Annotated in this window: 54 protein-coding genes, 2 tRNA genes, 1 pseudogene, 1 riboswitch and 1 other annotated feature (1 of these 59 running past the window's edge); of the genes and pseudogenes, 5 read left to right on the plus strand and 52 right to left on the minus strand. The window is 38.1% G+C overall.

Annotated elements, in window-relative coordinates:
• Positions 1-272: 272 nt before the first annotated feature.
• From hemB to ilvD, 18 genes are all read right to left on the minus strand, one after another.
• On the minus strand, positions 273-1,250 hold the full coding sequence (gene hemB / locus BALCAV_RS05690) for a porphobilinogen synthase (protein WP_003320888.1): 978 nt from the start codon (positions 1,248-1,250) through the stop codon (positions 273-275).
• Positions 1,247-2,032 carry a uroporphyrinogen-III synthase gene (locus BALCAV_RS05695; RefSeq protein ID WP_003320887.1) on the minus strand — a complete coding sequence of 262 codons (786 nt, stop codon included), beginning with the start codon at positions 2,030-2,032 and terminating at the stop codon, positions 1,247-1,249. Before BALCAV_RS05695 ends, hemB begins: the two co-directional genes overlap by 4 nt.
• Positions 2,033-2,034: 2 nt before the next feature.
• Complete coding sequence (gene hemC, locus BALCAV_RS05700; RefSeq protein WP_003320886.1) at positions 2,035-2,967, minus strand: hydroxymethylbilane synthase; 933 nt, start codon at positions 2,965-2,967, stop codon at positions 2,035-2,037.
• Between the two features lie 40 nt (positions 2,968-3,007).
• Positions 3,008-3,820, minus strand: coding sequence for a cytochrome C assembly family protein (locus BALCAV_RS05705; RefSeq protein ID WP_003320885.1), 813 nt, complete (start codon positions 3,818-3,820; stop codon positions 3,008-3,010).
• Positions 3,821-3,839: 19 nt separating this feature from the next.
• Positions 3,840-5,222 (minus strand): glutamyl-tRNA reductase, encoded by a 1,383-nt coding sequence (gene hemA / locus BALCAV_RS05710; RefSeq protein ID WP_003320884.1) that lies wholly within the window; start codon positions 5,220-5,222, stop codon positions 3,840-3,842.
• Positions 5,223-5,703: 481 nt separating this feature from the next.
• Positions 5,704-6,291 carry a ribosome biogenesis GTP-binding protein YihA/YsxC gene (yihA, locus tag BALCAV_RS05715; RefSeq protein WP_003320883.1) on the minus strand — a complete coding sequence of 196 codons (588 nt, stop codon included), beginning with the start codon at positions 6,289-6,291 and terminating at the stop codon, positions 5,704-5,706.
• On the minus strand, positions 6,288-8,615 hold the full coding sequence (gene lon / locus BALCAV_RS05720; protein ID WP_003320881.1) for an endopeptidase La: 2,328 nt from the start codon (positions 8,613-8,615) through the stop codon (positions 6,288-6,290). Before lon ends, yihA begins: the two co-directional genes overlap by 4 nt.
• A 104-nt stretch (positions 8,616-8,719) precedes the next feature.
• On the minus strand, positions 8,720-10,390 hold the full coding sequence (gene lonB, locus BALCAV_RS05725; RefSeq protein ID WP_003320879.1) for an ATP-dependent protease LonB: 1,671 nt from the start codon (positions 10,388-10,390) through the stop codon (positions 8,720-8,722).
• Positions 10,391-10,606: 216 nt separating this feature from the next.
• A complete protein-coding gene (clpX, locus tag BALCAV_RS05730) occupies positions 10,607-11,881 on the minus strand; it encodes an ATP-dependent protease ATP-binding subunit ClpX (protein ID WP_003320878.1) in 1,275 nt (424 codons plus the stop codon).
• Between the two features lie 524 nt (positions 11,882-12,405).
• Complete coding sequence (tig, locus tag BALCAV_RS05735; RefSeq protein ID WP_003320877.1) at positions 12,406-13,710, minus strand: trigger factor; 1,305 nt, start codon at positions 13,708-13,710, stop codon at positions 12,406-12,408.
• Positions 13,711-13,865: 155 nt separating this feature from the next.
• Positions 13,866-14,912, minus strand: coding sequence for a tetratricopeptide repeat protein (locus BALCAV_RS05740; RefSeq protein WP_003320876.1), 1,047 nt, complete (start codon positions 14,910-14,912; stop codon positions 13,866-13,868).
• 1,098 nt (positions 14,913-16,010) lie between these two features.
• Positions 16,011-16,595, minus strand: a complete 585-nt coding sequence (leuD, locus tag BALCAV_RS05745) for a 3-isopropylmalate dehydratase small subunit (protein WP_003323877.1) — start codon at positions 16,593-16,595, stop codon at positions 16,011-16,013.
• A gap of 13 nt (positions 16,596-16,608) precedes the next feature.
• The gene (leuC, locus tag BALCAV_RS05750; protein ID WP_003323878.1) at positions 16,609-18,030 is read right to left on the minus strand and encodes a 3-isopropylmalate dehydratase large subunit; all 1,422 of its coding nucleotides are present in this window, start codon (positions 18,028-18,030) and stop codon (positions 16,609-16,611) included.
• A gap of 46 nt (positions 18,031-18,076) precedes the next feature.
• Positions 18,077-19,162, minus strand: coding sequence for a 3-isopropylmalate dehydrogenase (leuB, locus tag BALCAV_RS05755; RefSeq protein WP_003323879.1), 1,086 nt, complete (start codon positions 19,160-19,162; stop codon positions 18,077-18,079).
• Between the two features lie 138 nt (positions 19,163-19,300).
• Positions 19,301-20,314, minus strand: a complete 1,014-nt coding sequence (gene ilvC / locus BALCAV_RS05760) for a ketol-acid reductoisomerase (protein ID WP_003323880.1) — start codon at positions 20,312-20,314, stop codon at positions 19,301-19,303.
• 149 nt (positions 20,315-20,463) lie between these two features.
• Positions 20,464-20,985: an acetolactate synthase small subunit gene (ilvN, locus tag BALCAV_RS05765; protein ID WP_003323881.1), complete on the minus strand. Its 522-nt coding sequence runs from the start codon at positions 20,983-20,985 to the stop codon at positions 20,464-20,466.
• Positions 20,982-22,706, minus strand: a complete 1,725-nt coding sequence (ilvB, locus tag BALCAV_RS05770) for an acetolactate synthase large subunit (protein WP_003323882.1) — start codon at positions 22,704-22,706, stop codon at positions 20,982-20,984. The genes ilvN and ilvB overlap by 4 nt, the downstream gene beginning before the upstream one ends.
• Before the next feature lie 199 nt (positions 22,707-22,905).
• Positions 22,906-23,164 (minus strand) — a binding site (T-box leader).
• 4 nt (positions 23,165-23,168) lie between these two features.
• A complete protein-coding gene (gene ilvD / locus BALCAV_RS05775) occupies positions 23,169-24,836 on the minus strand; it encodes a dihydroxy-acid dehydratase (protein ID WP_003323883.1) in 1,668 nt (555 codons plus the stop codon).
• Positions 24,837-25,349: 513 nt separating this feature from the next.
• On the opposite strand from ilvD, the gene BALCAV_RS05780 reads away from it, so the two are divergent.
• From BALCAV_RS05780 to BALCAV_RS23045, 3 genes are all read left to right on the plus strand, one after another.
• Positions 25,350-25,763 carry a hypothetical protein gene (locus BALCAV_RS05780; RefSeq protein ID WP_003323885.1) on the plus strand — a complete coding sequence of 138 codons (414 nt, stop codon included), beginning with the start codon at positions 25,350-25,352 and terminating at the stop codon, positions 25,761-25,763.
• A 644-nt stretch (positions 25,764-26,407) separates the two neighbouring features.
• Positions 26,408-26,779: a DUF6220 domain-containing protein gene (locus BALCAV_RS05785; RefSeq protein ID WP_003324441.1), complete on the plus strand. Its 372-nt coding sequence runs from the start codon at positions 26,408-26,410 to the stop codon at positions 26,777-26,779.
• Positions 26,780-27,019: 240 nt separating this feature from the next.
• Positions 27,020-27,151, plus strand: coding sequence for a hypothetical protein (locus BALCAV_RS23045; RefSeq protein WP_268746794.1), 132 nt, complete (start codon positions 27,020-27,022; stop codon positions 27,149-27,151).
• A 41-nt stretch (positions 27,152-27,192) separates the two neighbouring features.
• On the opposite strand, the gene BALCAV_RS05790 is transcribed toward BALCAV_RS23045, so the two are convergent.
• The 27 genes from BALCAV_RS05790 to BALCAV_RS05920 form a co-directional block, all read right to left on the minus strand.
• Entirely contained in the window at positions 27,193-27,825 is a 633-nt protein-coding gene (locus BALCAV_RS05790; protein WP_003324442.1) for a DUF3885 domain-containing protein, read from the minus strand.
• Positions 27,826-27,870: 45 nt separating this feature from the next.
• Positions 27,871-28,410: an MOSC domain-containing protein gene (locus tag BALCAV_RS05795; protein ID WP_003324444.1), complete on the minus strand. Its 540-nt coding sequence runs from the start codon at positions 28,408-28,410 to the stop codon at positions 27,871-27,873.
• 156 nt (positions 28,411-28,566) lie between these two features.
• Positions 28,567-29,421, minus strand: coding sequence for a patatin-like phospholipase family protein (locus BALCAV_RS05800; protein WP_003324445.1), 855 nt, complete (start codon positions 29,419-29,421; stop codon positions 28,567-28,569).
• 160 nt (positions 29,422-29,581) lie between these two features.
• On the minus strand, positions 29,582-29,821 hold the full coding sequence (locus BALCAV_RS05805) for a glutaredoxin family protein (protein ID WP_003324446.1): 240 nt from the start codon (positions 29,819-29,821) through the stop codon (positions 29,582-29,584).
• Positions 29,821-30,144, minus strand: a complete 324-nt coding sequence (gene ytxJ, locus BALCAV_RS05810) for a bacillithiol system redox-active protein YtxJ (protein WP_003324447.1) — start codon at positions 30,142-30,144, stop codon at positions 29,821-29,823. Before ytxJ ends, BALCAV_RS05805 begins: the two co-directional genes overlap by 1 nt.
• 614 nt (positions 30,145-30,758) lie before the next feature.
• Complete coding sequence (locus BALCAV_RS05815) at positions 30,759-30,938, minus strand: hypothetical protein (RefSeq protein WP_136446082.1); 180 nt, start codon at positions 30,936-30,938, stop codon at positions 30,759-30,761.
• Positions 30,939-30,999: 61 nt separating this feature from the next.
• Complete coding sequence (locus BALCAV_RS21075; protein ID WP_003324448.1) at positions 31,000-31,593, minus strand: GIY-YIG nuclease family protein; 594 nt, start codon at positions 31,591-31,593, stop codon at positions 31,000-31,002.
• Positions 31,594-31,816: 223 nt separating this feature from the next.
• A complete protein-coding gene (locus BALCAV_RS23050; protein WP_268746795.1) occupies positions 31,817-31,948 on the minus strand; it encodes a hypothetical protein in 132 nt (43 codons plus the stop codon).
• A 446-nt stretch (positions 31,949-32,394) separates the two neighbouring features.
• Positions 32,395-32,631: a hypothetical protein gene (locus BALCAV_RS05830; RefSeq protein WP_003324276.1), complete on the minus strand. Its 237-nt coding sequence runs from the start codon at positions 32,629-32,631 to the stop codon at positions 32,395-32,397.
• Positions 32,631-32,903, minus strand: a complete 273-nt coding sequence (locus BALCAV_RS05835) for a type II toxin-antitoxin system HicB family antitoxin (RefSeq protein ID WP_003324277.1) — start codon at positions 32,901-32,903, stop codon at positions 32,631-32,633. Before BALCAV_RS05835 ends, BALCAV_RS05830 begins: the two co-directional genes overlap by 1 nt.
• Before the next feature lie 71 nt (positions 32,904-32,974).
• Positions 32,975-33,328: a hypothetical protein gene (locus tag BALCAV_RS05840; RefSeq protein WP_003324279.1), complete on the minus strand. Its 354-nt coding sequence runs from the start codon at positions 33,326-33,328 to the stop codon at positions 32,975-32,977.
• A gap of 86 nt (positions 33,329-33,414) precedes the next feature.
• Positions 33,415-34,035 (minus strand): hypothetical protein, encoded by a 621-nt coding sequence (locus BALCAV_RS05845; protein ID WP_003324280.1) that lies wholly within the window; start codon positions 34,033-34,035, stop codon positions 33,415-33,417.
• A 29-nt stretch (positions 34,036-34,064) separates the two neighbouring features.
• The gene (locus BALCAV_RS05850) at positions 34,065-34,460 is read right to left on the minus strand and encodes a hypothetical protein (protein WP_003324282.1); all 396 of its coding nucleotides are present in this window, start codon (positions 34,458-34,460) and stop codon (positions 34,065-34,067) included.
• Between the two features lie 120 nt (positions 34,461-34,580).
• A complete protein-coding gene (locus BALCAV_RS05855; RefSeq protein ID WP_003324283.1) occupies positions 34,581-35,432 on the minus strand; it encodes a MarR family transcriptional regulator in 852 nt (283 codons plus the stop codon).
• Positions 35,433-36,526: 1,094 nt separating this feature from the next.
• Positions 36,527-36,676, minus strand: coding sequence for a hypothetical protein (locus BALCAV_RS22235; protein WP_160173389.1), 150 nt, complete (start codon positions 36,674-36,676; stop codon positions 36,527-36,529).
• Between the two features lie 17 nt (positions 36,677-36,693).
• Positions 36,694-37,254: a recombinase family protein gene (locus BALCAV_RS05865; RefSeq protein WP_003324274.1), complete on the minus strand. Its 561-nt coding sequence runs from the start codon at positions 37,252-37,254 to the stop codon at positions 36,694-36,696.
• A 428-nt stretch (positions 37,255-37,682) separates the two neighbouring features.
• On the minus strand, positions 37,683-38,669 hold the full coding sequence (locus tag BALCAV_RS05870) for a tyrosine-type recombinase/integrase (RefSeq protein ID WP_003324275.1): 987 nt from the start codon (positions 38,667-38,669) through the stop codon (positions 37,683-37,685).
• Positions 38,670-38,822: 153 nt separating this feature from the next.
• Positions 38,823-38,899 (minus strand) — tRNA-Arg (locus BALCAV_RS05875).
• 9 nt (positions 38,900-38,908) lie between these two features.
• Positions 38,909-38,979 (minus strand) — tRNA-Gly (locus BALCAV_RS05880).
• A gap of 687 nt (positions 38,980-39,666) precedes the next feature.
• Positions 39,667-40,191: a metallophosphoesterase family protein gene (locus BALCAV_RS05885; protein ID WP_003321229.1), complete on the minus strand. Its 525-nt coding sequence runs from the start codon at positions 40,189-40,191 to the stop codon at positions 39,667-39,669.
• Positions 40,192-40,225: 34 nt separating this feature from the next.
• Positions 40,226-40,825, minus strand: coding sequence for an XTP/dITP diphosphatase (locus BALCAV_RS05890; protein ID WP_003321230.1), 600 nt, complete (start codon positions 40,823-40,825; stop codon positions 40,226-40,228).
• A complete protein-coding gene (rph, locus tag BALCAV_RS05895; protein WP_003321231.1) occupies positions 40,826-41,587 on the minus strand; it encodes a ribonuclease PH in 762 nt (253 codons plus the stop codon).
• Between the two features lie 173 nt (positions 41,588-41,760).
• On the minus strand, positions 41,761-42,876 hold the full coding sequence (locus tag BALCAV_RS05900; protein ID WP_003321232.1) for a GerMN domain-containing protein: 1,116 nt from the start codon (positions 42,874-42,876) through the stop codon (positions 41,761-41,763).
• Positions 42,877-43,294: 418 nt separating this feature from the next.
• Positions 43,295-44,095, minus strand: a complete 801-nt coding sequence (gene racE, locus BALCAV_RS05905; RefSeq protein ID WP_003324728.1) for a glutamate racemase — start codon at positions 44,093-44,095, stop codon at positions 43,295-43,297.
• Between the two features lie 35 nt (positions 44,096-44,130).
• Positions 44,131-44,574, minus strand: coding sequence for a MarR family winged helix-turn-helix transcriptional regulator (locus BALCAV_RS05910; protein WP_003324727.1), 444 nt, complete (start codon positions 44,572-44,574; stop codon positions 44,131-44,133).
• 273 nt (positions 44,575-44,847) lie between these two features.
• Positions 44,848-46,572: a phosphoenolpyruvate--protein phosphotransferase gene (gene ptsP / locus BALCAV_RS05915; protein WP_003320956.1), complete on the minus strand. Its 1,725-nt coding sequence runs from the start codon at positions 46,570-46,572 to the stop codon at positions 44,848-44,850.
• On the minus strand, positions 46,572-46,835 hold the full coding sequence (locus tag BALCAV_RS05920; protein ID WP_003320957.1) for a phosphocarrier protein HPr: 264 nt from the start codon (positions 46,833-46,835) through the stop codon (positions 46,572-46,574). Before BALCAV_RS05920 ends, ptsP begins: the two co-directional genes overlap by 1 nt.
• A gap of 591 nt (positions 46,836-47,426) precedes the next feature.
• Here BALCAV_RS05920 and BALCAV_RS05925 point away from each other — a divergent pair.
• On the plus strand, positions 47,427-47,651 hold the full coding sequence (locus BALCAV_RS05925) for a helix-turn-helix domain-containing protein (RefSeq protein ID WP_003320958.1): 225 nt from the start codon (positions 47,427-47,429) through the stop codon (positions 47,649-47,651).
• Between the two features lie 105 nt (positions 47,652-47,756).
• Here BALCAV_RS05925 and sdhB read toward each other — a convergent pair whose 3' ends face one another.
• From sdhB to BALCAV_RS05940, 3 genes are read right to left on the minus strand one after another with little or no spacing between them, the layout of a single operon-like run.
• Positions 47,757-48,503 (minus strand): succinate dehydrogenase iron-sulfur subunit, encoded by a 747-nt coding sequence (gene sdhB, locus BALCAV_RS05930; protein ID WP_003320959.1) that lies wholly within the window; start codon positions 48,501-48,503, stop codon positions 47,757-47,759.
• Entirely contained in the window at positions 48,500-50,269 is a 1,770-nt protein-coding gene (gene sdhA / locus BALCAV_RS05935; protein ID WP_003320960.1) for a succinate dehydrogenase flavoprotein subunit, read from the minus strand. Before sdhA ends, sdhB begins: the two co-directional genes overlap by 4 nt.
• Before the next feature lie 13 nt (positions 50,270-50,282).
• Positions 50,283-50,912, minus strand: coding sequence for a succinate dehydrogenase cytochrome b558 subunit (locus BALCAV_RS05940; RefSeq protein WP_003320961.1), 630 nt, complete (start codon positions 50,910-50,912; stop codon positions 50,283-50,285).
• 1,319 nt (positions 50,913-52,231) lie between these two features.
• Here BALCAV_RS05940 and BALCAV_RS05945 point away from each other — a divergent pair.
• Positions 52,232-52,645, plus strand: coding sequence for a DUF2507 domain-containing protein (locus BALCAV_RS05945; RefSeq protein WP_003324080.1), 414 nt, complete (start codon positions 52,232-52,234; stop codon positions 52,643-52,645).
• A gap of 55 nt (positions 52,646-52,700) precedes the next feature.
• Here BALCAV_RS05945 and BALCAV_RS05950 read toward each other — a convergent pair whose 3' ends face one another.
• The 4 genes and pseudogenes from BALCAV_RS05950 to BALCAV_RS05965 form a co-directional block, all read right to left on the minus strand.
• On the minus strand, positions 52,701-53,936 hold the full coding sequence (locus BALCAV_RS05950; RefSeq protein ID WP_040323697.1) for an aspartate kinase: 1,236 nt from the start codon (positions 53,934-53,936) through the stop codon (positions 52,701-52,703).
• Between the two features lie 128 nt (positions 53,937-54,064).
• Positions 54,065-54,252, minus strand: a riboswitch (Lysine riboswitch).
• Positions 54,253-54,327: 75 nt separating this feature from the next.
• Positions 54,328-56,117, minus strand: a pseudogene (gene uvrC, locus BALCAV_RS05955) (excinuclease ABC subunit UvrC).
• Between the two features lie 144 nt (positions 56,118-56,261).
• Positions 56,262-56,576: a thioredoxin gene (gene trxA, locus BALCAV_RS05960; RefSeq protein WP_003324083.1), complete on the minus strand. Its 315-nt coding sequence runs from the start codon at positions 56,574-56,576 to the stop codon at positions 56,262-56,264.
• 139 nt (positions 56,577-56,715) lie between these two features.
• Positions 56,716-57,671: the 3' portion of an electron transfer flavoprotein subunit alpha/FixB family protein gene (locus BALCAV_RS05965; RefSeq protein WP_003324084.1), read on the minus strand. The gene runs 28 nt beyond the window's last position; the window shows 956 of its 984 coding nt (coding positions 29-984); the start codon falls outside the window, past its right edge; it ends in the stop codon at positions 56,716-56,718.

Here is a 57,671-nt window from a genome sequence, read left to right on the forward strand (position 1 = left end):
AATTAAGGATCAACGCTAAGTTCGCGCCATCCTGCCGCAACGCCTTGTACCCACTTCCTGTGGGCAGGGGCGGCTGATGAAGACGCTCTTTGTCTTCACTCAGACGAACCGATTTTTCTCGAGCTTCTAACAGGCGTAGCTGGATTGATATAAAGCGTAGTCCGTTTGCTTAGAAGCGAGAAAAAATACAGGGCTGACTAGAAAGTCGCTTTTTGACTTTATAGGCAGACCGATTTTTCTCAAGCTTCTAACGGACGCAGCTGAACTAATACTTACCCCTTCAGCCATTTAGCGGCATCTTTGGCATGGTATGTTAAAATAATGTCGGCTCCGGCACGCTTCATGCTCATCAGCTTTTCTAATACAATTTCTCTTTCATCAACCCAACCATTTTCACTAGCCGCTTTAATCATTGCATATTCACCACTCACATTATAAGCAACTACTGGATAACCAGAGAGATCCTTTACTTCACGGATGATATCTAAATAAGAGAGGGCTGGTTTCACAATGAGGAAATCGGCTCCTTCTTCAATATCAGACTGTGCTTCTCTAATCGCTTCCAGACGGTTTGCTGGGTCCATTTGGTACGTTTTACGATCTCCAAATTGTGGTGTACTATGAGCCGCATCACGGAATGGACCATAAAAAGCAGAGGCATATTTGACCGCATAAGACATAATCGGTACATCCTCAAAACCTGCTTGATCAAGACCATGACGAATCGCTGCGACAAATCCATCCATCATATTCGATGGTGCAATAATATCGGCTCCTGCTTTTGCTTGTGATACCGCTGTTTGAGCTAATAAATCAAGCGTTGGATCGTTTAATACTTTGCCTTCTTTTACGATTCCACAATGACCATGATCAGTAAACTGACACAAACATGTATCGGCAATAACGGTTAGTTCTGGATGACGCTCTTTAATTTGACGAATCGCTTTTTGGACGATTCCTTCATCGTCATAAGCAGAAGAACCGACTTCATCCTTTGTTTTTGGAACACCAAATAAAATGACCGATTGAATTCCGAGTTCAACCACTTCATCAATTTCATCATTTAACAAATCCAATGACCATTGATACACATTTGGCATTGATTTGATTTCATTTTTAATATTTTCGCCCTCAACAACAAAAAGAGGATGAATAAAATCATGAGCACTTATTTGTGTCTCTCTTACCATATTACGAATGCTTCCACTTTGCCTTAAACGACGGTGGCGTTGAAATATTAAGTCTTTCATTTACTTTTCTCCTCCTCATAGTAAGCGATAATCGAGTTTAGTAAATCGTCTACCGTAAATTGACTTGGCATAATCGTAACAGGAAAATGATATTGTTCACATGTTTTCGCGGCAATCGGTCCAATGCAAGCGACTTTCCAGTGATAATCTTCAAAGAACAAATCATTATCCTCAAGCAGTCGGGCAAAATGGTGAACAGTAGACGAGCTTGTAAAAGTAATCAAATCGATGTCATGAAAAGGCAAATGTTTAAATCGACTTGAAGCTGCTTCAGGCAATACCGTATGATAAATCGTCACAGTGACAACTTTTTTAACAACTTTTGATAACTGTTCCATTAACAGTTTGCGCCCAAGTCTGCCACGAATAATTAAAACAGATTGTTCATTTGTCACTTGTTCTTTTAACTCATCCGATAGCTGTTCAGCAACAAATAGGGTTGGTTTTAACTCTATGTCAAGCCCATAGCTGCTTAAAGCTTCTGCTGTTTTTTTTCCAACGACGGCGATTTTCGGCCATTTTTTCGGTTCGATTTTAAATTTCACTAAGGCATCCATAAAGAACTTCACACCATTTGTACTCGTAAAAACGATCCAATCAAACTGCTCAAAATGACAAATCGCTTCTCGTTCTACTGGTGACAAACCTGTTCGTTCAAAAGTAATTAATGGTAGCTGATAAATGTCAGCTCCAGCGGACTCAAGCTTTTGCACAAAGCCAGTTGCTTGTTGTTCCGCTCTAGTGACAACGATTTTTTTACCTGCCAACACTGTTTTTGTCACGACTATTCGCCGCTTTCCTTTTTAACTTTATCTAAGATTTCACGAGCTCCTTGCTCAAGCAATGTGTTAGCAATGGAAACACCTAACTCAACAGGCTCATTTCCAACTCTTGTTTCTTTTAAAATCGTTTTACCATCCGGCGATCCCACTAAAGCGGTCAAAGAAATATCGCCATTCTCTTGCAAAGTACCATAAGCCGCAATTGGCACTTGACAACCACCTTCAATTTTATGTAAAAAGGCACGCTCTGCCGTAACGATACGCTCTGTAATCGTATCATTAATTTCAGCTAAAAGCTGCTTCACTTCCTCATCATCTGAACGACACTCGATCCCTAGAGCTCCTTGCCCAACAGCCGGAATACACGTCTCTGTATCAAGATACTCTGTTACAAGCTCTTCTGAATAACCTAGCCTTTTTAAACCAGCTGCTGCTAAAATAATCGCATCAAAGTTTTCATCCTCTAATTTGCTAAGTCTTGTCTCTACATTTCCGCGAATCCACTGAATTTCTAAATCAGGACGCTCTGCCAATAATTGAGCTGAACGACGTAAACTACTCGTCCCTACTATAGAACCGCTTGGTAGATCAGCAAGTTTCACATGATTATTTGAAATTAAGGCATCACGTGGATCTTCACGCTCCGGTACCGCTCCAATTGTAAAACCTGGTTGCAGCTCGGAAGGAACATCCTTCATACTATGAACCGCCATATCAATCTCACCATCTGCTAAAGCACGTTCAATCTCTTTAACAAATAAACCTTTACCACCGACTTTTGATAACGTCACATCTAAAATCCGATCACCTTTTGTCACAATCTTCTTCACTTCAAACTCAAAAGGAGCCCCCACCTTCTTTAACTGGTCAATAACCCAGTTCGTTTGTGTTAAAGCAAGATTACTTTTTCTTGAACCAATCACTATTTTTCTCATCAAAATCCTCCGTTCTGCATTCCGTTACTAACTTCCTTATTTACCATAAATGAAAACTTGTATACTGGCTTGATAAAAAATAATTAATACATAAAACTAAAAAACCTGCGATATTTAAAAGAGCAAAACCATATCCTTGCTTATGCTTCACTACCCTATTATACAGGTAAACGAGATAAATCAATAATGTCAGGAAGGAAGATAAAACTTTCGGATCAAACCACTGGAACTCATCCAGTTGAACAGTTGCCCAAATATACCCTTGGATAATACCAATTAATAAGAGTGGAGCTCCTATCATCGTAAAAATGAATGCCATTTTATCTAAACTTGTTAACGATCCAAATCGTTGCAAGCGCTTGCCCCACTTTTTTCTTTTCAGCATTTGATGCTGAATAACATACATAATCGAATAAGCAAATGCCAATGTAAAAGCGGCATATGATAAAAAGATAAAACTAATATGAATGAGTAACAATTCCAAACTTAATAAACTATGAAGAGCCTCTAGTCGATCGATATTCCTCGGAAATAGACTAAACGCTAACATCGCAAACCCAACAAGATTTGTAAAAAACACGATAAAATCAACACGGAAATACCAATTAATCACAAGAGAAACCGTCACTACGGTCCAAGCATAAAAAAATAAGCCATCCAATGAGCTAATAGCCAAAACTTGGCCTAATGAAATCGCTCGGATAATAAAATAGCCCGTTTGCAAAAGCCACACAACGGAAAGCAACCAGAAAGCCACTCTATTGACCTTCCGGTTGTTTTGTAAAAAATCGATAAAATAACAAAAGACACTTAAGCTATACAATACAATCGTAATAGGATAAATCCAATTCACGAGCCGTCATCCCTCTTCATTAAGAGCGTACAGCAGCTTTTTGTCTAGGCTTGGCTACTGCTATTTCTTGTTTTTTGGCATTCTCCCATTGCTCTTCGGCCTTGATGATCCGTTCTTGTTGTTGTTGGGCTTCTAATTCAGCCTCTAACGCAAAGATTTTCGTAAACATTTCAAGAGCTTCTTCTGCTTTTTCTTCACCTGCAAGCTCTTTCACCCGAGTAACTGGATCACGAAGCAGTTGATTCACAATACTCTTCGTATGTTTACTTAATACTTTACGTTCACGTTCCGTTAAATCAGGCATTTTCCGCTCAATGCTTTCCATCGTCTCCGCTTGAACAGCTAACGCCTTTGTACGTAAAGCCGTAATAATTGGAACAACACCAAGCATACTTAACCATGACTTAAATTCAACGAGCTCTGCTTCCATCATTAACTCAATTTTATCCGCTTCTCTTTTCCGTTCAGCTAAATTCGCTTCAACGATGTTTTGCAAATCATCGATATCATATAAATAAACATCATCAAATGAAGCAATCTCAGGGTCTAAATCACGTGGGACCGCAATATCAACCATAAATAACGGTTTGCCTTTTCTTTGTTTCATTACATTTTCAATCATCGATTTTGTAATCACAAAACCACGTGCCCCTGTTGATGTTATGAGAATATCAACTTCTGATAAGGCTTTTTCTAACTGTTCATAGGCTCTTGCCTGACCAGCAAAACGAAGGGCAAGCTCCTCCGCTTTTTCCATCGTTCGATTAATAACGGTAATATCTTTAGCTCCATTACCGTGTAGGTGCTTAGCTGTCAGTTCACTCATTTTTCCTGCACCTAAAATTAGCACATGCTTGTTCGAAAAATCACCAAAGATTTTTTTTCCTAACTCAACCGCAGCATAACTAACGGATACAGCGTGCTTCCCAATATCTGTCTTTGAGTGAGCACGTTTAGCAAATGTGATCGCTTGCTTAAATAAATGATTAAAAATCGTACCTGTCACTTGTTGACCTTGAGCAAATAAAAAGCTATTACGAACTTGTCCGAGAATTTGGGTTTCCCCTAAAATCATCGAATCGAGTCCAGAAGCTACTTTTAATAAATGTTCAACGGCATGCTCTTCTTCTCGAATATCTAAATACATCGAGAAATCATCCTTAGGCATGTTGAACCATTCCGCCAAAAATGTCTTCGTATAATGGCGGCCTGTATGTAGTTGATCGGCAACCACATAAATTTCCGTACGATTACAGGTAGATATAATGACACACTCTAAAATGCTTTTAGAATTTCTTAATTTCTTTAAAGCATTAGGTAGTTCCTCATCACTAAATGTGAACCTTTCTCTCATCTCGACAGGAGCCGTTTTGTAATTCAACCCAACTAGCAGCATAAACATCCTGTCGCTCACCCCCCTAATCAATTTTAGCTCATTGGTTGCGCTTATCGTATTAAACGGAGTGAACCATTTAAAACAAAAACACCGACACTGTTATATGTTTTTACATAATATAAAATTCCATCAGGACTTCCATTTATCTCTTATTTATAATAATTATTATATCATGGATCATCTCGCACATAAAAATAAATTGTGAACAATAAATGACGCATTTCCTTAGTAAAATAAGGATTTCTTTGTAAAATAATGAATGACAACCTTACAATAAACGTTCATTTTCTCATTCCTAGCATATCCAAATCGACAAATTTTATCCGACCTATCCATTCCCCTATCTGATTTTACCACACTCTTTATAATAATTCTAATTTAATTTTTTCTCTCTATTTCTAAAATGATGTAAGTATGATGAACTAAAAAGTTAAACCAAAATAGGCTGCTGCAATCCTAATCGATCGCAACAGCCTTTTCTAATAACCTATTTTCCGATATAGTGGAGGATTTTTCGCCATGCCTCTTCTTTACCGTTGCCTGTTTCTGAAGAAAATAAAACGACGGGATCTTCAGGGTGTTTATTCAATTCCTTTTCGATTACTTTTTGATGCTTCTGCCATTTCCCTTTAGGAATTTTATCACTTTTAGTAGCGACGATAATAACGGGAATCTCAAAATGTTTGAGCCACTCGTACATGAGCTTATCATCCTGTGATGGTTTATGGCGAATATCAATCAGTTGAATAACTGCTTTCAATGGCTCACGTGATTGTAAATACGTTTCAATCATACGTCCCCATGCTTCACGTTCTGATTTGGATACTTTGGCAAAGCCGTAGCCAGGAACATCAACGAAATAGACCATTTCATTCACCATATAAAAGTTTAATGTTTGGGTTTTCCCTGGACGTCCTGACGTCCTCGCTAAAGCTTTACGGTTTATCATCTTATTAATAAAAGATGACTTTCCTACATTTGATCGACCGGCTAAGGCGACTTCTGGCAGCTGTGTATTCGGATATTGTTCTGGTTTAACAGCAACCGTGGCTAATTCTACATTTGTAACCTTCATTTTTTCTCTCCCAATGCATGTTTTAGTACTTCATCTAAATGAGATACTAAAATAAAGTCTAAATCTTTACGAACACTTTCTGGTACATCTTCTAAGTCTTTTTCATTATCTTTCGGAATAATAATCGTTTTCAAACCGGCCCGATGAGCACTCATTGATTTTTCCTTCAACCCACCGATCGGTAACACACGTCCACGTAAAGTAATTTCTCCTGTCATCCCGACTTCTCGCTTAACAGGTCGGTCTGTTAAAGCAGAGATAAGAGCTGTCGCCATTGTGATTCCAGCAGAAGGACCATCCTTAGGAGTCGCTCCTTCTGGAACATGGATATGAATGTCATTTTCTTCATGAAAATTCGGATTGATCTCTAATTCAGAAGAACGAGATCGAATATAACTAAACGCGGCTTGAGCTGACTCTTTCATGACATCGCCTAGCTTCCCTGTTAAGGAAAGTTTACCTTTACCCGGCGCTAGCGATACTTCTATTGATAACGTATCTCCACCAGCTGTTGTGTAAGCGAGCCCTGTTGCGGCACCAATTTGGTCTTCTATTTCTGCTAAACCATAGTGGAAGCGCGGTTTCCCGAGCATTTCCTCGACCATTTTTTCATTAACGGTTACCCGCTTTTTATTTCCAGACACAATCATTTTTGCGGCTTTACGCGAAATCGCCGCTAGTTGACGTTCAAGTGTCCGTACTCCAGCTTCTCGCGTATAATGACGGATTATTTTTAACAGTGCTTCATCATTAATTCGTAACATATTACCTGTTAGCCCGTGATCTTTTCTTTGTTTCTTTTGCAAATAGTTTTTAGCAATTTGCATTTTCTCAAGCTCTGTATAACCAGCAATCGTGATAACTTCCATACGGTCTAATAGTGGTCCAGGAATGGTTCCAATATTATTTGCTGTTGTCACAAACATCACTTTCGACAAATCATACGGATCTTCAATATAATGATCACTAAACGTGTTGTTTTGTTCCGGATCAAGAACTTCTAATAAAGCTGAAGACGGATCACCTCTAAAGTCATTGGCCATCTTATCAATTTCATCTAATAAGAAAACAGGATTGACTGTTTCCGCCTTTTTCATTCCTTGAATAATACGTCCGGGCATAGCACCAACATATGTACGACGATGTCCACGAATTTCCGCTTCATCTCTTACCCCACCAAGAGAGATACGCACGAATTTACGACCTAATGATCGAGCAATGGATCTGGCAAGTGATGTTTTCCCCACACCAGGAGGTCCAGCTAAACATAAAATCGGTCCTTTTAATTCCCTTGTCAACTGTTGAACCGCCAAATATTCTAAGACACGTTCTTTAACCTTTTCTAAACCATAATGATCCTTATCCAAAATTTCTTCGGCCCGAATCACGTCTAATTGATCAGTCGTTTCTTTCGTCCATGGCAATTGAATAAGCCAATCTAAATAGTTACGAAGGACAGAGCTTTCCGCTGCATTTGTTGGCATCTTTTCATATCGGTCCAGTTCCTTTAAAGCTTTTGTCAAAATAGCCTCTGGCATATCCGAGTTTTCAATCTGCTCCCTTAAAGTAGCGACTTCACCAGTACGCCCTTCTTTATCACCCAACTCTTTTTGAATGGCCTTCATTTGCTCACGTAAATAATATTCTTTTTGCGTTTTCTCCATTGATTTTTTAACGCGTTGACCGATTTTCTTTTCTAAGCCAAGGACTTCTTGTTCATTATTTAAAATTTGAATTAAATGAATAAGTCGCTCCTTAACAGAAGTCATTTCTAAAAGCTGTTGTTTTTCCGATAACTTTAACGGTAAATTAGCAGAAACAACATCGGCTAAACGGCTCGGTTCACTAATTTCTTTAATCGTTTGGACTGTTTCAACAGAGATTTTTTTTGAGACTTTTGTATATTGCTCAAACATTGTCAGCATGTTACGCATGATGGCTTGAATTTCCGGAGATTTGTAAGGATCTTTATCTTCCAAAACGTCCATTTCAACTTCTAAATAATCCTCGTTGTCTAAAAATTGACTTATTTTGGCTCTTGATAATCCTTCAACATGAACTCGAACTGTACCATTAGGTAACCGTAAAAGCTGACTTATCTTTGCTAATGTTCCAATTAAATAAATTTCTTCATCTTTTGGATTATCTATTGAGATATCCTTTTGTGTTGCTAATAAAATTTCATGATCACTATCCATAGCGCTCTCTAATGCCTGAACTGACTTTGCTCTTCCTACATCAAGGTGTAACACCATTGATGGAAATACCAGAAGTCCGCGTAAAGGCAGAAGCGGAATTTGCCGTTTCCTATTATGTTCGACCATCCGCATACACCCCCATCTTTCTGTTTCCAAATTTCTCCTAACTCATTGGCTCATTTTGCTCTAATCTTTCTCAATTTTATCTTATCCCCATACCTTTGTCTAATCTAAATAAGCGTTGATGCACTCTCCATCGGGTTAATCGCTGGAATGATCTCTTCCTCTTCTTCCACACGCTCAAGTGCTAATTCCAATACTTCATCTAAATTCTTAACAGAAACCACATTGATGCCGTCTATTTGTTTCAATAAGGCTTGCATATTCTCTTCAGGAACAATTACGGTTTTTACACCTGCAAGTTTAGCAGCCTCGACTTTGGCAACAACACCACCGATTGGCTTAACCGCACCGTGAATCCCTAGTTCACCTGTCATTGCAATCGTATGCTTCACTTTAACCCCTTCAATAGCCGAGTAAATTCCCGTTGCAATCGCAATTCCTGCAGATGGTCCATCAACAGGAGCTCCTCCTGGGAAATTAACATGGATATCATAATCAGAAGTAGGGATGCCCATTCTTCTTAAAACCGTGACAACATTTTCAACCGAACCTTTTGCCATACTTTTCCTTTTGATTGAACGCGATTGATTTCCAGTATGCTCTTCTTCGGCAATCCCGGTAATGTTAATTTGACCGTTGCCTTTGTTTTCGATCACATTCACTTCCAATTCAAGTAAAGCACCCATATTGGGACCAAAAACCGCTAAACCATTAACAATTCCAACTTCGGATTCATGATGAATTTGTTTTTCTGGGCGTGGGCTCAATTGACTTGCATGTAAAACCCATTCAACATCATCAAGCAATATTTCTTTTCGTCCACTCGCTAATGCCACCCCAGCTGAGATTTGCACAATATTGACAACCTCACGACCATTTGTCGCATATTTAGCGATTTTTTCGAGTGCCCCTTCTTCTGCGGTATATTGAATTTTTTGAATCGCTTTTTCTGCAATCTGTACGATTTCATTTGGCTTTAACGCATGAAAATACACTTCTAAACAACGAGAACGAATCGCAGGTGGAATTTCATCTGGTCGTCTTGTTGTCGCTCCTATTAACCGAAAATCAGCAGGCAAACCATTCTGAAAAATATCATGTATATGCCTTGGAATGGCTTGATTTTCCTCACTATAATAAGCACTTTCTAAAAAAACTTTTCGGTCCTCAAGTACTTTTAACAATTTATTCAGCTGGATAGAATGCAATTCCCCAATTTCATCGATAAAAAGCATTCCTCCGTGTGCTTTCGTAACAGCTCCATGTTTTGGTTGAGGAATACCAGCTTGGCCCATCGCACCAGCCCCTTGATAAATCGGATCGTGCACAGAACCAATTAAGGGATCGGCAATTCCACGCTCATCAAAACGAGCTGTAGCCCCGTCTAGCTCAACAAAAACGGCATTTTGCCGAAATGGCGATTCACAATTTCGCTTCGCTTCTTCCAAAACTAACCTTGCAGCTGCTGTTTTTCCAACTCCAGGAGGTCCATAAATTAAGACGTGCTGGGGATTTGGCCCACATAATGCTGCTCTTAATGTACGAATGCCTTCTGACTGGCCCACAATATCATCAAAACTAATTGGCCTCACTCTTTCTGCTAAAGGCTCACTTAATGAAATAGAGCGCATTCTTCTGAGCTGATCCATTTCCTTTTTGGATTCTTTATCTATCGAAACACGGCCATTTCGTTGACTCTTCAGCAAGTTAAAAAAGTACAACCCAATAACAATTCCAAAAAACAATTGAATTAACAACGCAATCCCTGTCCAATTCATGACTTTTCCTCCTACATCGTTACTCGTTTTTTATAGTATGACCGCTAACATTTTAGCTAACCAAACTATCAGGACTGAAAACGTTGTAACTAAAGGAAAAAAATGCAAGACAAAATCTAATCCAACTACAGAAAGTCTTAAGAAAGACGAGAAAACCACGGAGAGTCTATCTTCACTCACCGTGGTTTTTCTTATCAAACAACTCGCCTATTTGGATTAAGCACTCTCTTTAGGTTCTGTTTTAGTTAATGTGATCTCAGAGCCATCTTCTGTTTTTAAGATTGGAGCGGCATTTTCGGTAACACATTTATCATGAATGATACATTTGACCACATCATCACGTGATGGAAGATCAAACATGACATCTAACATGAGTCCTTCAATAATGGAACGCAATCCGCGTGCCCCAGTCTTTCTTTCAATCGCTTTATTTGAAATCTCTTTTAATGCCGCGTCCGTAAATTCTAACTCAACATCATCAAGCTCAAGTAATTTTTGGTATTGCTTTACGAGAGCATTTTTTGGTTTTGTTAAAATTTCCACTAAAGCATGAACATCTAAAGGTTCTAGGCTTGAGATAATTGGTAAACGGCCGATAAATTCAGGAATTAATCCAAAACGGAGTAAATCTTCAGGTAATACTTTCCCTAAATATTCACCTGGCTTTAAGTCTTCCTGTCTAGATTCTGAACCAAAACCAATAACCTTTTTCCCTAATCGACGCTTAATAATTTGCTCAATTCCATCAAATGCCCCTCCACAAATAAAGAGAACATTTGTTGTATCGATTTGAATAAATTCTTGATGAGGGTGTTTTCTTCCACCTTGTGGCGGTACACTTGCAGTTGTACCTTCAAGAATTTTTAATAAAGCTTGTTGAACCCCTTCACCTGAAACATCCCTTGTAATCGAAGGATTCTCAGATTTACGAGCAACTTTATCGATCTCATCAATGTAAATAATACCCTTTTCTGCTTTCTCCACATCATAGTCAGCCGCTTGGATTAATTTAAGGAGGATATTCTCAACATCTTCCCCTACATAACCTGCTTCTGTTAATGAAGTTGCATCTGCAATCGCAAAAGGTACATTCAAAATACGAGCTAATGTTTGAGCTAATAATGTTTTCCCACTACCTGTTGGCCCAATCATACAAATATTACTTTTAGAAAGTTCTACCTCTTCAGAGCGGTTAAGTGCATTGATACGCTTATAATGATTATAAACAGCTACTGATAATGATTTTTTGGCTCTTTCCTGGCCGATAACATAATCATCTAAGATGGAACGAATCTCAGAAGGTTTCGGAACTTCTTGAAATTCAACTTCCTCTTCTGTTCCGAGTTCTTCTTCTACAATTTCTGTACAGAGTTCAATACATTCATCACATATATACACACCTGGTCCAGCAACTAGCTTACGGACTTGGTCTTGAGTTTTCCCACAAAAAGAACATTTAAGTTGCCCTTTTTCATCATTAAATTTAAACATTTAATCACCCCTCAGAAATATTGTACCATTTCAAACCATTATTTTCTTCATTTTGGTCTTGTATAACACGGCTCGAAAATTGCACAGCATTTCTAGATTATCTAGATTTGTCGAGATTTTCAGCTATTGTAACACAGAACCAGAAAAAGAAAAACTAATCTCTCTTCTTATGTATAGATGATGTGTGGAGAGCAAAAATAAAATCATCTAAATACGGATACTCAAATTTAAACATCTTACTTATGTGTATGTGTGGATTTATAATAAATTCAAGATCCAACCTTGAAAATCCTTTTTTTCTTACAAAAGATCTTCTAACTTAAAATGAACAATCTCCCATCATTTTTTGTTGAAACGGCTTCTTCTCAGCTTGTTCAATTCAAGCCTCGCTCATACATTCCAAAACGAGAAAAGATGATAAACTGATTTTTATAGGATGGAAAAACAAGGTACGATTTCAGCTCGCACCTTGTTTATACTTTATAGAGAGCTACCTAGTTTAAGCATCTCATGTGAAAATGGAATTACTCAGCAGCTGCTACTGTTTTGCTTTCTTCTACTAGAAGTTCAACAGCTTTTTGAATTCTTAAGTCACCTTTGATGGCTTCGTCTCCACCTTGTGCACTTAAAATAGCTTTAATTTCTTCAACAGAGCGTTGGTACATTTCAGCCATTTTCTCATATTCTTTATTAACATCTTCATCACTTACTTCAATTGCTTCCGCATTTGCAATCGCTTCTAGTGTTAAATTCACACGGACACGTTTACCTGCATCCACTTGGAATTGTTCACGAAGGGCCGCTTCATCTTGACCAGAGAATTGAGCATATAACTCTAAGTTAAGGCCTTGAGTTTGTAAACGTTGTTCAAATTCTTGAACCATACGATCTACTTCCGTCGCAACCATTTCTTCTGGTACATCGATCGTTGCATTGTCAGCCGCTTTTTCGACTACTGTATCACGTACTGCATGCTCTGCTTGATGCTTCTTATCATGCTCTAACTTTTCTCTTAATTCTTTCTTTAACTCATCTAAAGTTTCCACATTTTCATTTGCATCTTTTGCAAATTCATCATCTAATTCAGGAAGCTCTTTACGTTTAATATCATGTAATTTCACTTTAAACGTTGCTGCTTTACCAGCTAAATCTTCTGAATGATACTCTTCTGGGAATGTTACTTCTACTTCTTTTTCTTCACCAGATTTAAGACCAACTAATTGCTCTTCAAATCCTGGGATGAATTGGCCAGAACCGATTTCTAATGAATGGTTCTCTGCTTGACCACCGTCAAACGCTTCGCCATCAACAAAGCCTTCGAAATCAATAACAGCTGTGTCGCCTTCTTCAACTGCTCCATCTTCTACTACAACTAAATCAGCTTTACGCTCTTGTAAGCTCTTTAGCTCAGCTTCTACTTCTTCATCTGTTACAGTTGTATCTACTTCTTCTACTTCTAGACCTTTATAATCGCCTAAAGTCACTTCAGGTTTTACGATAACCGTTGCTTTAAAAACAACACCAGTCTCTTTACTGATTGTCTCAACATCAATTTGAGGCTGAGCAACTGGCTCGATACCTGCTTCTACAATTGCTTTTGGATATGCTTCTGGAAGCAATACATCTAAAGCATCTTGATATAGTGATTCTACACCATATTTCTTTTCGAATAACGGACGAGGCATTTTTCCTTTACGGAATCCTGGCTCATTAACTTTCTTAACAACCTTTTTAAAAGCAACGTCAAGTGCTTCCTTAAATTTTGGAGCGTCAACTTCAAAAGTTAAAACTCCTTGATTTCCTTCTTGCTTTTCCCATTTTGCAGTCATTACTTTCCCTCCAACTATATACATCTTCGTTTCCGAACATTTACTCATAATTTCAACGTTGACAACCACATCATTATAACATAAAGCCTATTCTTTTCAAATGAATTTACTAGAACTAACATTGTTTGCTAGGAATTACCCTTTTTGTTATGTTTTTATAAGTGAAATCCATTTAAATCAAACCCTTGATATGATTTCATTTCAATCACTTCTACTAATTGTACATATTCATCTAACTGAAGGATATCCTTATTTGAAATCGATTCAACCCACTCTTCATTTATATCCATTCCCATTCGATTCGAAACCACAATGTAAAAAACAGTGGCCCATAGCTCAGCCTGCTTTGGCTCTGGAGAAAATGGATAGATTGCATACATATGAGCCCAACATAGTTGATTCGCCATTTCTAAAAGATTCGGGTTCTCATGTTCAAGAAAGTCGCTTAATAATTGAATGACTTCCTTCGCAAAAGGCTGCTCATAAACAAGAGGCAATTGATTGGGAATAACCGTTTGGTTCATCCCTAACTTTTTTATATGTATACTTTCACTGACATCAAAATTATGTAAGGCTTCTAATGCAATCGAGCGTAATAAAAGGTCATGTTGTTCTTCTTGAACATAAGAGATAAAGGCTTCTATAACATAAGGTTTATTCATTGTTTTTAAAATTTGTATGGCTTGACCTTGTAAGCTCACATTATCTGATTGTAGCATCGATAAAACATGTTCATTTACCTCATCCTCACGTTCTGTAAAGGTTGTGAAGGAATCATCATTTGTCATTTGTCTACTAAAATGAAGCAACTGATAAAGTGATTCTGCATGTTGAGAAGGCAAGCGATTTTCTGCTAAAACCGCATCTAATAAATGAACAACCTCATGGTATCTGGCTAACTGAACGAGTAAAGAAATATGTACTTGCAAATTATCATAATAATCACCAATATCTTCATGTAACAAGCTCGTTGTCTGTTCAACCGCTTCTTCAAGTCGCCCTAACTCAACTAAGCATAAGACTCTCCCAAAACGGACCTGTGGATGGTCTGGTTCATAATTCGCCGCTTCATTAAAGAGTTCATAGGCTTCTCTTGGTTCTTTTTCCTTTAATGATTCCATCCCTTTCTCTATTAATCTTCGCACGAGACCTGGGTATGGAATTATTTTTGATTTATTTATCTTTTCTCGTTTTTCATCCATATACTTTCTCCAGTTTTGTGACCTATAATGATTCGCTCTTTATATGTAAGATGATTTTAATTAGTTTATCAAGAGAAATGAGCAAACACAATCAAATTCCCTCTTTTATTAGTATACCATATTATGACAACGCTTTCTTTTTCTAGGTGAGCTTATATCCCATCCTTTTTATTAAATTACTCAACTTTCGCAGCGTATAATTGACCCTTAACCGTTGATAGAGATTGACTTTAGGGCGATACCATACTCAAATTGACTTTACATGAACGGTTCAATCGTTGACAGTCTGAACACATCTCTTCGTTTGCTATTGAAGGAAACTGTGCAGTAAAATGAAGAGCTTCGGCTGTCGCTACCAAAACCATACTCCGCTAAGTGTCGTGGAGATGCTTGATGATATGGCCATTCTCAATCAGCTATTTCTAACGCAGAAGGACCTTCTTCTTAAATTTGTTGGTTATGGAACTAAATAGGTAGTTGCCACCTATTTTTTCCTAAGTCTGTAGTCATCAAAAGACAGGATAAACAAGCTCGATCATCTAGCTAATGTACGTTGAAGTCATGACTGTTTTTTTATTCCATGAGAAAAAGGAACCTAGATTCGATTCCAGTATCTAGCGGACAAACAGACACGGAGACTCCCGCAGGAATAAACCGCCCAATGAGACCCCGCAAGCGTGCTGAGGAGGCTCATGAGGTTCCTGCAGGACGCGGAGTGTCTGTTTGGGAGCGACAGCCGAAGTGCATTGTACATTGTCTATTTTTTCTTGATGCACAGTTTATCCGTTTGGTGTGATAGTACGTTCTGGCTTTTCAAACGTGTCAAGGGCATTTTTTTACGAGCTTCCCTTTCGCTCTGCCAACTAGTTGAACGGATTTTCTCGATACGAAAGTTGAGATATTTATATGAAATAAATGTTGGCTGGGCAGGGTTGCTTGGCTTTTTTTTCACCACAACCTCGGCCAATTTGCTTTGGACCGCGTTACTCGACCTTTTTTACATACCAACGCTGACCAAATATTAAAAACACCGTTCTATTTCACTAAAACCAAAAGCTGTCCCTCGGCATTTTTTTATTTCGGGACAGCTTTGCTTCATTAGACCGTGTGGGTTTGTTCAAATTTTGCAATCTCGGTCTCGTATCTTAACGTCAAACCGATTTCATCCCAGCCGTTAAGTAACATTTCTTTCCAATAAGGATCGATTTCAAACGATGCATCAAAATCAGCACCTGTTATTTTTTGCATTTTCAAATCGACCTTCAATTCAAACTCATGCTCCGCTCCACGCTCCAATAGTTCATTTGTTTGTTCTTCATTTAACCGAATCGGTAACATGCCATTTTTTACACAGTTATTGTAAAAAATATCAGCAAAACTTGGAGCAATGACAACCTTGAATCCATAATCATGTAAGGCCCAAGGTGCATGCTCACGTGAAGAACCACAACCAAAATTATGGGCAGCCACTAAAATGGAAGCTCCTAATGCATGTGGTTTATTTAATTCAAAATGAGGGTTAGCTTGCCCATCCTTTAGAAAACGCCAATCATAAAATAAAAATTGACCAAAACCTGTTCTTTCAACGCGTTTTAAAAATTGTTTTGGGATAATTTGATCGGTATCCACATTCACACGATTTAGTGTCGCTATTTTCCCTTCATGAATCACTAACGGTTCCATTTCCTACTCCCCCTTACCCATTTGCTTGTGATTGTTTTTTTAACTTTCTTACGTCAATAAAATGACCAGCTATTGCAGCAGCCGCAGCCATTTCTGGACTAACTAAATGTGTTCTTGCTCCTTTTCCTTGCCGCCCTTCAAAGTTCCGATTCGACGTGGAGGCACAACGTTCCCCTTCAGGAACAACATCTGGATTCATACTTAAGCACATACTGCAGCCAGAATCACGCCATTCAAAACCGGCCTCAATGAAAATTTGGTTCAAGCCTTCTTCTTCCGCTTTTTTCTTTACTTTCTGAGAACCTGGCACAACCAGCGCTCTTACTCCATCAGCCACCTTATGTCCTTTTACAACATTGGCTGCCGCCCGAATATCACTGATTCGTGAATTTGTACAGGAACCAATAAACACATGCTGGATTTTAATATCACTGACAGGCGTATGTGGCGTTAATTCCATGTATTCAAGTGCTTGTTCAATCGAGCGTCTGTCCGTATCATTTTTACCATCTGTTGGAGCTGGAACAAGTTGGCTAATGCCTACTCCTTGTGATGGATTCGTCCCCCATGTCACCATCGGTTCAATCTCTGCAGCTTCGATCACAACTGTACGGTCATAACTCGCCCCTTCATCCGTGGCAAGTTTTTTCCATTTCTCGACTAGTTTTTTGTAATCTTCGCCCTTAGGAACATTTTCACGCCCTTCTAAATAATCAAATGTCACTTGGTCAGGGCTAATTAATCCTGCTTTTGCTCCAGCTTCAATTGACATATTACAAATGGTCATTCGCTCTTCCATCGTCATGCCTCGAATAGCCTCACCTGTAAATTCAATAACAGAACCTGTGCCAACATCCACCCCAAACTTAGAGATAACCGCTAAAATGACATCTTTGGCAGACAAATCTGGACTTAGCTGACCATTGATACGTACTTCTAATGTTTTCGGTTTGGATTGCCACAATGTTTGAGAGGCTAACACATGCTCAACCTCACTCGTTCCAATTCCAAAAGCTAAAGCCCCAAAAGCCCCATGTGTAGACGTATGACTATCCCCACAAACAATCGTTTTTCCAGGCTGAGTTAAACCAAGTTCCGGACCGATAACGTGAACAATTCCATTATCAGGACTTTCCAAATCGGCTATATCAATCCCAAAATCACGACAGTTTTCTTTTAATGTCTCCATTTGTTTTCTTGCAATCATGTCGGTTATATCATAACGATTAACAGTTGGTACATTATGATCCATCGTCGCGAACGTTAAATCTGGTCTTCTTACCTTACGCCCAGCAAGTCTAAGTCCTTCAAACGCTTGTGGAGATGTTACTTCATGCACCATATGCAAATCAATATAAAGAAGACTTGGTTTCCCCTCTTCTGCCATCACTTCATGCTTTTCCCAAATCTTCTCGATGATTGTTTTCACTGCCATTTGCGCTCCTCCTTATTCCCTTTTTCTGTATTGCTTCTTATTTTAATTATACGTACGCTTTTTCTTTTAATTGCACGATAACTTTTTCCGTCATTTCATCAGTTGATAAGGCTTTTTCTCCACCCGCTAGGTCGCTCGTACGCTCGCCTTGCAACAAGACAGAGTCAATCGCTTCTTGAATGGCATCTGCTTCTTTTTCTAAACCAAATTCATATTTAAGCATCATCGAAAGCGACGCAATCGTGGCTAATGGATTAGCTAAACCTTTTCCTGCGATATCTGGAGCTGTGCCATGAATCGGTTCATACAATCCAGGTCCATCTGCTGATAGGCTAGCTGATGGCAACATCCCTAATGAGCCTGTTAACATTGAAGCCTCATCACTTAAAATATCACCAAACATATTTTCCGTGACGACAACATCAAATGATTTTGGTGAACGAATTAGTTGCATTGCTGCATTGTCTACAAGCATATGCTCCAATTCAATGTTCGGAAAATCTTTAGCGACTTCATTAGCAACCTCTCTCCATAAACGACTCGATTCTAAAACATTCGCTTTATCTACAGAAGTCACTTTTTTGCTTCTTAACTCTGCTAACTCAAATCCTTTTCGAATGATTCTTTCAATTTCACTTTTACTATAAACTAGTGTATCAATCGCTGTTTCTTCCCCATTTATTTCTTTTCGTTTTCTCGGCTCGCCAAAATAAATTCCACCAGTTAACTCACGGACAATCATGAGGTCCACACCTTCAATGACTTCCTTTTTTAATGTTGATGCTTCTGCTAAGCTTGAAAAAGCGGTAACTGGGCGTAAGTTGGCAAATAATTGCAATGATTTTCGTAACCCGAGTAAGCCTTTTTCTGGACGTTTGTCCCCAGGAAGTGTGTCCCACTTCGGTCCTCCAACAGCCCCTAATAAAATCGCATCACTTTTTTTACATAATTCAATCGTTTCAGCAGGTAAAGGCTCCCCTGTTTCGTCTATCGCACAACCACCGATTAAACCTGTCTCATAAGTAAATCGATGCCCAAAAATGTCTGCTATTTGGTCAAGAACTTTTAACGCTGATTGAACAACTTCTGGCCCAATACCATCTCCTGGGAGAACGGCTATTTTCTTTTCCATTTCTTTTCCCCCTAATCATTTATTAACTTTCAGTCATGTTGAAAAAGAACGCCCTGGAGCAAGCTGGAAATACAGCTTCCAAACTACTCCAAGACGCATCGTTATTCATTCGCTTCATTTTGAAGATTTATTTCTCCCTTAGTTTTTTACAGGTGTTTTTGTTTTATTTTTAACAAAAGGCATCATTTCACGTAATTCACGTCCAACTACTTCAATTGGATGTTGACTTTCCGCTCTAGTGATTGCTGTAAATTCTGGACGATTTGCTTGGTTTTCTAAAATCCAACCTTTTGCAAATTTTCCTGTTTGAATATCTGATAAAACCTGCTTCATCGCTTTTTTCGTTTCATCTGTCACAATTTGAGGACCCGCTACATAGTCACCCCATTGTGCTGTGTCTGAGATTGAATAACGCATCGTTTCAAGTCCACCTTCATACATAAGGTCAACAATTAATTTTAGTTCATGTAAACACTCAAAGTAAGCTACTTCTGGTTGATATCCTGCTTCCACTAATGTTTCGAAACCAGCTTTTACAAGTGCAGAAGTTCCTCCACAAAGTACCGCTTGTTCACCAAAAAGATCGGTTTCTGTTTCTTCCTGGAAAGTTGTCTCAAGAACACCAGCACGAGCGGAACCGATCACTTTCGAATAGGCTAGAGCCACTTCTTTTGCTTGACCTGTTGCATCTTGGAAAACCGCAATTAAGCCTGGAACCCCTGCTCCTTCTTCAAATACACGACGCACTAAGTGACCTGGTCCTTTTGGTGCTGCTAAAAAGACGTCGACATTAGCTGGTGGAACAATTTGATTAAAATGAATGTTAAAACCGTGAGCAAATGCTAAGGTTTTTCCTTCTGTTAAGACTGGTTCAATTTCATTTTTATAAACCGTTGGCTGTAATTCATCCGGCAATAGGACCATAATTAAATCTGCTTGCTCAGCCGCTTCATTTACTGGATACACTTTAAATCCATCTTCTACTGCTTTATCCCATGATTTTCCTTGGCGAAGGCCGATAATCACATCGACTCCACTTTCACGCATATTTTGTGCATGAGCATGACCTTGTGAGCCATAACCGATGACTGCTACTTTTTTCCCTTGTAAAACCGCTTCATTAATATCCCCATTGTAATAAACCTTTGCCATGATAATCTCTCCTTTTAATTTCAGTTCATTTTTTATAGTAGAATCGTACACAATTTATGTTTGCTGGTTTAGAGTAATTCGAATAACTCAGCAAGCGCTAGAATGTGAACGGTGGTTCTTAAGTTAATAAAAAGAAGCTTTTGTTCCTTTTAATGAATCAGTGTTAATCGACTTGATTCCGTTGTCGACTTTTTACTGCCCCGATTAAAGGCGGTAATACCGGTTCGAGCTAAATCTCGGATTCCATACGGTCTTAATAAATCAATAAAAGTTTCGACTTTTTGATAGTCTCCCGTAATTTGAATCGTCATCGACTCGCGACCAACATCTAAAATGGAAGCTCGAAATGGATTGACAAGTGCCGCAACTTCAGCACGTTGCTGTGGAGTAACGATAATCTTAATAAGTGCCAATTCACGAGCAATAATCGGTTCATCCGTTATGTCTTTCACTTTTAAAACATCGACCTGCTTATTTAGCTGCTTTGTTACTTGCTCAATATTATCCATGTTGTCGACCTGAACGACGAATGTCATACGAGAAACAGCTGGATTTTCCGTCACACCAACAGTAATACTTTCAATGTTGTAATGACGCCTCGCAAACAAGCCTGTAATTCGATTCAAAACACCAGAACTATTGTTCACTAGAGCGGTAATCGTTCTTTTCATGGCTTTACTCCTTCCATTTGATGAATTCCTTTTCCTGGCGAAATCATTGGATACACATTCTCTTTTTGAGCAACACGGAAATCCATTAAAACAGGCCCTGGATAATCCATCATTTCTTTTAATGCTGTTTTTACTTCTGATAGCTTTTCTACCTTCATCCCTTTAATGTCATAAGCCGATGCTAGTTTGACAAAATCTGGTTGAATCGGGAAAAGTGAATTTGAATAACGCTCACCGTGGAATAATTGTTGCCATTGACGAACCATTCCTAAAGCGGCGTTATTGACGATTACAATTTTGACTGGTAAATTGAGCTCCTGCAAAATCGATAACTCTTGGGCTGTCATTTGGAAGCCAGCATCACCAATAATAGCTACGACCGGCAAATTCGGTTCGGCAAACTGAGCCCCAATCGCCGCTGGAAAACCAAAGCCCATCGTCCCTAAACCACCAGAAGTGACCCAACGATTCGGTTTGTTAAATTTGTAATATTGGGCCGACCACATTTGATGCTGACCAACATCAGTAGTGACCACCGCCTCACCTTCTGTTATTTCATGAAGATATTCGATCAGTTGCTGAGGTTTGATCGTTTCTCCATCCTCTTTATACCAAAGTGGATATTCCTCTTTTAACTGCTTTAAATCAGAACGCCAAATCGCACTCTTGCTACATTCACCATTCGCTGCAATTAGGAGCTTCAACGCTTCTTTCGCATCACCAACGACAGGGATATCAGCATGAACATTTTTACCAATTTCAGCTGGGTCAATATCAATATGCACAACCTTTGCCGTTGGGGCAAAATGAGCTAAATTCCCTGTTAAACGGTCATCAAAACGAGCTCCAATATTAATCAGTAAGTCCGTCTCATAAATGGACATATTCGCCGTATACGTTCCATGCATACCAGCCATTCCTAAAAATAATTCATGCTCACCTGGGAAAGAACCTAACCCTAAAAGAGTATTCGTTACAGGAATTTGTTGCTGCTCAACGTATTGCAAAAGTTCTTCCGCTGCGTGGGCATGTAAGACACCAGCCCCTGCTAAGATAAGTGGCTTTTTCGCTTCACTAACCGCTTCTACCACTTTTTTAATTTGCAATTTATTCGGACTAAAAGTAGGTTGATAACCTGGTAATTCCACTTCTTTCTCGTAATTGAATTCCCCTTGTGCTAGAGAAATATCTTTAGGGAGGTCAATTAACACTGGTCCCGGACGCCCTGTTGTCGCAATATGAAAAGCCTTTTTGATAATATCGGGGAACTCTTCTACACTGCGAACTTGAAAATTATGCTTCGTAATCGGCATTGTAATCCCAATAACATCGGCTTCTTGGAAAGCGTCTGTTCCAATAACAGATGTTCCCACTTGACCAGTAATAACAACTAGTGGCAACGAATCCATCATCGCGTCGGCAATCCCAGTTACAACATTTGTTGCTCCTGGTCCAGAGGTGACGACACAGACACCTGGTTTCCCAGATACTCTCGCATACCCTTCCGCCGCGTGAATCGCTCCTTGTTCATGGCGAGCTAAAATGTGACGAATACCCGTTTTATAAATTTCATCATAAGTTGGTAGAATTGCCCCACCTGGGTAACCGAAAATCACTTCCACTCCCTCAAGTGCTAGAGCTTTAATGAGCATGCTAGACCCTGACATTTTTTCATTTTCTACTTTTACTTGTTGCTCCTCTTTTTTCACTTGCGTTTTCATCTCTTTTCCTCCTCTTTTCAATCTAAAGCGAAGTACGTATTGACTTTCTTAAGACGACCTCTTGTTCTTGTGCATCTAACTGGGATAGCAGGATTAAACGTTCTTCTAAACTACTTTTAAAAAATGAATGTCAGAAAACCAGACAAAAATGAATAAAAAAAACCTTCCCACCCCATAGCAGTCGCATCTAACGACTAACTGAAGGGGCGAAAAGATTTATCTTTCCACGGTACCACCCTTGTTCATCAAGTTTCCTTGATCTTACGGATGAACAAATCGTTCATCTCATTTTAATAACGAGTGCTGTGTACACCCGGTCAATCCTAGTAGACTACGCTTACGTTCAGATCGACACTCCGAGGGGACTTTCATCATATGTGACAACACCGCTTTCCAGCAATCACGGCTCTCTGTAGAAGTCCAGACATATAACTACTTTACCTCTTCAACGTTTGTTTTTTATTAAATTTTCATAACCCCGCCTGTATTGGCAGAAGTCACTAATTTCGAATATCGAGCTAAATAACCTTTTTTCACTTTCGGTTCTGGTTCTACAAAACCTTCTTTACGATTAGCATGTTCTTCCGTACTAACTAACCATTCAATCGTACGGTTTGTTAAATTGATACGAATCTTATCGCCATTTTCAATAAAAGCAATTGGTCCACCTTCAGCGGCTTCTGGGGAAATATGACCAATTGAAATCCCTCTAGAAGCTCCTGAGAAACGACCATCTGTAATTAAAGCTACCTTCGTGCTTAACCCTTTACCCGCAATCTTAGAGGTCGGCGCAAGCATTTCTGGCATTCCAGGTCCACCTTTTGGCCCTTCATAACGAATAACTACTACATGACCTTCTTTAACTTCTCCACTATCAATCCCCTCTTGTGCTTCTTCTTGGGAGTTGAAGACGATTGCCTCCCCTTCGAATACTTTAATAGAAGGATCAACAGCTCCGACTTTAATAACTGCTCCATCTGGTGCGAGATTACCATAAAGAATTGATAATCCACCAACTGGACTATACGGGTTATCTTTACGACGAATGACATCATCATTTGTAATCTCTGCGTCTTTTACATTTTCATATAAACTCTTACCAGTAATCGTCAAACGCTCAGGGTGTACGGCCCCTTCTATGCTACAGAGCTCCTTAATAATGGCACTAACTCCACCAGCATGATGAACATCATCCATTGAATAATCAGAAGCTGGACTAATCTTAGATAAATAAGGTACTCGTTCAGCTACTTCATTAATTCGATTTAAGTCATATTCAATCTCTGCTTCATGAGCAATCGCTAATGTGTGAAGAACTGTATTAGTTGAACCACCCATTGCCATGTCTAAAGCAAATGCATCATCTATTGTTTCCTTCGTCACGATATCACGAGGACGAATGTCTTTATCTATTAAGTTCATTAAATGCTTTGCCGCATCTTTAATTAACTTGTGACGCTCATTAGAGGTCGCAACAATTGTTCCGTTTCCTGGTAAAGCTAAGCCGAGCATCTCCATAAGTGAGTTCATCGAATTCGCGGTAAACATCCCTGAACAGGAACCACATGTTGGACAGGCACTTTGCTCAATCTCAAGTAATTCTTCTCTTGTCATCTTTCCTGACGAGAATGCTCCTACTCCTTCAAAAACAGAAACTAAAGACAAGCTTTGTCCATCCTTTGTTCGACCTGCTTCCATTGGACCACCTGATACAAATACAGCTGGCACATTCGTTCGAACAGCCGCCATTAGCATACCTGGTGTAATCTTGTCACAGTTAGGGATATAAAACACCCCGTCAAACCAGTGGGCATTAATGACTGTCTCCGCTGCATCACAAATGATTTCACGGCTTGGCAATGAATACCTCATTCCGATATGCCCCATTGCAATTCCATCGTCAACACCTATCGTATTAAACTCAAATGGAATTCCACCCGCTTCACGAATCGCTTCCTTTGCCACCTCAGCAAATTTATTCAAATGCATATGACCAGGGATAATATCTATATAAGAATTACAGACACCGATAAACGGTTTATCCATATCCTCTTCTTTTACACCAGCAGCACGAAGTAGACTTCTATGTGGTGCCCTGTCAATCCCTTTCTTAATCATGTTACTTCTCATTACTATCTCTCCCAATCTGTTGCCTATTCTCGTATTATCTCTATTCTAAATATTCCCTCTTTTTAAGATGTCATTACTCTATTAGGAATTAGATAGAATGTGCGAGTTCACTTATACTCACTATTCAGAAAATTAAAACCCTAAAAAGAGTTAGATATCCTTCCTGAGAGGACAAATGTTCTTATACATTGCATTATTTATTATTGAAATTAATGATACGCTGATTCTTCCTTATGGTCAACCACTTTTATTAAAATAATTAGACAATTTCGATTATCTCTAATACTTGAATGCGTTTACATGTTGAAGTACCAAAGATCAAGCGACCTTTCACTATTTTAATAAAAAAATACCAATCATTTTTTAAACTTAGATAATTAGAGAAAAAGAAGATAATTAGCGTTTGTCCAGTGAACAATTCGCCACATTGTTAGAACAAAAAAGAGAGATTTTTACAAAATTAAAACTGAGTAAAAGAAAAGTTTTTGGACAAACTATAATTGGGTGATAAACATGAGCGTACGCAAACGATTTTTTCAACGAATATATTTCACAAAGAAATTACCGTTCATTAGATTAAGATCAAACAAAAGAGCCTCTCTTATTCTTGTGAAGGACCGTTTTAACGACTGTAAGACAGAAGCTGAAAAACTACTCTACCAAAAGCTTTTTTCTGAGCTATATTATCCAACACCAAGAATGTATGTCGGTGGAATTCAAATTAATATTGCTCTCGTCCCATATCGTCTAGCTTTTGTAGAAGCTTGCAGCAAGGAAAAAGAAAAACGCATTATCAAACAGCTCAGAAAAAAGAGATGGCATGTGCTTTTCTATGATCCAGCACAGATTACGAATGCTGATCTATGTGACGAATATTTAGCAAAACAATCGAAGCTACCAGCGATATATGGTTTGGTACGGTTTTAGAATTGGAAAGTAATACAAATTACTTGAAAAGTAGGCGGAAACCTTTTATACAGGAGTTCGTCTGCTTTTTTCATATTGTCTGAAGATGTCAGGGCTTTAGGCATTGGTGGTCACAGTCGGATTCGTAACGTAATTTCGCTCTCGGTGGAATTTTATTACTAATTAGCCGTTATTCGTACTTTAATTTCTTACTGCTTGGGTTTTCATTACTTATCATCCCGTATTCGTACTTTAATTTCGCCCTGCTCGGATTTTCATTACTTATTATCCGGTATTCGTAACGTAACTTCTATCTGCTTGGGTTTTCATTACCTATTAGCCAGTATTCGTAACGTAATTTCGCTCTGCTTGGGTATTTATTACCTATTACCCTTTATTCGTAACGTAATTTCGCTCTGCTTGGATTTTCATTACCTATTAACCTTTATTCGCACCGTAATTTCGCTCTGCTTGGATTTTCATTACCTATTAACCTTTATTCGCACCGTAATCCTGCAATTCCCCAATTTTCATTACCAATCAACACTCAACAGCATTGATATAATTCCACTTTGCGACCTAAGGTGATTCATCCTGGAGGAGGACGATATTTATATTGCAGCGACTCTATAATTAATCTAAATAATATTATAGGAGTTGTTTGGATGAAGCATCACTTAGGAGTTACTTATTTTATTTTCGTTTGTCTTGCTTTACTGGCGGTACTTTTTCAAATCTTAATAGCAGGAGTTGCCTTATTTGAAAACTATTCATATTGGGAACTTCATAAAGCCTTTGCCCATTTCAAATATGTATACATGCTCTTGTTTGTCATAGCCTTATTTTTAAAGAAACATAAAACCCTAATTTGGTTGCCACTCATTCTGTTTATATTAGCAAATGCACAATACTACACCGCACATGGATACATAGCAGCACTCCATGTCGTCATTCCCATTTTTATAACACTATTAACCGTTAAATTAACATTTAATTCTTATCAATTATTTATCCTTAAAAAGGTTAAAGAGCAGTAGGCACCTTATCTGTTCATCTGCTCGGCCGTTCACAAAAACTGGAAGGTTATGACTAGAAAAATGAAAAAGCACTTTGTCCAATTTACGACGGACAGAGTGCTTTTTTATGAAGATGTATGAGTTTTTTGTCGAGTAAAATGATTCATTTTTCTTCATAGAATACTCATAGGACAACCTCTATTGTGGAAAGACTAGAACTATGAAAGTGATTCAAACTTTCGATTGAAGGGAGGTTACTTCATGAAATTTTACTTTAATAAGGAGGATGGTAAAGGTCGAAAACGAGAAACGCATATCGAACTGCCCGCACAATTTATCATAGCAATAGCAACGGCAACAGGAACGCTCATCACGATTTTGCTTAATTTATAGTCTAAGAGCCGTACAAGGTAAGAGTCTTGTACGGCTAACCATTATGTTAAGAAAACCTTATTAATATCTAATCTATCATAACTTAAAATCCAATCATTATAACGTTCATACAAAAATCGAATTTGATCAGCTTTGATAGCAATTACATCACAACCACGATCATCATAGACGTGGAAAATAACCTTATTTTTAAGATGAATAAAAAAGACATCATGGTAAAGACTCTTTTCAAATCCCATATCATGGTTGCAAATTTCTTTAATAAGGGCACGATATTTTATTTCACTACGTTTACACTTCATCATTAATTGAGGGAAGCTCTCCTCCGATTCCTCCTCAAAAACATCCGGAACAACCTGACACGAAACCTCGTAGTCACTAAGCTTTTTTATGAGAAATGGTTCAACAAAACGAAATTTACGCTTAAAGCTTTGTTTACGAAATCTATCGAGATGATTGACCACTAACAGGAGTTCATCCTCCTCTTCAAAAATAGCTTCAAACAAAGTGATGGCTCGTTCGTAAACATTTTCTAAATAGAGGCTACCCTTATAACAATCCCCTTGTAGATAATTAACTCCTAGTTCAAAGCGGATACCTATTGGCCAACGATAAAATAATGGAGGTGCAAGCGGCAGGTCTTTAAAAATTTGATTTACAAGATTACATTTCATCCATTTTCCTCCAAATTTAATAACACAACTCTTTTTTCCAGAGCTTTAAACCCGCTCTAATGGCTTAAAGGGTTTTTCTGGTAACTGAATCTGAATAGAATCACCCGGACAAATAGATCCACCTGCTAATACAATGGCCATCACTCCTGCTTTTCGGATCAAATTTCCATCCTGATCTTTATCCAAAACAGCCTTCATTAAGCCAGGTTGAAACTGATCAATTTGTGCACATGGGTTTCGTAAACCTGTTAGTTGGATTTTTACGGTTGGGCCAATTGTTAAAACCGTATCAACCGGTAATCCTAAAAGATCAACTCCAGTAGTCGTAATATTTTCTCCCATTTCACCAGGTTTGATCAAAAATCGCTCCTTTAATTGCTCAAACAATTCAGCTTGAAGCAAATGAACTTGTCTTAAATTAGGCTGATTTGGATTTTGAGCGACTCTCGACCGATGTTTGACTGTAGCTCCAAAATGGGCATCCCCTTCTACCCCTAACCCTTTCACTAAATGAACCCTCTCTCGGTTTTGTTTACTAAAAGTATGACGTTCGCTTAAGCTGACAGCAAGTACACTTCCTCCCATATCCTCAGCCCCTTTTGTCTTTATCGTTCAAACAAAATGTACCTCTTACAAAATATAGCAAAGTAAGGTAGAGAAAATACCATTCTTATTTAATCTTTTTAACTAGGTCGATTAAATATCCCTATGCAATAATTAGATTCCATCCAAGTGACTTATTTATTTTAAAAATTCCTTTAAAGCTGGTACAAGTTGTTTCGCTTCAGATTGACCTTGTTCGTATAAGTGCATGAGCTTTTCACGACTTCTTTCTACACGGCCCACTTCTAATTTTTCTATCGGGCTAATGACAAAAATATTTCCTTTTTTCTCTTCCTCGCGAATATATTGAAGTGTCTCATTATAAACATGATGTCTTTTCGCAACAGCGTTTATGAGCCCAGGATAAGTCCGATATTTCTTGCGGAAATACCATCCAAAAGATTGGGGCTTTTTGATATAATCACGATTTTGCGTTAATACAACTACATTTTTGGCATTTCCTTCTTTTACAGATTGTTTAATCGGAATTGGGTCTGAGATACCACCATCCATTAAAATTCGCCCATCAAAAGGAACAACGGGAGCAACAAAAGGTAACGAACTCGATGCTCTTAAAATCGTTAATAAGTCTTTCGGATCTCGATTTTCTGATTTTTTATAATAAACCGATTCACCTGTCATACAATCGGTTGTTCCCACGACAAATTCTTCTTCCGCCTGACTATAAGCATCAAAATCGTAAGGAACCAATTCATTCGGTAAACGCTCAAACAAAAAATCCATACCAAAAAGCTCTCTTTTTTTCACGTAGTTTCGAAAAGATAAATATTCAGCATGGTCGAGAAAATCCATATTGACCGCTCGATTTCGATCCTTTTGCCTCGAGATATAAGAAGAGCCACTACAAGCCCCTGCCGAAACACCAATCACATAAGGGAGATAGATGTCCTCATCCATCAAATATTTAAGAACACCTGCCGTAAAAACACCTCGGCTCCCGCCACCTTCTAGCACTAAACCAGCTTGAACCATATATCAAAACTCCTTTTCGTTCTGTTCATACAAAGTTTATTATAACAAATATTGTAAGAAGAAAGGAGGAATATGCCTGGGTTTAGTCATCAGGAAAAGTCACTCGTCAACTAAAAAGGACACCACAGGCCAATGAGGCTCTTTTGGTGTCCTTCAACTTTTATTTCTTTGCTTGTTCAATAATTTCTTTTAACTCTGGCGTGAAGCCTTTAACCGCTCGATCACCATGAACCGTTACCGGAACGCCCATAAAACCGAACTTCTCTACCTCTTGTTGGTATTCTTCACTTGCCATCACATCTCTAACTTCGAATGGAACGCCTTCTTCTTCTAACATATTTTTCACATAATTGCACTCGACACAACCATCTGTTGAATAAACAATCACCTGTTGACTCATTATGCTGTCGCCTCCTGTAATGCTTTTTGGGTAATTTTCCAATGCGACGTATTCCAAGTTACCTCACCATCATTAAGCAAAAAAACTTGCGGAGATTCATGCTTAATCCCAAAATCTTCAGCAATTTGATTCGATACTGGGCGATCTTCAATGACGTGTACAATTGCAGCTGAAGCACCTGTCTCTTTTACAAACGCTAAAAATTCCTCGTGGGCTTTAGCACTAATCGGGCATGTCGTACTATGTTTGAAGAGCAGTTGTTTACCTGATTGTTTAACAAATTGATTCATCTCTTCAATCGTCGTTAGTTGTTTAATTCCCATTTTAACACCTATCCTTTTTGATCACTTTTCTTTGTAAGCGGTAAAGCTTTATAACTTAACTTTATCATATTCGGAAAAAAGATGCTTATTATGAGCTTGATTGGATGAGGATGAGAAAAAAACTAAAAACCTCAACCGATTTGTGGAAAGGCAATTTAAAATAAAAGATCTATTAAGGGAGCTTAGTTCGCATTTGATTACTTAGTATACTCCGAAAGCTACGTCCCCTTCACTTTCCATGGGCACGGCCTCAGCCTCCTCGGCTTAGTCATTGGTTTCCAGCGGGGGCTTCTCCTCGCGCTGTTCCCGTAGGAGTCTATTGGGATTCCGTTTGCTCTGTTTTGGTTATTAAAAAAAACGAACAAGATGAGAAGCGATTAAGCCTTTTATCTTAGTTTTAAAAGAAATATTTAAGAAGGACTTCTATATAGGTTTGCCTTTTTTCAGCTTTCCGCTACAAAACAGATGCATGATAAAAAAAGACGCCACACCCAACGAATGGAGTTTTTATTTTCGATAATATCTAATAATGATTTTTTATAACAACGTTTGGAAGGTTTTCTGTCGCTAAAGCGTTCAGATATTTCCTTGAATCGCTTGCAACGTTCAAAACTTCATCTTTTTAGAATGCCAATTTTGATTATTGTAAAGGCGTTATGTTCTCGAATTATATCAATCAGAGTGTCGGATTCAAATCCGTATTTTTCAAGGCCTTTCACTTTTGCACCGTTGACAACCTTCTTGTGTGCTTCAATTGCATTCAATAGGAATTTATTTTTCCAATAATCTTTCACGATTTCACCGCCCCAATAGATTGACATTTTCGTTATAAAAAAAGAAGGTTATTTCCCGTCCTTAGTATTTTTGTATATTCCAAGAAGGATTGATTTGTCGGATAAAGTATATTTCGGCTTCTTTGATTTCTTCTACATTGTCCATTAGACAAACGTAAAATTTGATTTGCTTCATGTTATCCATGATTAAATTATTCATTCGACAATTTGTGTTGCGTCCGTCTAAATAACAATTTTTAGGTGAAATTCTCCCATACCCGTTATTTACACGTTTTTGAAAGTTATCTAAGCACCTTCCAATGTATTTGATTTCATCGTCAACCCTATAGGCATATAATCCTTTTTTATTCATATAATTTTTGTCTTCAATACGAAATGTACCAAACTTTAAATCGCCGTATTGATTGAGAAAGCGTGTATAAAAGTTGTCACCGTTTTCTTTAAGATAAAATAAAAATTCACCTATATTCCATTCCAAATATTTGTCATATTTTCCGATAACAATTGGTTCAAGATGATTATATCTATCCTTTGCTATTGTTGCCGCCAATGATTTCGGTTTTAATCTTGCGAAATGATTCGTTGTAATTTCGTCTTTGAAAGACAATTCAATAGGTTCGAAAGTTAATTCTTTTTCGTTCCAATATAATTGCATAGCGTCCCCCTTGTCTACCTCACGTACTATTTTGATAATATATTAGAAATTATTATAACAAAGTTGAAGATATGTCGCACAACTAAAGATGTGAGTCGAAAAGTCTTCGTTCCATTTAGTCATTGATACGGAACAACTTCACCGACAATGAAGCCGCCGAACTTTCGGGCGTCTCCTTTCGTGGAAGCGTTCTTTTTTATACTCGAAATATTGTCGCTCCATTTCATAATAATTGACGTTTAATAATAAAGATAATAGTTCGATTGAACACCGTTCCATTGCGAATAGTATGTGAACTACCTAATAATTCGTTCACATTAAGCTCAACATCAAATATTCCTTTTCTTTTCGTCATAACAAAAAAGCCTCCTATATCGAATGTGATTGGAGTCAAAATACGGTGTAATTTCTTAAATGACCGTAGCACTGACCGTTTCACTAAACGATATAAAAGGCTGTTAAATTAACATTTATGTAATATTCAAATGGCGTCCCAGGAGAGATTCGAACTCCCGACCGACGGCTTAGAAGGCCGTTGCTCTATCCTGCTGAGCTACTGGGGAGGAAACTGCTCCTTATCAGTCAAACCACAGACATATCAAGGAGTTAACACAGATTAAGTTTTCACTGTAAGTCTACAATAATATAATAGTAGAGATTAGTTCAATTCCCTAACTAAGTTCTATTACCTTATTTAAGATAATAACTTATAGCTTTACAGTTATCAACAGATTTCTTTACTGTCTCCTCTGTTTTTACAAAAGAATATCTCCTAATGAACATAAATAAAAAGAGAGCCTTTTATAGCTCCCCATTTCTTTTAAGCCTGTCATAAGCAACTAAAGCATTTCTATACTTTAGTTCATTCAGCCTGCCATTATTAATATCATAATCCAATAAGTAGGTTAGAGCTAAATGATGCCCCTGCCCACTAAACCATTTAACAACATCATTCATATCACTCTCTAAATTGAATAGTTCTGTTTTATCTGCCTCAGCTATTGCTTTAACTAATGCTAATTCCTCAGTAGTCATCATTACACAGCCTTTCTGTATTCATCTGTATTCACTTCTATCAGCACTAAACTTGCACCCTCAGGAGCTTTCAGAGCAGTTACAGGAGAGGCAGGAGGTAACTGCTTTCCATCATCCTCATAATCTGTAAGCATTAAAGCTAAAACATCCTCAGCCATAGAGACAGCATGAGACAAGCTTTCCCCATCTGTGAACACATTCTCTAAGTCAGGAAAACTAACAATAAATGCTCCATCCTCTTTATGAATCACTGAATAATATTTGTATACTGGCATTTGCCATCAACTCCTGTTTTTATTAAATCAATTTTACCACAGGAAATAAAAAAGTAGGAGCAAAAAGCTCCCTACAGTTGACTTACTTTTATTTGATACATCTTTTCTAACATCTCAGGCTCATTCTCAACTAAATACATTCCAATCTGATAAGCTTCTTTAGCCTCTGCTCCTGATTGTCTACCAAAGCCATTTAATACTGATTTAATAATAGCTGTAGAGACACCATATCCTAATGAATACTGCTTAATATCTTTTGCTGTCATACCTCTAAGATAATGTAAATACAAAATGTCCCCAACTCTGTAACCATTCATTAGGTCAGTTTTAGAATTCTTTGAGCATAATCTATAAGCCATTGGACTCCATGCCTCAGCTTGTTCTCCTGATACTCTCCATTCATTAAACCTGTAATCTATACTCATTCTATCTCTCCCTCTCCTCAGTAAAATAAAAAAAGGCTGAATCTGCTATCTTTGCAGAAACAACCTCTGTTCTTTTTGAGCCTCAACTATAGTATTTCTAATCCTGATGTTCTTAATTGTCTAATATAAGGTCTAATTTCATAATCAAATTCCATTAACTTAGTATTTAAGTCTCTTTGTCCTAAGTGAGTACCTCTGTATGGCATATTCTGTTCTTCAAGTGCCACAATCTTTGTATCTAACAGGATTGCCCTAACTCCTGCAAATCTTCCTGATAATGCATTAGAAAATCCTTGCATTTTTTCCATAGTAGCAGAAAGCTCTGATAAGCTTGTATTTACAATCATGTAATTATCTACTGTTCTAAACAAGAAACAAGCTGACTTATGAACAGCAAAAAATGCCTCAGCCTTATCCTCTAACTCTACATACATAGCTTTTATTTGAGCCTCAGTAACTGCCTGTTGTAGCTCCAAATCCTCCTGTAAAGAATGAATCTGCTGTTTAATTAGCCTAGCCTCTCCCAAGTCTTGAGCCATTGTAAGAGCCTCCTGTAGAACCTGTAACTCCTGTTCCATTTTAACAAGTACCTCTTTTCCTGATGACTCTAGCTCCTCAATAGAGTCCATTACAATGTCAACAACTTCTCTAGCCTCCTGTACTTCTGCTACCTTTGCTGTCAAATCCTTAATCATTTGTTCTTTCATCATAATTCCTCCTCAGCCTCCATTATCTCTTAGATAAATTTCTTGAATAACTGTATCTGACTTTTAATTTCCTCAGCCTCTTGTGCCTTGTTCTTATAAGCATCTATTTTCCCTTGATGAGCTAATAGTCCTGCTGTTGTACTTGCATTAAGTAATTTCTTTTCAAGTGATTTAATTGCTGTTCTACATTGACCTGAAAATTCAACTGCTTTCTGAGCCTCAAAGTTACTAGCATTTAGCTCACCATTCAATAAGCCATTTGCTGTAGCTGTCATTTGAGAAAAATCATGCTCCTTATTCATTGCTGTTCCAATTGCATTGCTCATTTTCTGATGCCTTTCAAGGTTTGCCTGCTGTCTTTCACTTACCTTTTGTGCCATGTTCTCTAAATTCTGTCTGTTTATCTGCTCATATGTCATACTCATTTTAATTCCTCCTCAGTAGTATTAGGAAAAGAGCTGTATAAATACACTCATTTTCCTGTACTCTAGCCTAACTATGACTAGTTGATTAAAGTAATTTTTCAATATTTTTGATTTAGATTTCTAGTTACACTTATTAACAATAAACTCTGCTCCTAGCTTAATATCAGGCTCTCCTGCTTTTCTGTATAAAATGAATGGATTAGCCTTAATCATTAATTGCTTACCTACTTTTGTCTTTGCATATATATACATTCCATTCCATTGTAAATGGCTGAGCTTTCTGCTTGTCTCCTCAAGACTCATGTTCATCATTTGAGCCAATGAATCTAATGTAAGAGTATTTATTAAATACAATTCTCTTTCATTTGGATTAGTAACAAGCAAGTTTGTTTCATAATGGATTAATTGAATAGTCTTGTAGACAAAACCAATGTCAGCAGGTTGTAAACCTTCCTCATATGCCTCCTGTAAACTATTAATAAACACCTTAACAACCTTATCAGTCTTATTCTTACTGTACTGTCCTGCTACCCCTGTCCTAAAACAATATTCAGGGTTAATAAAAAAAGCCTTATGACTTTTGCCATAAAGCACCACTGTATCCTTATAAAGTAGCTCCTTTTCTACAAGTTTTTTAATCAGTGTACTGACTGTTCTAGGAGTTACATTTAATTTTTTAGCTATCTCCTTATTATTCATTGGCAATTTAGCATTAGGAGATGCCTTGAGCATATTATTATAGTCAACATATGTCTGTAACAGAAGGAAGTAACCTAGCTCCTTATTTTTCATTTTAGACAGTCTCCCCTTTATTGTTTCCATTTCAGTAAAAACAAATAATGCTGAGCTATTCTCTATGACTGCTCTTTTCTTCTTTTGATGCTTAATAGCCTCTAATTGTTCAGGAAGTATAATCTTAGCTCCATAAACCCTTTCTCCATCCTCATTAGCTACAATATAATTCTTACCCATTATCCTGCCCTCCTCAAAATTTTTCAGCTCAAGTATGTTGTCATAATTCAGCTACTTATTAGCCATCTAAGAGGAGAGAAATAAAGTAATTTCACAAGTTTTTTGATATAAATTTCTGTATAAACATCTGTAACAATGCCCTTGTACCAATTATTTGTACCTATCTTTTACATCTTTTATAACTCTCTATTTTTTTATAAGTAATAAAGATCAGTACCAATTTCTTGAACACAGTTGTCATGTGCAATGAAAACCAAAGATAACACTTGAGCATTTTTGCACTTTTAATAGCTTTCACTTGAGCATTTTTGCACTTTAATAAATTAACATAATTCCATATGGCTCTAGGGTTCATACACATTTTCATAAAGTAGAATCCCTCTTATCTTTTAAGAGATAAAATCAAAGACTTGAGTCTGTCATACTGACACCCTCCCACCAATAACAATACTACCTGAGTATAAATTCTATCAGTACAATAACCATGACATATACAGTATGTAATTAAGGTAGTATGGATGGCTGATAAGCCAGACATTAGTCTATTATGTAGCTTATGTTATGTAGAGGACTGTCTTTTTTTGTATAGGGGGGAGCTATTTTACATAAGGGGGAGGTTTATGCTGTTCCTGTGGTTGTATAAGGCTCTGAGAGCTATTCTAAAGCACATTTGACAAAATCATTTAATTATGCTTACACCTCCTTTAAAAGCCTACTGTAAGGCTACACAGAGATAATTTGACAAACTTAACAAACTATACTTAAACCTCTCCAATTCCTGCTCTGTACTACCTTCCATACAATTTTAAAAACTGGATAGGAGAGGAAATAGGCAATGCTTAATTTGTTGTAAAAATCCCAAAAGAAAAAGATAGGTCTTGGATTATTTAGCACACTAAAGTATAGAAGTATCAAGGGTTTCAACCTGAAAAAGTCCAAGAAATCAGGAGTACACACAATATAAAAAATATTTGCAGATTGCTCTCTAAAGCCTGTCATAGAGGGAAACTTGACAAGATAATAAAAATATGAATTATGTAGAGACAATAAAAAAGAGCAACCCTCAGCAGGTAGCTCTGTCTGCAACTCATCTATTATCTTCCTAATCCATTCTCTCTCATTATGGAGGATAAGACCTCCTGTATTGTCTCAGCATCTAGCTTGCTTAATACAGCATCTAACATGTTATTTGCTCCTAGTGCCTCAGTTACTGCCTCTACTGTTTGTAAATTAAATTGTATCATTCTTGTATCCTCCAATATTATGATTTAAGTTTTCTCTTATTAATTTCCTTGTACAGCTTTCCTTGAGATATCCCTGTAATCCTGATTATGTCCTTTATTGAATGATTACCCTCATCATACAGCTTGAGAGCATCCTGTACCTTCTGGTCATCTAGCTTAGGTCTGCCTAGTTTAACTCCTCTTTGTTTAGCAGAATCAAGACCTTCCTTTGTTCTCTGTACAATTAAGTCTCTTTCAAGCTGAGCAATGACTGCCATCATACCTAGCATAGCTTTACCTGTGGGAGTAGTAGTATCCATGTTTTCCTTTAGTGAGATAAAGACTATCCCTCTGTTTGTCAACTCCTCAATAGTGGAGAGGATGTCTAATGTTTTTCTGCCCAATCTTGAAATGGACTCAACAATAACAGTATCTCCCTCCCTTACAATGTCTAGGAGCTGTTGTAAACCCTGCCTTTGCTTCTTAGTTCCTGTATACTTCTCCTGTATCAGCTTGTCATATCCAACTTTCTCAAGTGCATCTAACTGCCTATGTAGCTCCTGAGCATCTGTTGATACCCTTGCATAAGCTATCCTCAATCTATCCCCTCCTGTACAACCTCAATTCCTTGTATCTAATGTAACATAGAGGTTAATTAATGTAAACCTTTTATGTAATTGTTTTTGTAATAATTTTATGTAATATAAAGAACATTGATGTATCAAGCTTTTCCTTGTCCTGCTGTTAATATAAAGTAAATTACATTTAACTATCAATTAATGTAATACTCAATTTGATTGTATCAGCATTAAAGAAAAAACATAAGCATATTATTGACCATTTGTCAAGTTAAGCATCCCCCCATAGGGGGAGTACCCCTCTAAGGTACTGGGGAGAAGTGCCTCTAAAATACAGCCAATGGAAAATATTTTAATGTAAATAATTACCATAACCATACAATAAAAAAGACCTCTAAGCATTTAACCTAAAGGTTAATATCAAATAAAAAATAATCACTTTCTAACTTCTATAAATAATCTCTCAAATTATCAGCAACTTCTTCAACATCTAAATCTAAATACTGAGTTGTGACAGCTAAATTAGAATGTCCTAGAGCTTTAGAGATTAAAGCAAGGTTTGCTCCTTTGTTTAACAAACTTTTGGCATAACCCCTTCTTAAAGCATGAGGATTGATATTATTAAGTCCAAACTTTTTAGCATATTTATTCAACTGTTTTGAAATGGCATTATTTGTTGATTTAGTATTTAATGATGTTCCCTTATAACTAATGAACAAGTAAGAGTTTTTCTGACCATAATACTCTCTAATTTTATTGTTCTGTTGTATTAATACTTTCAAAAGATGCAATAACTCATCATCAACTGGTAATTTTAAGAGTTTGTGATTCTTTAACACTGTTCCATCCATACAAAGTAGCTTATTGTCAAAGTCAACATGCTTCTCTTGGAGTTGTCCTAGTGTATTAATTCTCACTCCTGTCTTATAAAGTGTTAATACTGCCACAGCATCTCTTAAACCTATATAAGTATTCAAGTCTAAAAGTGACAATAACACCATTACATCATCTTCCTTAGCACCCTTTTTGACCTTTTTATCCACTTTAATATTTATTCCATGCCAAAACTTTGAACTGAACCATCCATTTTTAAAGCACTTGCTTAGGATTGCTTTTAAACATTTTAGCCTTGTCAGTTTAGTCTGATTAGATACCTGCATAGAATCAAGCCATAAATAGATTGTATCTGTAGTTATCTCTTCAAGATATTTAACATTAGTGACTTGTCTGAATTGAGTCATATACCTGATGTAATCAGTTAAAGTTCTTTCCCTGTAGCCACTAACTTTCATTTGCTGAACAATAATATCCATTACACTGTCTAACTCTCTACCTTTTGTTACACTAGGAGTCTTACCCTCCTTAATACTGTTGTTCACCTGTTTAAATGCTGAAAAATCTGCATCAACATCAAAGATACCTTTTCTCTTAGTCATACTGTTTCCTCCATTTAGCTAATTGGAGGCAATAGAAACTTGCAGTAATATTGCAGGCACAAAAAAAGAGATGCTCCCACAGTGTTCTAATCTGTGTTAACATCCCTTATCAGTATCAAACCCTGTCATATCAGGGGTTTATGTAAGATTCAATGGCGTCCCAGGAGAGATTCGAACTCCCGACCGACGGCTTAGAAGGCCGTTGCTCTATCCTGCTGAGCTACTGGGACAAAATAAAAAGCGGGTGATGAGAATCGAACTCACGACATCAGCTTGGAAGGCTGAGGTTTTACCACTAAACTACACCCGCATATTAAAGAATGAAATTTTCAATTCATGAACTTTGTTTCAATCACTTGCGACGCTTATAAATATACAGCATAATCAACTTCAAGTCAACAGTTTCCAATAAAAAAATTATATTTTTTCTTTCATTCGAACAAAACCAAGCCAACCTAGCTTATCGATTGGGAGTTGACTTTTAACTCATTGAAGTATATTGACATTATACATTTTGGCACTAGGTTAAGCAATCATGTATTTAATGTTATGAACCCATTTCGCTTGGCCACCAAACCCTGTTTTTCTTATCATCCTCTCTCTTTACACTTTAGGTACCACTTTTCACTTCATTCTTCCTCTTTTTTTGTTTCCATCTCCCTTTGGATACCACTTTTCACTTCACTCTTCCTCTTTTTTTGTTTCCATCTCCCTTTGGATACCACTTTTCACTTCACTCTTCCTCTTTTTTTGTCACCACCTCCCTTTGGGTACCACTTTTCACTTCACTCTTCCTCTTTTTTTGTCACCATCTCCCTTTGGGTACTACTTTCCTCACTCCCCTCTTCTTTTTCTTATAACCATCTCTCTTTGGGTACCACTTTTACCGATTCCCTTCTTACTTTCTTGCTTCCAAATCTCTCCTTTCCACCAAAAAAGCGCCCCGCGATAAACTCGCTGAACGCCTCTTCTATCTGTTTTCCGTTTAAATCTTATCTTACCCCTTCACTACTCGTTCAAATTGCTCTGATAGCTCTGGATACTCGTCTCCGTCGATTGTATGGAAGGTTACGCGGATATTGGCTTCATCGACTTCACAAATAACATAGGTTTGCGTCCGGGCTGGGCGAAACGGAAGACGAATACTGCCTGGGTTAATATAAACGATCCCATTTTCAGCAAAAGCTGTGGCAATATGAGAATGGCCAAAGCAGACGAGTTCAGCTCCGACTTCTTCCGCCCGATAAGTTAAATTAGTGGCTGTCATTTTGACATTGTAAAGGTGGCCATGTGTAACGTATAGTTTTACTGGTCCTAGCTGTTCTAATACTTCTTCTGGGAAGTCTTCACCATAATCACAATTTCCTCGTACGACAATCATTTCTTTTAAGACAGCGTCAGTTCCTCGCAATTCAGAATCACCGCAGTGGATCATATAATCGACCTCTTCTTTATGTCTGTCGATGATTGGCTTTAATTCACCTTGCCAGCTATGGCTATCACTTAAAATTAAAAATTTCATCCACTTACGCTCCTCTCCTAGTACCCTTTTCAAGCTATCCTTTTAGCAAATGCTGATTTTTCTTTAGCACTTCAATCGCCTTCGCTCGATGACTAATTTTATTTTTTTCAACAGGCTCGAGCTCAGCCATCGTTACCCCTTTTTCAGGCACAAAGAAAATCGGGTCATACCCAAATCCACCGTTACCTTTTGGCTCCTCTGTAATAATTCCTTCACAATCACCTTCAAAAAAGTGCGACTCTCCTGTCGGAAAAGCGAGAGCTAATGTGCAATGGAAACGAGCTGTCCTTTTATCAATTGGAACACCCTTTAGTTCAAGCAAAACTTTTTCAAGATTTGCTTGATCATCTTTTCCTTCTCCAGCATAACGAGCGGAATAAACACCAGGTTCCCCTCCTAAAGCATCAACAATTAAACCAGAGTCATCTGCTAAAACGGGGAGTTGAAATTCTTTTGCAATAACACTTGCTTTTTTCAAAGCATTCTCTTGAAAAGTTTCTCCATCTTCTACAATATCAGGGATTTCAGGATAATCAAGTAAGGTTTTAACTTCGATTCCGTCTTCAGAGAAAATGGAAGCGAGCTCTTTTGCTTTCCCTTGATTCTTAGTTGCAATAATTAATGTTTTCGCCATTTATTTCCCCTCTTTTTCGGCCGCTAAAATAAGCTTGCTAATTTCTTCCCCTAATGCTTCTTTTTGAATGAGGAAAAGCTGTTCAATCCCTTCCTCTGCATAATCTAATAATTGATTAAACTGTTGTCTCGAGAACGTTGCTTCTTCTCCTGTTCCTTGCACTTCCACAAATTGATGAGCTCCTGTCATCACGACATTCATATCCACTTCAGCGGTCGCATCCTCTTCATAACATAGATCTAATAAAACCTCTGATTCAGAATTAACCCCAACCGAAACAGCCGCGAGAAAATCTTTTACCGGCCATGCTTTCAATTTACCATCTTCTTTTAATTTATGAAGTGCTAGGGATAAAGCGATAAACGCACCTGTAATCGAGGCTGTTCTCGTTCCGCCATCTGCCTGAATGACGTCACAATCAATCCATAATGTTCGTTCTCCTAACTTTCCAAGGTCAATAACTGAACGTAAGGCTCGTCCAATGAGACGCTGAATTTCCATCGTCCGCCCTGTTACTTTCCCTTTTGTTGATTCCCGCATATTTCGCTGTTCTGTCGCTCTCGGCAACATCGAATACTCTGCCGTAATCCACCCTTTACCTTGTCCCCTCATAAATGGTGGAACCCGGTCTTCAATACTCGCTGTGCAAATGACCTTTGTTTGTCCCATTGATATAAGTACAGACCCTTCTGCATGCATCGTATAGTTTAATTCCAACTTTACAGGTCTAATTTGATTTGATTTTCTTTCATCCGTTCTCATCATGCCCTCCTTGAGTCGGTTTACTTGTTGAACCCTAAACAACCTACTGTTACTTTCATTAAAAAGGGAAAAAGAGGTAGCATCTGCTCCTCTTTATCTTTTTCCTATATCATTATAAAGAATTTTAGCTTTAACAGCAATTTGTTCATGATTTTATTTCCAATAGATAAATCTTAGTATTTACCTGTATTGATATCTTTAGGCCTAGTTAACGTTTCAACAACTTCACCAGATTCCATCATGACTTCCTCATTGCCTTCTACTAATAGTGCTACTTCCTCGACTCCTTCTTGTTCCGTTAATGTTAAGGCAAGCATGTTCAGGGCCGTTTCAGAAACAGTCGTTGTTTCGATCCCCGTTAAAAGCTCCTCACTAAAATTTAAGGTCACAACCCCATCCTGAAAAATGGGTTCATCCAATAATGTCGCACCACGGATATCGGATAATAAGCGATAACTCGTATTTGGAAGTGGCCCTGATAACAGTTCCTCCACGGCCACTTGATATGGATTATCCAAACCACTCGCGACACTTCTCGTCACAGGAACATAGTAAGTATATTCTCCATTATCACCTAAAAAATAAAGGGTCACACTTTCTGAATTCACGAGATTAACAAGACCCGCTGTTTCCAAATTGATACCATCTTTACGACTGACCCCTTCTCCAATTGGAGTATTTTGGTGTGGCATCACTTTTTGCTCGTAGCCATTAATTTGGATTTTGACACTTTCAACCGTTTCAAATTGGGTCAAGGTCCACGTAATCGCCTCAACAATTTCTCGTTCCATCTTCGGATCATATTCTCTAAATTCTTCTGAGAAATTTGCTGTCGCTACCCCGTCTTTTAAGTTGACATTCATTTCAGTCCCAGGAGGTAGTACCGCTTTAAAACCACTTGGCAACAATTCCGTTACCGGTCCACCTTCAACTAAATATTCAAGCGATTGCTGAAGAACTTCAATGTTTTTTGGCACCATAATCGTTTGTGGCACAACTAGTCCGTTTTGATCAAATAAATAAACTTCTCGCTCAACCAAATCAGCTACCGCTTCATCAACACCATCTTCTTCTGTTGCTTCGCCATCCTTCTCTTCATTTTGCTCCTCTTCTTCATCCGATCCATCGATATCGTCTTCATCTAAATCTAGTTCGTCCTCATCTTCTACATATTGGACTGGCGGAGCATCCATATCATTCATCGCATCATCTGATCCCGAAGAACAAGCTGTAGCTGTTAACGCCACAAATAAAAGCACAGGGACCCCTCTACGTAACATTTTGCGCATTGTTTTCCCTCCTTAGGTAGTTTGTACTTTTATGTATACGAGCTTATTTCCAGAATAGACCTACCTATGCAAATCTTTTTTAATTCTCAACGAAAAAATGAATAAGGGTTGTTTCTCAAATGTTAGAAAACCTGAAAAAATAGCTAAAGTTATTAAATTGCTTTGGGAATCATTGCTGCTCTTTGATTCCCTTTGCGGCTCTTATTCGATTGCTTTCTGCTTCATTGACTCTCTTTGATTCCCTTTGCTGCTGTCATTCATATGCTTTTGACCTCATTCACCTTCATTGATTCCTTTCCCCACTCTTGTTCACATTCTTTCGACTTCATTCGCCTCTTTTGAATCGTCTATTGCTCGTCAAAACCGCACAAAAAAAACTGCTAAAAAATTCAGCAGTTCCAATTCCTTTTCGCTCTATTTAATCTATGAGTTGCATATGCTCCACACATTCTACATTCATTTCAAGCCACTGATCCGCAAGAAGCTTAAATTGGGCAGCCTCTCCTGTTGTGTAAAAACGATGTTTAGGGACCCGTTTCCCTGTATAGAGCAAGCCTTGATAATATAATAAACTACTTACTTCACGGGCCGTTTCTTCGCCTGATGAAATTAATCGCACCTCTTGACCAACCGCTTCTTGAATCGGTTCTTTTAATAGAGGATAATGAGTGCAGCCTAAAATGAGCGTATCAAATTTTTTCCCTTTTAAGGTACTTAACGTACGGTTCACAACCTCAGTTGCTGTCTCTCCTCTAAAAATCCCACTTTCAACTAAAGGAACAAACGCTGGACAGGCTAAACTTTCAATTTCAATTTGACTATTAATCGCCATTAATTCTTTTTCATATGCCTGGCTTTTAATCGTTCCCTCTGTACCAATAATCGCTACATGATCATTTTGAGTTACTTTTAAGGCACTGACCGCACCTGGATGAACGACCCCAATTGTCGGGATCGTTAATGTTTCACTCACTTCTTTTAATACAACCGCCGCTGCCGTATTACATGCAATTACGAGCATTTTAATTCCTTCATCGACAAGACGATTGATCATTTGCCATGTAAACTCACGCACTTCTTCAGGGGTTCTAGGTCCATATGGACATCTTGCCGAATCGCCTATATAAATAATTTCTTCCTTTGGCAGCTGTCTTAATAATTCCTTTGCTACCGTTAAACCACCTAAGCCGGAGTCAATGACACCAATCGGTTTATTCAATCTACTTCCCTCAATTTCTAAGATTCTCTTTGTTGCTATTGTTTTACTCTTGAACGTTTCATTTCTTCATAAAGGCCTCGTAAATTCTTTTCAAATGAATCAACATCCTCTGACGAAAAATTATGAAGAATTTCTTTTAAATAATCCTGTCTTTGTACAATCACTTCATCAATAATTTCTTTGCCTTTATTTAATAAATGAATCCGTACGACTCGACGGTCACTTTGATCACGCACTCTTTCAACCAACTTATTCTTTTCCATTCGATCAATTAAGTCGGTCGTAGTACTGAAGGCTAAATACATTCTTCCAGATAAATCACCAATCGTCATATCTCCCTTTTCACTTAACCATTGTAAGGCGATAAATTGTGGTGGCGTAATTGGAAATTGAGTAAGAATCTCCCGTCCTTTTTGTTTAATCATTTGTGCTACCATTCGTAAAGAACGTTCAATCTCTATAACCTGCTGCTCCTCCAAATACTGCACCTCCCTATTATTGTGTATAAACGAATTTCGACCTTATTCTACTTTTATTTTCCCTTTTTTCTACTAAAAGATCAAGATCAAAAGAAAACTCGTCAACTAACTGCCTAGAATAGAGCACCGCTAAGGGAAGGAAGTCTTTCCTATTACACTCCACTATCCACTTTCATTCCAATACATATAATGAAAGCCGGTAACATTTTACGAATAAAATGTTACCGGCTGCTTTTCATATCAGAGGAGGGGTTTGTCCCATCCATCTAGTAATTATGGTAAAAATCGAGTTCTTACCTCTTGTTCTATTTCTTCAGATGTATCAAAAGCTAATAAACTTGTTACCCATTCTGCAGTTTCTTGTTTAGACAACTGAAGCAACTGATTTCGAGCAGGTAAAATAGATGTCGCACTCATACTAAATTCATCAAGACCAAGTCCTAATAAAATTGGAATCGCGACTTCATCACCAGCCATTTCTCCACACATGCCAACCCACTTGCCTTCTTGATGAGCAACATCGATAACATTTTTAATTAAACGAATAATGGCAGGATGGTATGGTTGATATAAATAGGAGACACGTTCATTCATTCGATCAGCCGCTAATGTATATTGAATTAAGTCATTAGTTCCAATACTAAAGAAATCAACTTCTTTTACAAAACGATCTGCTGCTGCTGCCGTTGATGGAATTTCAACCATAATGCCAATTTCAATTGAATCCGAAACTTCAATTCCTTCAGTGATAAGCTTGTCCTTTTCTTCTTGAAGGATCACTTTCGCTTGTCTTAATTCTTCCATAGCTGCGATCATCGGAAACATAATTTTTAAATTTCCAAATGAACTAGCACGTAATAGGGCTCTTAATTGAACTCTAAACATATCAGGCATCTCTAAACAAAGACGGACAGCACGCAAGCCTAAAAATGGGTTCATTTCTTCCGGTAAATCTAAATATGGAAGCTCTTTATCCCCACCAATATCTAACGTCCGAATGACAACGGGTTTTCCTTCCATCTTCTCAAGAACTGTTTTGTATGCTTCATACTGTTCTTCTTCAGATGGTAATTCATCACGACCCATATAAAGAAATTCGGTACGGAAAAGCCCAACACCTTCCGCTCCGTTTTTAATAACCCCTTCTAAATCATTGGTTGTCCCGATATTGGCTGCAAGTTCAACATGGGCTCCATCAGAAGTTAACGTTTTTTCATTGACGAGCTTTTTCCATTCTTCTTTTTCTTTCAAGAAGGAAGCTCTTTTTTCTTCATATTGTTTGATTTCCTGAGCAGTCGGGTTCAAAATGACCGTTCCATCCAATCCATCTACAATAATCGTCATTCCATTTTCGATTTGTTCGGTAATTTTTTTTGTACCAACAACCGCCGGGATTTCTAGCGAACGAGACATAATCGCAGAGTGCGATGTACGACCACCGATATTAGTAGCAAATCCTTTTACATATTCAGGATTAATTTGGGCTGTATCGGATGGAGTCAAATCATGAGCAATGACAATTGTTTCTTCCGTTATCGTTGCAAGTGAAGTTGCTTCAAAACCAAATAAATGGCTAAGCACGCGTGTTTTGACATCATAAATATCAGCCGCACGCTCTTTCATATATTCATTATCCATATTTTCAAACATCGTTATGAACATCGTCGCCACTTCATTTAATGCAAAACCAGCGTTGTATTGTTCTGTTCGAATTTTATCCTTAACCGCATCGACTAATTCTGGATCGGCTAAAACTAATAGGTGTGCAGCAAAAATTTCTGCTTTGTCTGCCCCCATTTTTTCTTCTGTCTCATCTTTAATTTTAGAAAGCTCTTGCTTTGAGATAGCAAGAGCTTCATCAAATCGTTGTACCTCGTCTTCAACGCTTTCTACCTTAGATGCCACAATATCAAACGTTGGTTCCTCATGTAAAAAAGCCTTTGCTATCGCAACACCTTGTGCGGCAGCCACTCCTTGTAAGACGGTGGAACTACTCATTACTCTCCAAGACCCTCCTTGATAATTGCCTCTAATCCATTAAGTGCATCTTGGGCATCTGATCCTTCAGCTTTAATTGTCACTTCTGCACCTTTTCCTACACCTAGAGACATTACGCCCATAATCGATTTTAAGTTTACTGATTTCCCTTTATATTCTAGGGTAATATCTGATGAATATTGACCTGCTTTGTTTACTAATTGTGTTGCGGGACGTGCGTGAATTCCTGTTTCTGCTGTAATTTTGAATGTTTTTTCTGCCATTTGACATCAACCTCTCTTTTTTAAGTTCATATAACACCGATGAAGGTTTCATCGATACTTATCATTACAAGGACTACAGATTTTATTATGGATAAAAAGGTCAGAGCTTGTTTATAAGTTGAGCTAATATCCAAAGAAGCTTCTCCTAATACAGTACCCTATATGCACCATATCTACACATCTCAAACTACGTCTAAAGTCATCTATAATTATAAAGAAGTGTTATCATATTTATCCATAAAAACACAAATCATGCTTTTAAAAGTTGTTAAAAAACCTGCCAATCCAAGTAAAGTATATCACGGTTATTTATGAACTCCAATATGTATATACAAGATTTTTTTTCATCTCTGCATTATATTATCTAAAGCATCACTAGCCGTCAAGAATAAAGGTCCTCGTCTTAGATGGTGTTTTTTTCCAAATAGTATACCTAACCGCTCTATAGGTTATCCCCCTTTTTGAAAACTTTTCTAAAACAGTAGCACACGTCTTTTCACTTTCACATATACTATGATGACTAAAACCCTTCAACTATGGGAGTTGAGTAACCCACATTCGCTCTTAGCCCGAGCAAGAAGGAGTGAACTCATGAAAGGAGCAGAATTTGGACCTAAACCTTTACTTACAAAAAGGGAGCGAGAAGTATTTGAATTGCTCGTTCAGGACAAAACTACTAAGGAAATTGCACAACAACTTTTCATAAGTGAAAAGACGGTACGAAACCATATTTCGAATACAATGCAAAAGTTGGGGGTTAAGGGGCGCTCTCAAGCAGTTATTGAACTAATAAGACTAGGTGAACTTCAAATTTAGAGACTCAGTTTTTTAATTGAGGATAAATTGTTGTATGCCTAAGATAAAAGAGCCGACCTGTGTCTTCACACAAGTCGGCCCTTCTATTTATCTCGTATTATCGGATTATCCAAAGAAGTTTTTGAATGATTGTAAAGTAGTAGAACGATTCAATGCCGCAATCGAAGTTGTTAACGGAATTCCTTTTGGACAAGCTTGAACACAGTTTTGTGAATTCCCACAATTCGCAAGTCCACCCTCGCCCATTAGTTCTTCTAAACGCTCAGCTGCGTTCATTTCCCCCGTTGGATGTGCGTTAAACAAACGTACTTGAGAAAGTGGAGCAGGTCCGATAAAATCAGATTTACTGTTCACATTTGGACATGCTTCTAAACAAACACCACAAGTCATACATTTTGATAATTCATAAGCCCATTGACGTTTTGATTCAGCCATACGAGGTCCTGGTCCTAAATCATAGGTTCCATCAATCGGAATCCATGCTTTTACCTTTTTAAGTGAATCAAACATACGAGAGCGATCAACCATTAAGTCCCGAACAACAGGGAAAGTTTTCATCGGTTCTAGAGTAATCGGTTGTGTTAATTGATCAACTAAAGCTGTACATGATTGACGTGGCTTTCCGTTAATCACCATGGAACATGCTCCACATACCTCTTCTAAACAGTTCATATCCCACGCCACCGGAGTTGTTTGTTCCCCTTTAGAGTTAACCGGGTTACGACGAATTTCCATTAAAGCGGAGATAACATTCATATTCGGGCGATAGTCTAAGATAAACTCCTCTTCATATGGAGCACTATTTTGATCGTCTTGACGGACAATTTTAAACGTTACTTGTTTTTCACTCATGATTTAGCAGCTCCTTGTTTCTTTTGCGAATAATCACGTTTACGAGGCTTGATTAAAGAAGTATCGACTTCTTCATACTCAAAATCTGGTGCCTTCGTTGTTGGATTAAATGTCGCTTTAGTTGTTTTTAAGAACTCTTCATCATTACGCTCTGGGAAGTCTGGTTTGTAATGAGCTCCACGACTTTCATTACGGTTATAAGCACCTAATGTAATAACACGTGCTAAGTTAAGCATTCCTTCTAGTTGACGAGTGAACGATGCCCCTTGGTTGCTCCATCTTGCCGTATCGTTAATGTTAATATTTTGGTAACGTTCCATTAACTCTTGGATTTTCTCGTCTGTTTTTAATAATTTATCATTGTAACGGACAACCGTAACATTATCTGTCATCCACTCACCAAGTTCCTTGTGAAGACTGTACGCATTTTCTGTTCCGTCCATTTTCAAGATGCTGTCAAATTTGTCTTGTTCTTTTTTCAATTCACGTTCAAAGACACTTGAGGCAACTGAATCTGTTGTTTTTTCTAAGCCATTGATGTAGTCAATCGCATTAGGTCCAGCAACCATACCACCATAAATCGCAGATAAAAGAGAATTGGCCCCTAAACGGTTCCCGCCATGCTGTGAGTAATCACACTCACCAGCTGCAAATAAACCAGGGATGTTGGTCATTTGGTTATAATCAATCCACATTCCACCCATTGAATAGTGAACAGCAGGGAAAATTTTCATTGGAACTTTACGAGGATCATCCCCCATGAATTTTTCATAGATTTCGATGATTCCACCTAATTTAATATCGAGTTCTTTCGGATCCTTGTGAGATAAATCAAGGTATACCATGTTCTCTCCATTAATCCCAAGCTTATCGTCGACACATACAGAGAAAATCTCACGTGTTGCGATATCACGAGGTACGAGGTTTCCATAAGCTGGATACTTCTCTTCTAAGAAATACCATGGTTTACCATCTTTATATGTCCAGACTCGTCCACCTTCACCACGAGCCGATTCACTCATAAGACGCAATTTATCATCACCAGGAATCGCTGTTGGGTGAATTTGAATGAACTCACCATTTGCATAGGCAACACCTTGCTCATACAATTTAGCAGCCGCGTAACCTGTATTAATAACTGAGTTTGTCGATTTACCAAAAATAATTCCAGGACCACCCGTTGCCATAATAACAGCGTCTCCAGCAAAATGACGGATTTCAGATGTGTGAAGATTTTGAGCTGTAATCCCACGACAGGTTCCTTCATCATCAACGATCGCAGAAGTGAATTCCCAACCTTCGTATTTCGTTACAATCCCACTCGCCTCATAGCGACGCACTTGTTCATCTAATGCGTAAAGAAGCTGTTGACCAGTCGTTGCCCCAGCAAATGCTGTACGGTGATGTTGAGTACCACCGAAACGACGGAAGTCAAGTAAACCTTCTGGCGTACGATTAAACATTACACCCATACGATCCATTAAATGAATGATTCCAGGAGCTGCCTCTGTCATCGCTTTAACAGGTGGTTGGTTTGCTAAAAAGTCTCCACCATAAACTGTATCATCAAAGTGTTCCCAAGGTGAGTCTCCTTCACCCTTTGTATTTACCGCACCATTGATTCCTCCCTGCGCACAGACAGAGTGAGAACGTTTCACAGGTACAAGGGAAAATAGATCTACAGGTACACCTTTTTCTGCTGCTTTAATTGCTGCCATAAGACCGGCTAGTCCACCGCCGACAACAATAATTCTGCCTTTACTCATCTATACCCTCTCCTTAAATGTTTGCTAATTCTGGATTAATAAATGCTAAGATGGCACGAATACCAACGAATGTTAATGCAAAGAAGATAGCCATCGTCACGTATGTAGCAATTCGCTGTGAACGTGGTGTAACGGTAATTCCCCAGGAAACTAAGAATGACCAAATTCCGTTAGCTAAGTGGAATGTTGCTGAAACGACACCAAGAATATAAAATGCAAGCATAAATGGTGAGCTTAAAATGTCAGCCATCATATCGTAGTTTACTTCTACTCCAAGTGCTGCTTGGAAACGCGTTTCGTATACATGCCAAGCAATAAAGATTAATAAAAATACACCCGTAAATCGTTGGAGCATAAACATCCAGTTTCTAAATGTGCTATAACGTTGAACATTGTTTTTTGCTGTAAACGCAATATAGATTCCATAAATTCCATGATAAAGAATTGGAATAAAGATAATAAAAAGTTCTAGTGCGTATCTAAACGGTAAGCTCTCCATAAAATGTGATGCTTGGTTAAATGCACTTGCACCACGCGTAGCGAAATGATTGACAACTAAATGCTGCACTAGGAAAATCCCAATTGGAATAACCCCTAACAAGGAGTGCAGCCGACGATTAAAATATTCTTGATTTCCAGCCATACCTTTTCCCCCCACATAAATTAATGTTTCCTATCCTGCTTGTCTTTTGGTTCCATCTACACTTTTTCTCGTATAAATATGTACCTCCCTAAAACATACAGCATGCCATCACATTTTTTGCTTTCATGAATCTTTTAGTAAGATTCTGTGAATAAAATCCGACAAATTTATTGTACTCCCATCAGATCATGTCGTCAAGAAAACGTATACATACTTTTTGTATTATTTTATAGGAAATCTCCATAACTAATTTATCAGATTATTCGGCAGTTTGAAAGCGTTAAATAGCATTTTTATAAATAACTTCCGCTTTTTATTGGATTTATTTTAACAATGGAATTTATCTCATTTTTTTGAATTTAACTCTCTGCCCACTCTTTCTAATTCGAAATTATTTTTCTGATTTTTTATCTAATTACTCAACTTTCGCAGAGTATGATTGACTCTTAATCGTTGATAGAGATTGACTTTAGGGCGATACCATACTCAAATTGACTTTACATGATCGGTTCAATCGTTGACAGTCTGAACACATCTCTTCGTAGGCTGTTGAAGGAATCTGTTCACTAAAATGAAGCGCTTCGGCTGTCGCTACCAAAACCATACTCCGCGTCCTGCGGGAACCTGGCGAGCCTCCTCGGCAAGCCTTGCGGGGTCTCGCTCCACGGTTTATTCCCGCGGGAGTCTCCGTATGGTTTTGTCCGCTAAGTGTCGTGGAGATGCTTGATGATATGGCCATTCTCAATCAGCTATTTCTAACTCAGAAGAACCTTCTTCTTCACTTTGTTGGTTATGGAACTAAATAGGGAGTTGCCACCTATTCTTTTCCTAAGTCTGCAGCAATGAAAAGACATGATTCCAATCGAAACCAGCTCGATCATCTAGCTAACGTACGTTGAAATCATGACTGTTTTTTTATTCAAGGAGAAAACCGAACCTAGATTCGATTCCATTATCTAGCGGACAAACAGACACGGAGACTCCCGCAGGAATAAACCGTCCAATGAGACCCCGCAAGCGTGCTGAGGAGGCTCATGAGGTTCCTGCAGGACGCGGAGTGTCTGTTTGGGAGCGACCGCCGGAGGGCCTATTATTTTTTTCTTGATGCGAAAGTTGAGTAATTATTCTAAATTTTCCAAGTGCATGAACCTACACTAAATAAGCTTAAATGATACCTAATTTTATTGCCCTAAAACGCTTAACTGCCGTTTCAAAGACGCCCTTCATGTTGGTTGACGATTTTACATAATTTGACGTCATCCGATCTAGAGATAATTCTCCTCATTCTATGTATAATAAGAAACGGAGAGGGTGGTTTGATGGAACAAGAATCAACAAATGAATCAACTTTATTTGATTACGATTTAATCAGAAATGACTTGCTGCACGAACTTTTAGGGACCGAGCATGATCAAATTCTCTATTGGGGAGGAAAGTCATTAGCGCGAAAACATGTCTTACATACTATAGATGAAATCATTCATTTTTTTGAAAAAGCAGGTTGGGGCACTTTAGAAATTCAAAAAAATAAGGCCCAAGCAAAAATATTGGAGTTACACGGTCCTTGGATGGGTAAAAAGGATCCTCGTTGCTATCAACTTGAAGCAGGCTTTTTAGCCCAACAAATTGAACAAATGCAGCAACAAATAACGGAAGCCACATATGAAAAGAAACGAAAACAAGTGACATTCCAAATTCATTCTGATAAATATGATCGCACCGAGCTTGATTAATGTAAAAAAACAGACCACTGTGAGGACTACCATTCTCATTCAGTGGTCATTCTTTTTATACTGCCGGTTCAACTAATTCTTCTGCTAATTTAAATGCTTCATGTAACGCTTCAACAGCTAAAACCATATCATCTTCTGAAACGACGGTTGATACTTTAATTTCGGACGTACTGACCATTTTTATCGCAATTCCTTCTTCTGCTAATACATCAAACATTTGTGCCGCTACTCCAGGATTAGATACCATACCTGAGCCGACAATTGAAACTTTTGCCAATCCTGTTTCATACTGAACATTCTCATATTTTAAGTCATTTTGAGCCTTCTCTAACGCGACTAACGTATCTTTTAATGTCGATTGAGTGACTGTAAAGGAAATCGTCACATGCTCGGCATCCGTTTCATTTTGAACAATAATGTCAACATTAATAAAATGCCTTGATAACGTGCTAAATAATTTAGCTAATGTATTCATCTCATTTGGTAAACCTGCTACCGTTACTTTAGTTACATCATTTTCAAAAGCAATTCCTCTTACAATCAACCCTTTTTCCATCGATACTTCCTCCTCAATCAAAGTTCCTTCCTCTTCCACCATACTTGATGCTACCAGTAAAGCCACATCATAGTTTTTAGCAAATTCAACCGCCCTCGGATGTAACACTCCGGCCCCGAGCTGAGCCATTTCAAGCATTTCATCATAGGAAATAGAATGAAGCTTCCTTGCTGTCTTCACATAACGTGGATCCGTTGTATATACACCTGTAACATCCGTATAGATTTCACAACGTTCTGCATCTAATGCAGCAGCTAGAGCCACGGCGGTCGTATCGGAGCCACCTCTGCCAAGGGTAGTAATTTGTGCATCTTCGGAGAGGCCTTGGAAGCCAGCGACAATGACCACTTTCCCCAGTCTTAATTCAGCTTCCATTCTCACTGTGTCAATATGAGCAATTTGAGCATTTCCATGATGGCTATCGGTTTGAATTCCAGCCTGCCAACCAGTAAAGGAAATCGCCTCTAGCCCTCTTTGCTGTAACGCCATCGTCAACAAGGAGATCGTGACTTGCTCCCCTGTTGATAACAGCATATCCATTTCTCTTTTGGTTGGGTTATCCGTTAATTCGTTTGCTAATTGTAAAAGTTGATCCGTTGACTTCCCCATTGCTGAGACAACGACAACAAGTTCTTCCCCTTTTCTTTGGGCTTGCTCAATTCTTTTAGCCACATGTTGAATTCTCTCTACGGTTCCAACGGATGTGCCTCCATATTTTTGTACGATTCTCGCCAAATTCATTCATCCTCTCTCTTTTCACACGAAAAAGGCTTTGTTGGACGGACAATAAAAAAAGCAACTTAAAGGAAAATACCTTCACGTTGCTTGTCATACATAGCCGTACCACACTGCTCCCTTTATCCACGTGAGATAGTTCTCCACATAACCTTGGGTTTAGTTATGTGACAGCCTTATGCCTCTTAAACATAAGTCCAGCATAAAAGAAAATGAGTTCCTTTTACACTTCGGCGAATTCCCCTTTTAAGTCTCTTCCTCAGACCTCATTGTCCTCCGAAACTCTACTATTGGTTTTCGCGCCTCTACCATCACTCCTTAATAAAGAAGTATGGCTTATTTAATTAGTTAAAAGTGTAGCAAATTTCTATCGCTTTAGCAAGGTCAAAATTTAGCTTTCTTTTGAATTTTCTTTTTCATGTAAAGCTTGATAAATACTTTCGGCGACACCTTGTGGAATTCCACTTAATGCTAACTCCTCCACTGTTGCTTCCTTCATTTTTTTGAGTGATCCAAAATGTTTTAAAAGCTTGTTTTTTCGTTTCTCACCAACTCCAGGAATATCATCTAGCACGGATTGAAAAAACGATTTCGAACGGGTTTGGCGATGGAAACTTAAAGCAAAACGATGAACTTCATCTTGAATTCGTTGCAAAAGGTAAAATTCATGACTATCTCTTTTTAATGGCACAATTGTTGGAGGATCGCCGATTAGCAATTGGGAAGTACGATGCTTTTCATCCTTCGCAAGCCCACATACAGGAATAGTCAAATTAAGCTCATTTTCCAATACATCTTGAGCGGCTGCAATATGACCTCGTCCTCCATCAATGACAATCAAATCAGGAAACGGAAGCTTTTCACGGAGCAAGCGTAAATACCTTCTCCTCACGACTTCACGCATAGAAGCATAATCATCTGGTCCAACAACGGTTTTGATTTTATATTTGCGATAATCTTTCCGACTCGGTTTCCCATCAACAAATGACACCATCGCTGAAACGGGATCTGTTCCTTGAATATTGGAATTATCAAAGGCTTCAATTCGATACGGAGGTTTAATTTGTAACGCTTGTCCTAAACGTTCCACTGCTTTAACGGTACGTTCCTCATCACGCTCAATTAAAGCAAACTTATCTTTTAAAGAAGCTTTTGCATTTTCACTTGCTAGTTCAAGTAAGTCTTTCTTTTTCCTTTTTTCGGTACACTCACTCTCACTTCTAAAAAAGTCTCAAGAAGCTCTGCATCAATAATATCAGGTACAAGAATCTCCTTTGGTTTAATATGCTCTTTTTTACTATAAAACTGTGCAATGAATGTCAGAATATCTTCTGGTGCGTCTTTATAGAAGGGGAAAATCGAGACATCACGTTCAATCAACTTCCCTTGACGTACGAAGAAAACTTGAACACACATCCAACCTTTATCATAGGAAAAGCCAAACACATCACGATCAACGCGGTCATTGATCGTCATTTTTTGTTTCTCCATTACCGTTTCCATATAAGCAAGTGTATCGCGTAACTCCTTCGCCCGTTCAAAGTTTAATTCTTCTGAAGCCTGCATCATCTTCTCCGTAATTTGTTGTTTTACTTCATCATGACCAGAACGAAGGAATTTAGTAATATTTTGGACGAGCTCTTGGTTCGTTTCTTTTGCTACATCGTACACACAAGGTGCTAAACACTGACCAATATGATAATAAAGGCAGACTTTATCAGGTAACGTCCGACATTTTCTTAACGGGTACAAACGATCAAGCATTTTTTTTGTTTCATTAGCAGCTCCTGCATTCGGATAAGGGCCAAAATATTTCCCCCCATCCTTTTTAACTTGCCGTGTAGTAATAAGACGAGGATGCTCCTCATTTGTAATTTTTAAATAGGGATAAGATTTATCATCCTTCAGCATGACATTGTATTTAGGATCATGCTTTTTAATTAAATTCAATTCTAAAATCAAGGCCTCAATGTTTGATGAGGTCACAATATATTCAAAATCAGTAATCTCACTAACAAGCCGCTGTGTTTTTCCATCATGCGAACCAGTAAAATAAGATCGAACTCGATTTTTGAGCACTTTTGCTTTACCAACATAAATGATCGTCCCTTGCTCGTCTTTCATCAGATAACAGCCAGGCTGATCAGGTAGAATTGCTAGCTTCTCTTTTAATTGGCTCATATCCTTCTCCCACTTTCTAATGACTATTCCTTTTAGTTTACCATGTCTTTCAAGGATTTGCTTTGATTTGAGAATGGGACAATTGAACTTATAAACAGCAAAAAACCCCACATCAAAAAATGCGGGGCTAACAACACCTTTTGATTATAGGTGCTTGTTGATTAACTCTGCTAGAGCTTCTTTTGGTTGGAAACCAACTGTTTGGTCTACTACTTCACCGTCTTTAAATACGAGTAAAGTTGGGATGCTCATGACGCTATACTTACCAGCTGTTTCTTGGTTTTCATCCACATCTAATTTCACAATTTTTGCTGTATCGCCGATTTCAGCATCTAATTCTTCAAGTACTGGTGCAATCATTTTACAAGGTCCACACCATGGTGCCCAGAAATCCACTAAAACGACACCTTCACTTGTTTCATTTGCAAACGTTTGATCCGTTACATTAACAATAGCCATTTTATATAGCCTCCTTCATTTCAAAACAAATTCTTTTTACATGATGATTATAACATTAACAATTAGCATGTGGCGAATGAGATGCTTACTTTTTTATTTTAACCTTTCTCTCCACAAATTATGTTACCTTTTGCTTCCCTTACCGAGTTAATATCTCTTTAAATGCTTTTGTTAACAAAGGCACAACTTCAAATAAATCTCCAACGATTCCATAATCAGCTATTTCAAAAATAGGGGCATCAGGATCTTTATTGATGGCAACGATTGTTTTAGACTGCGACATGCCGGCTAAATGTTGAATCGCTCCAGAAATTCCGACCGCAAAATAAATCGTTGGTGTTACAATCTTTCCTGTTTGACCAATTTGTAAGCCGTAATCGCAATAACCAGCATCACAAGCAGCACGAGAAGCTCCAACTGCTCCTCCTAAAAGGGTAGCGAGCTCTTTTAAGGGGGCAAAACCCTCGACACTTTTTACCCCTCTTCCTCCCGCGACGACAATTTTTGCTGCACTTAAATCTACTTGTCCGCTCATCTTTTCTGCTGTCTCTTTCACAACCGTGCGTAGTTCTTTTATATCCACTTTTAGATCAACAATATTCGTACACCTATTTTTTTTCAGCGGTTGATGTTGTTTGATAAAATTATTCGGTCGAATTGTTAAAAAGGAAGGCATAGTGGAGACACTCTTTTTTTCAAATGCTTTTCCAGAATAAATCGGTCGTATAAATAGCGTCTGCTGTTCATCTTGTTCAAACGAGGTAATATCAGATATAAGTCCTGCACCGAGTTTCATCGCAACACGCGGTGACAAATCTTTTCCGAGTGCCGTATGCCCCATAATCACTGTACAAGGCTTCTCCACCTCAATAATTTGTAACAGTGCTTGGCGATACGCGTCAGTAGTATATTCCTTTAAATGAGGATGAGACACATGAACAACTTTCGTGGCTCCATGTTCAAATAGCTCTTTTGATAAACCGCTTACATCGGAACCTAAAAGGGCAGCCGTTACTTCTCCTCCTTGCTTCATTAATTGATTAGCAAACGCTAAAGCCTCAAAACTCACTTCACGTATCGTTCCATTTCTTACCT

The organism is Alkalihalobacillus alcalophilus ATCC 27647 = CGMCC 1.3604 (genome assembly GCF_000292245.2).
Classification (GTDB): Bacteria; Bacillota; Bacilli; order Bacillales; family Bacillaceae_D; genus Alkalihalobacillus; species Alkalihalobacillus alcalophilus.

Excerpts from the sequence above, each read along its gene's own strand:
- hemB (WP_003320888.1), bottom strand. The coding sequence starts at position 1,250 with ATGAAAGACTTAATATTTCAACGCCACCGTCGTTTAAGGCAAAGTGGA.
- hemC (WP_003320886.1), bottom strand. The coding sequence starts at position 2,967 with ATGAGAAAAATAGTGATTGGTTCAAGAAAAAGTAATCTTGCTTTAACA.
- hemA (WP_003320884.1), bottom strand. The coding sequence starts at position 5,222 with ATGTTTATGCTGCTAGTTGGGTTGAATTACAAAACGGCTCCTGTCGAG.
- yihA (WP_003320883.1), bottom strand. The coding sequence starts at position 6,291 with ATGAAGGTTACAAATGTAGAATTAGCCACGGTTGCTGTTAAACCAGAA.
- lon (WP_003320881.1), bottom strand. The coding sequence starts at position 8,615 with ATGGTCGAACATAATAGGAAACGGCAAATTCCGCTTCTGCCTTTACGC.
- lonB (WP_003320879.1), bottom strand. The coding sequence starts at position 10,390 with ATGAATTGGACAGGGATTGCGTTGTTAATTCAATTGTTTTTTGGAATT.
- clpX (WP_003320878.1), bottom strand. The coding sequence starts at position 11,881 with ATGTTTAAATTTAATGATGAAAAAGGGCAACTTAAATGTTCTTTTTGT.
- tig (WP_003320877.1), bottom strand. The coding sequence starts at position 13,710 with ATGACTGCAAAATGGGAAAAGCAAGAAGGAAATCAAGGAGTTTTAACT.
- BALCAV_RS05740 (WP_003320876.1), bottom strand. The coding sequence starts at position 14,912 with ATGGATGAAAAACGAGAAAAGATAAATAAATCAAAAATAATTCCATAC.
- leuD (WP_003323877.1), bottom strand. The coding sequence starts at position 16,595 with ATGGAACCGTTAGTGATTCATGAAGGGAAAATAGCGACACTAAATCGT.
- leuC (WP_003323878.1), bottom strand. The coding sequence starts at position 18,030 with ATGGCAGTGAAAACAATCATCGAGAAGATTTGGGAAAAGCATGAAGTG.
- leuB (WP_003323879.1), bottom strand. The coding sequence starts at position 19,162 with ATGGAAAAGAAAATAGCCGTTCTCCCAGGAGATGGTATTGGGCCAGAA.
- ilvC (WP_003323880.1), bottom strand. The coding sequence starts at position 20,314 with ATGGCAAAGGTTTATTACAATGGGGATATTAATGAAGCGGTTTTACAA.
- ilvN (WP_003323881.1), bottom strand. The coding sequence starts at position 20,985 with ATGAAAAGAACGATTACCGCTCTAGTGAACAATAGTTCTGGTGTTTTG.
- ilvB (WP_003323882.1), bottom strand. The coding sequence starts at position 22,706 with ATGAAAACGCAAGTGAAAAAAGAGGAGCAACAAGTAAAAGTAGAAAAT.
- ilvD (WP_003323883.1), bottom strand. The coding sequence starts at position 24,836 with ATGAGAAGTAACATGATTAAGAAAGGGATTGACAGGGCACCACATAGA.
- BALCAV_RS05780 (WP_003323885.1), top strand. The coding sequence starts at position 25,350 with ATGAGCGTACGCAAACGATTTTTTCAACGAATATATTTCACAAAGAAA.
- BALCAV_RS05785 (WP_003324441.1), top strand. The coding sequence starts at position 26,408 with ATGAAGCATCACTTAGGAGTTACTTATTTTATTTTCGTTTGTCTTGCT.
- BALCAV_RS23045 (WP_268746794.1), top strand. The coding sequence starts at position 27,020 with ATGAAATTTTACTTTAATAAGGAGGATGGTAAAGGTCGAAAACGAGAA.
- BALCAV_RS05790 (WP_003324442.1), bottom strand. The coding sequence starts at position 27,825 with ATGAAATGTAATCTTGTAAATCAAATTTTTAAAGACCTGCCGCTTGCA.
- BALCAV_RS05795 (WP_003324444.1), bottom strand. The coding sequence starts at position 28,410 with ATGGGAGGAAGTGTACTTGCTGTCAGCTTAAGCGAACGTCATACTTTT.
- BALCAV_RS05800 (WP_003324445.1), bottom strand. The coding sequence starts at position 29,421 with ATGGTTCAAGCTGGTTTAGTGCTAGAAGGTGGCGGGAGCCGAGGTGTT.
- BALCAV_RS05805 (WP_003324446.1), bottom strand. The coding sequence starts at position 29,821 with ATGAGTCAACAGGTGATTGTTTATTCAACAGATGGTTGTGTCGAGTGC.
- ytxJ (WP_003324447.1), bottom strand. The coding sequence starts at position 30,144 with ATGGGAATTAAACAACTAACGACGATTGAAGAGATGAATCAATTTGTT.
- BALCAV_RS21075 (WP_003324448.1), bottom strand. The coding sequence starts at position 31,593 with ATGCAATTATATTGGAACGAAAAAGAATTAACTTTCGAACCTATTGAA.
- BALCAV_RS23050 (WP_268746795.1), bottom strand. The coding sequence starts at position 31,948 with ATGACGAAAAGAAAAGGAATATTTGATGTTGAGCTTAATGTGAACGAA.
- BALCAV_RS05830 (WP_003324276.1), bottom strand. The coding sequence starts at position 32,631 with ATGATGACTACTGAGGAATTAGCATTAGTTAAAGCAATAGCTGAGGCA.
- BALCAV_RS05835 (WP_003324277.1), bottom strand. The coding sequence starts at position 32,903 with ATGCCAGTATACAAATATTATTCAGTGATTCATAAAGAGGATGGAGCA.
- BALCAV_RS05840 (WP_003324279.1), bottom strand. The coding sequence starts at position 33,328 with ATGAGTATAGATTACAGGTTTAATGAATGGAGAGTATCAGGAGAACAA.
- BALCAV_RS05845 (WP_003324280.1), bottom strand. The coding sequence starts at position 34,035 with ATGAAAGAACAAATGATTAAGGATTTGACAGCAAAGGTAGCAGAAGTA.
- BALCAV_RS05850 (WP_003324282.1), bottom strand. The coding sequence starts at position 34,460 with ATGAGTATGACATATGAGCAGATAAACAGACAGAATTTAGAGAACATG.
- BALCAV_RS05855 (WP_003324283.1), bottom strand. The coding sequence starts at position 35,432 with ATGGGTAAGAATTATATTGTAGCTAATGAGGATGGAGAAAGGGTTTAT.
- BALCAV_RS22235 (WP_160173389.1), bottom strand. The coding sequence starts at position 36,676 with ATGATACAATTTAATTTACAAACAGTAGAGGCAGTAACTGAGGCACTA.
- BALCAV_RS05870 (WP_003324275.1), bottom strand. The coding sequence starts at position 38,669 with ATGACTAAGAGAAAAGGTATCTTTGATGTTGATGCAGATTTTTCAGCA.
- BALCAV_RS05885 (WP_003321229.1), bottom strand. The coding sequence starts at position 40,191 with ATGAAATTTTTAATTTTAAGTGATAGCCATAGCTGGCAAGGTGAATTA.
- BALCAV_RS05890 (WP_003321230.1), bottom strand. The coding sequence starts at position 40,825 with ATGGCGAAAACATTAATTATTGCAACTAAGAATCAAGGGAAAGCAAAA.
- rph (WP_003321231.1), bottom strand. The coding sequence starts at position 41,587 with ATGAGAACGGATGAAAGAAAATCAAATCAAATTAGACCTGTAAAGTTG.
- BALCAV_RS05900 (WP_003321232.1), bottom strand. The coding sequence starts at position 42,876 with ATGCGCAAAATGTTACGTAGAGGGGTCCCTGTGCTTTTATTTGTGGCG.
- ptsP (WP_003320956.1), bottom strand. The coding sequence starts at position 46,572 with ATGAGTAGTTCCACCGTCTTACAAGGAGTGGCTGCCGCACAAGGTGTT.
- BALCAV_RS05920 (WP_003320957.1), bottom strand. The coding sequence starts at position 46,835 with ATGGCAGAAAAAACATTCAAAATTACAGCAGAAACAGGAATTCACGCA.
- BALCAV_RS05925 (WP_003320958.1), top strand. The coding sequence starts at position 47,427 with ATGAAAGGAGCAGAATTTGGACCTAAACCTTTACTTACAAAAAGGGAG.
- sdhB (WP_003320959.1), bottom strand. The coding sequence starts at position 48,503 with ATGAGTGAAAAACAAGTAACGTTTAAAATTGTCCGTCAAGACGATCAA.
- sdhA (WP_003320960.1), bottom strand. The coding sequence starts at position 50,269 with ATGAGTAAAGGCAGAATTATTGTTGTCGGCGGTGGACTAGCCGGTCTT.
- BALCAV_RS05940 (WP_003320961.1), bottom strand. The coding sequence starts at position 50,912 with ATGGCTGGAAATCAAGAATATTTTAATCGTCGGCTGCACTCCTTGTTA.
- BALCAV_RS05945 (WP_003324080.1), top strand. The coding sequence starts at position 52,232 with ATGGAACAAGAATCAACAAATGAATCAACTTTATTTGATTACGATTTA.
- trxA (WP_003324083.1), bottom strand. The coding sequence starts at position 56,576 with ATGGCTATTGTTAATGTAACGGATCAAACGTTTGCAAATGAAACAAGT.